Genomic DNA, 54,992 nt, shown 5'->3' with positions numbered 1-54,992 from the left:
AGTGGCCGGGGAGGATGCACCAGCAGGGATGCGGCTGGCCGCACCGCGTGCAGTTCTCCAGGTACATGGGCGTTCTCTCTCTTGCGGGGGTTGTGCCGTCCGCCGCCGGGGCCGGTGGTCACCCGGCGGCGGACGGGGCATGGGGGTCAGTTCGGCCGCGGGGCCGGATTGACGGCGAACGGGGCCTGGTGCAGCGGCATGACGCGGGCGTCGGGCGGCAGCGTGGCGCCGTGAGGCGGGAGCGGCGTGACACGGCGGGCATTGGCCAGCTGCGCCTTCAGCGCACGGTTCGCCTCGCGCAGCCCGTCCGCCTCGCGCAGCTGCTCCCGAAGCTCGGCGGCCAGGTCCTCGGCCTTCTCCTTGTCAGCCAGCGCGTTGTCACGCTCGTCGCGGGCGCAGTCCAGTTCCTCGTACACGCCGTCCAGTTCGCTCGCGAGGCCGCGCAGCTTGCACGCCAGCTCTTCCGCGACCGCCGTGCTGCGAGCCGCTTCAGCTCGCAGCTGCGACCGGGGCACGACGTAGCGGTGCACACCACGGCCGGCGGGTGCGACGGCGTAGAGGACACCCGCGGTGCCCGCGGCTCCGAGGGCGAGGAACACGTAGGCGATCACTTGGTGCCGCCCTTCAGCCACAGCGTGCCGAGCTTGCGCTTCGGCTCGCTGCCGAACGGCTGGCCCGGGTCGAAGCCGGGGCCGCCGGTGGCGTCGTGATCGTCCGCGTACATACGCTCGTTGGCGGACTGAAGGTCGGCCAGCCGGCCGGTGAGCAGGGCCACCTGCTCACGCAGCTTGCGGTTCTCCGCTTCCAGGCGGCGTTCCCGCACGCCCTGCACGGTCTTGGTGAGGTTCAGCATCAGCCCCTCCGGGCGGTGTCGGTGGCCGCGTCGAGGCGGCGGGAAAAGGCTTCGAAGTCCTCGGTCAGGCCGGAGGTGATCGAGTCGCGGTAGTCGTCGCGGGGGAACGCGTCGTGGGTGCGGCCGTCCAGCTCGCGCCCCGCCGCGCCTTTGCCGACGCGGGCCATCAGCCAGGTCCGGGAGTCGCCCGGCTGGTGTCCTTCGGCGATGTAGCCGCTGGACTCCAGCTGGATGACCCGCTTGCCCTCGACGGCCTCCAGGTGAATGGCCTCCATGTGGCCGTCGTCGGTGTCCTCAAGGTCGCCGTACAGCGGTCCGAGCGGCTGCCACTCCCCGTGCTGTTTCAGGAAGAACGGCACATCAGCCGCGCCGCACTGATCTCGGACGGACCGAGCCCAGTCCGGGTGCATGGGGCGCGCACGGCGCCCCGACTCCCCGCCGACGATGACCCAGTCGACGCGGGCCGAAGACATCGCCTGCCACCGGCCAGGCACGCCGTATCGCTGATTGAGGGCGTCGTACACCATCTCCGGCTGCTGCTTGCTACCCGCCGCGATCCTGGTCAGGTCGACCGGCCCGAGCAGCGGCTCGCAGGACAGGAACCTGACGGCCGCCGGGGTGTCCAGCAGCGCCGGGATACGGATGTCGGCCCACTGCTGGCTCTCCACGCTGACGCCCAGCCACACGTTCGGCAACGGCCAGCGGAGCGGCGTCGGAACGTGCACCAGTTCCAGGTCGTGCCCCATCTTGCGAAGGCACTGCTCGATGCGTGGTACGAGCGACCGCATGCGGCCGTGCCGCTTGGTGAGGACCTGAAAGGTGTGCTGCGGGCTCCACCACATACGGGCGAAGACGGCGACGATGAAGTCGTCGGGCACCGCGTCGTGGAACAGGTCGGACATGCTGTTCACGAAGATCTTGGCGGGCTTCTTCCAGTGGAGCGGCTGATCGAGACGGTCGCCGAGCAAGTTGACCTTGCCGGTCCAGTCGATCCCGTCCTCGTTGCGCTCGGTGGTCCCCGCGAAGGCGGCAGCGATCTTCGAGTGTGGGTTGCTCTCCCGGATTCGCGCGGTGTTGATCGCGTAGCAGTTGTCGCAGCCGGGCGATACCCGGTCGCAGCCGATGATGGGCGACCACGTCTTGTCGGCCCATTCGATCTTCGTGTTGGTGCTCACGCCGCTCCTTCGCTCGGGGTGACGTAGCGGACCCACAAGTCGGCGCCGTCCTGGGTGAGTTCGGTGCGTGCCTCGAACGCCCCGGCGGGCCGGTAGGCAGGCAGGCGCTCGCCGGTGCGGACCTGGAGAGCTGCGGACACGGCGGTCGCCCTGCTCGCGTACGTTCCGGCGAGCACCCACTGTCCGGGCATCTGCCGGGCCTGGTCGGCGGCGTGCTGATGGTCGGCCCGCGGCAGGGCCTGGGCGCGGCTCACGGCTTGTCACCGCTCAGGCAGGCGGGCAGCGCTACGACGTGCTCCCGCAGGACACCGGTGGCGACGTCGTAGTCCTGCGCGCGGGACCAGTCGGCGTGCGGGAAGGCGTCGCGCAGGATGATCGCCGCCTGGTGGTGCAGGCCGCCGTCGTGCAGAGGCACTTCCCGCCCGTTGAGACCGATCACCAAGGCCACCCAGCGCTTGCCCTGCGGCCAGCGGACGCGGGTGATGCGGACCTCTTTCACGAGGCGGCCGCACAGGATGTACAGCCGTTCGTCCAGCGCGGACCGTGTGGCGGCGCTGGCCTGGAACTCCTTAGCCGCGGCGCTCATGCCGCACCGCCGGGGTGGAAGCAGCCGCGGACGTCGGCCATCAGCCGCCCGTGGGTGGCGACGGTGCGCGGGTCCCAGCGGTGCTCGGGGCCGTGGATGTCGCGGAACCACGCGTCGCACACGGCGAGCAGCAGCTGCTCGCGGTCGGTGTCGCGCGCGGCCTGGCCGCCGTCGGCGGGGGTGACCGTGTCGGGGTGGTCGGCGGCGAGCCGGGCGAAGGCGTGCTCGACGGCCGGGTCTTCCAGGTCGTGGCGGTCCGGGTCATCCAGGGGCAGCGCATCGTGCAGCCGCTGGAAGTACGCCGTCTGCACGCGGCGGCTGTGGCGCAGCCGGAAGGCAGCCCAGCTCTCGCGCAGGCTGGCGAGCGGGCCGGGCGGGGTGGTGCGACGGGCGATGTGCATCGTCGCGGTCATCGCCATCATCTCCCTCGGTCAGTCGGTGTCGGTGTGATGCAGGGCAGCGCGTACGGCGGCGGCCCCGCGGTGGGCGGTCTCGGGTCCGGGCGGGCGCCGGCGGTGGCGCCACGGCTCGGGAAGTCCGGCGAGCAGGTCGGGCGGTTCGGCGTCGGGGTCGGCGATCAGCTGGGCGACGGCGACCAGGAGGCGGCCGAAGGACACGTCCTCCCGGCAGCGCATCTGTGCGAGCACGTCCCGCAGCAGGTCGATCGACCAGTCCGGGCGGGCGGCCTGGGCAAGGGCGAGCAGCTGCGGCGTCGCAGGCTGCGGCACGTCGGTCATCCCGGCCTCCCCAGCAGTTCGGCAGGCGGATACGGCGGGTGGATGTCGGCGAGTTCGGCGCAGGCCTTGCACGGGGCGCCGGTGAACCGCATGACGCCGCCGTGGCAGTCGGCGAGCCCGCAGCCGGAGGGGCGGGGCTTCGGTGGGAGCAGTGCGGCGCCGAGCAGCCACCGGCCCGGGTCGCGGATGGTCTCGGTGGACGCGAAGCGGAACTGCAGCCTGGCGCGGAGCACTTCGCTGTCCGTGCCCGCGTCGAGCTGGTGGCCGATCTCCCGCGCCACCGCGCGCACCACGTACGGCGACAGGCCGGGCAGCAGGGGCTGCACCGGTTCGAGGACTCGCCAGATCCGCGGAGCGAGACTCAGCTGCGGCCCCGCGTACGGACGGGCGAACGCGGTGGGAAGCGGAGGGTTTTCCACAGGCCCACGCGCTACTACCTGATCTCGCCTACGGCGGATGGAAGAGACGGCAGTGGGCGGATCTTCAGGTGAGTCAGTCTGGTGGTGATCCTCTTGTAGCGATCCCTCGCCAAGATCCCCACCCGATCCCTCTCCAGAGTCCGCAGTCAGCGCGGCCTGCACCGGCTCGTCGTGGACGGTGTAGAGGTGGCGGCCCCGGTATCCCGCGCGCCGCTCGACGGTGATCCAGCCGAGCCGCTCCAGCTCCCGCAGGATGCGCCGCACCGACCGGACATCGAGCGATTCGCCGGCCTTCTTGCCGGAGCGGTGGCGCAGCACGCGCGCCAGCTCGGCGAGGGTGACGTGCGCCCCTGTCGCGGTGGCGTACGACAGGGCGGCGAGCGCCCTGAGCTGGCGCGGGCTGAGCGACTCGGCGGCGCGCGACGGCACCCAAGCCCCGTGCTCACGCTGAGGATTGGTGGCGCGGATCCGGCGCACCGCCGTCCACCCGTCGCCACCCTGGCGCGTGCGCCGCTGGCTCGTCAGCTCCACCACGTCGTCGCACGGGTCCGGCCGCATCAGTTCGGTCAGCGCGCGTTCGACGGTGGAGCGCGCCAGGCTCACCAGCCCCGCGAGGTAGCTGACCCCTGCCTCGCAGCCGGTCGTGCGCCGATCCAACGCGGCGATCTTCACGTACACGCTGACGGTGGCGTCGCTGTAGGAGCCGACGATCACACGAAGCGGGACACGGACGCGCTGAGGCATGGGGGTCACCTCCCTTCAGGGCCGGGTGGGATAGGCGGTCAGTTGTCGAAGAGCAGGAGCGTGGCGACGCCGAGCCAAGTGAGGACAGCGGCGATGAAGGCAGAGATCCCGGCGAGGTGGCCGTCCGTGGTGAGGCCGTAGGTGAGGCCACCGGAGATGCCGCCGAGGCACAGGCCAGCGAAGAACACAGCCATGGCTCAGCCCTCGTCGCCGTGGTCGCGGGCGGTCTCCAGGACGGCGGTCAGACCCTCGTAGACGACCTGCATCTCGTGCCGGACCTCGCTGAGCGTCAGATCCGGCCCCTGCACGAGGCGCTGGCAGTACTCCCTCCAGTGGCTGAGACCGGCGCGGAGGCGCGCAGTCTCGATGCTGGCGAGCAGGCCGGCGGTCTGCCGCAGCGTGGACTCGGACAGCTCCAGCTGGCCGGTCTCGTCGTCGAAGGTGCCGCGCGCGGTGCGCTGGAGGTGGAGGTAGCGCTGCGCCTCGCGGATGGCGCCCTCCTGGTCCCGGTTGGGCACCTCCAGGCCGACGATGCGGACCCTCACCGAGGGCTTGCCGTCCGTGTTGGGCGCGGGCTCGGTCCGCTCCATATGCGCGAACTCGATGATCGCCATCCGGCGCGCGCCGGGCTGGTCATAGATCGGCCGAACGTGCGGCTCCAGCGCCTCCTGCGCGGACGTGGACACCTTCGAGTCGAACTTCAAGACAGGCACGGTCATGCACCTTTCGGGACGGGCCAGGCGGCCTTGCTGAGCCGGTCGCGCTGGGCGGCAGGCAGGGAGAACTCGGGGCGGCCGAGCCAGTCGAGACCGGCGTTCATGACGCCCTTCTTCGCGCTCGGGCTCGGTACTCGCTGTTTGCACGGAAGCAGTCAGGGCAACGGCACTTGTGCTTGACGTAGCCCGTGAGAGTCCCGTGCTTAATGACCCCGCGCTTTCGGCCCCCCGATCCGGGAGGCGGCACCTTGCCGCGCCCCTTGGCGTCGCGGTCTGCGTTGTTGTCCGCGACGGTGCCAAGGAAGAGATGGGCGGGATTCACGCACGGCGGGTTGTCGCAGCGGTGTAGGACGCACAGCCCTTCGGGGATCGGGTCGACGTACAGTTCGTACGCGACACGGTGGGCGTGACGCATGGCGCCGTTTAGCCAGAACTGTCGATGCCCGCTGCGTTGCGAATAGCCGCGGATGGGCCAGCATTCGCTGGGCTCGCCCCCGGTCACCTTGGCTTCGAAGCGTTCGCGCAGAGAGAGCCGATTACCCACGGCGCACCCCCTCGGGGAGTGCCACCTTGGCCAGGCGATCGCGTTGAGCCACAGGAAGCTGGAACTCCGGTTGTCCAAGAAGGCCGAGCCCAGCGGCACGTAGCCAGAACGCGTCGCACTGATTATCGTCGGCGAATTCGCGGCCGGTGCGCTTGAAGGCGGCCATGGCCATGGCGGTCTTGTCCGCCGAGGTGCTGCCAGTGGCGTACGCCTTGAGCGTGGTCGGGTTGATCACCACGTACGGGGTGCCGAAGTCGATCAGGCTCAGGCGAACGGCGCCGTGCACCATGTGAATGGCCTTGATGGCGGGCCCCTTGAGACCAGGTGGGGCTTCCTCCATGACCACCAGATCGCAGTCGTTAGCGAACTCACGCTCGCCCATGGCGATGCCGACCTCGCGGACGATCTGCTGAAGGCGCCGGTCGCCGTCCTTCGGGTTCGTCTTGATCGTGCGTGTAGTGCCGTCCGGGAGACAGATGCCAGGCGCGGTGATCGAGAGATCCAATCCCAGCACTCGTGGAAGCGTCATCGCGCCACCTTCTTCCGGGCGCGGTACCGTCGCGCGGCCTCACGGTGCTGCTCCGGATCGGCTTCGTATCGACGGCGCGCAGCATCACGGCCGCATGCCTTGCACCGCCGACGGCCGTCCTTCCGGTAGGCCGTGTTTTCGTCGTCGTACGGGTGCCCCGCCGGGCAGTGCGTGACGGCCCGTTGACGTGCTGCGTTGACCCGTCCAGCCGTGCTGCGCTGGGAGTTGACGCGGTGCGGGACCGGGTCCAGGTGCCAAGGGTTCACACACGATGGGTTGCGGCAGGTGTGATCCAGCTCAAGCCCGGTAGGGATCTCGCCGACCATCAACTCGTAGGCAACGCGGTGGGCTTCTACCATCCGGCCCTGGCGGCCGCCCACGCTGAAGCGGCCGTAGCCCCGCTCGTTCCGCGCGGCGCTCCACTCCCAGCAAGTCGCGAAGTCGCCGCCGGTCACCTTGGGCCAGAAGCGTGCTGAGACACTGTCCAGGCCGATCACTCGGGGCGCGGTCACTCCGACTCACCGGCCCCGGTGGCGTCTTGCGTGGACCATTCGTCGGTCTGCGGCTGCTTCGGCCGGTTCCGCTGCACAGGCTGACCGGAGGCGTGGACGTCCTGGCGCAGCCGCTCATGCTCAGGCCCGGCCAGCGAAGCCGCGTACGCCTCCGCGTCCGGCGTGGCGTACGCGCGGGGCGCCGTCTCCAGTTCGCCGAAGCCCATGTCGCGCAGCAGGCGCTCGACGGTGAAGTCCGGGTAGGGGACGTGGGCGCCCGGCGGGATCTGGAGGCGTACGGAACGGACGCCGGTCAGGTACGCCTCGCGGGGGCGCGGCATCTCGACGATGGCGTCGACCTCGAAGGGCAGGTTCTTCTCGGAGCGGATCTTCCATGTCTTGTCCGTGGTCGGCCTGCCATCGGGCCCGACGACAGCGACCTGCTCCAGGCGGGCGATGAGGATGACGGGCCCGTTGTGCTGGCGCAGGACTTCCAGCAGGCGGCCCCACCGCTTCTTCGCGGCGTTCCGCTGGTCCATCGTGATCGTGGCGTCGCCGGAGCTGCCGCGGCCCTTGCTGGCGGCCCGCTGGTTGGCGATGATCTGCTGCTCGTCGCCGAGCATGTCCCACACCGCGGTCATCGCGTCGACGACCAGCGCGTGGGGTTTGCCTTCGGCGGGCTGCTGGGTGGCCAGCCGGGTCATGTAGCCGATCTGCTGGAACGAGCCGTCGTGCTCGACGATTTCGTAGCGGGCGCCGGGCAGCGCGCCGTACAGATCGGCGGAGCCTTCGCCGACCTCGATCCAGAAGGTGCGGTCGACGAGGTCGCTGGCGGAGAACTCGGCGGCCGACCAGGTCTTGCCCGCCTTTTCGCATCCGGCCAGCAGGATCATCGGCCAGGACGGTTTGCCGCTGGGCTGGCGGGTCTTCAGCTCGGGGGTGCTCATCGGGACTCCAAGGCGGGGCGGGTGGTGGCCGGGCGGGAGGCGGGGGGAAAGGCCTCCCGCCCGGCGGGGTGCCCGTCACGCGCAGGCCGGGTCTTCGAAGCCGGAACAGCGTTCGGCTCCTCTTCGGCCTTGGCTCCTGGCGCCGTGCAGATTCCGGCGGCAGGTGGCGTTGACGCGTGGCGGGTGGGGTGGGACCCGCCCGGCGCAGGCGGGGTAGTCGGAGCAGAGGAACAGGCGTGCTCCTCTCCTGCCTTCGCTTCCGCGGCGGCCGAGTGCGCGGCGGCGGCGGATGACGTAAACGCCGGGCGGGTGGTCGTCATCGCAGCGTCACCGTCCGCATGGTGATGCTGGGGGTGGGCGCGGTGCGGATGTGCTCGGCGATCTCCCGCATGGACTCGGCCCACGATGGGGAGAGTTCGCGGGGCGTGCCTCCGGCGAGCGCCTTGACGACGGAGCCGTGGATCATGTCGAGGGTCTCAACGGGCTTCGGCAGGGACTCGATCTCCAGCAGGCCAAGCGGGGTGTTGCCCGGGTTCCAGCCGGTGAAGACGACCGGTCCGGCGTACGGATGCACGTTGGCGCCGAGCGCGGCGAGCACGCACGAGCCGGTGATGTTCCGGGGGTAGCGCTTCGGGTAGAGCAGGCCGACGCCGTTCACCCAGCCAGCCACAGCGAGGCCGGGCAGGTTGACGCGCGACTTACCCTCGGGGCCGACCAGGGTGTCCCAGTCGAGGCGCCCGTCGTGGTGGGTGAGTTCGCCGTCCACGGTGAGGATCGCGTGCCGCATCAGTACCTCCGGCCGCAGGTGGTGAGGCGGCTGGAGGGCACCCAGCAGCGCAGCGGGACGCAGCCGCCCGGGTTCCACGCGACGGACACCCAGGTGTGGCCCTCGAAGTCGAGGCACACGCGGCGCGGCGTGCCGTCGAACAGGAACGGCACGTTGGCCGGGGAGTCGTCGCGGACCACGCCGTACGTGCCGTAGCCCTTGTGCGTGACCGGCTGGAAGTCCGGCCACTTAGTGGAGAGCGAGTCGAGGAATACGGTCATCTGCTCGCTGGTGTCCACGACGGCCGTGGGCCGGAAGTCCAGCCGCCTGGTGGGCGTATCGACGGTCATGACGCTGCCTTCTCGGTGCTGGTGGGGGTGGCTGTGTAGCTGGCGCGGACGATCCACTGGCCGCCGTCCGTGCGTACCTGCCGTGCGTCGAAAGCTCCGGCTGGCCGGAACGGGCGGAACTGGCCCTTGCGGATGCGCCGTGCTGCACCGCGCGCCCCGTTCTGCGACCCGTACGGGCCGAGCTCCACCGTCATGCCGGGCTGCTTGCGCATCTCGGCTGCGCGCGCCTGGTAGATGAGGTGCCAGCCCATGGGGCCCTGCGCGATCCGAGTCGGCAGATCGGTGAGCTCCGGGACGCGCGCATCGTCGATCCAGCCGTGGCGCATGGCGATGGCCACCGCATGGGGCGCGTTCCGGGCACCGAGCCGGGCGAAGATCTGCGGGCAGCGCCCGCGAACGCTCTCCACGGAAATGCCCAGGTTGCGTGCCGCACTGTCCCGCGTCTCGCCGCTGGCGACCTCGGTGAGGATCTCCAGTTCGCGGTCGCTGAGCGGGCAGGGAACGTCGGCCGGCCGGTGATAGGTGACGGCCTTCTCGATCGCGTCGAGGGTGGCGAGGTCGTCGTCGCCGGACGCGGCACCCCACAGGTCTTCGATGAATGCGGCCAGCTGGTCGGCGTCGTACGTGCGCGCCCACGGGAAGGCGAGTCTGTCAGCCACGGCGCCCACCGCCCTTGGCCTGGTCCATGGCCTCGATGAGCTGGTTCGCGTAGTGCACGGACACGCCGAGGTTCCGCATCCCTTCCGCGAATCGGCGGGCTACGCCGACCTCCGCGCGGAGGCGCTCGATCTCGTCCTGCTGCCGGGCGGCGGCGCCCATGTACCGCGGAAGGGCCTCGCGGGCGTGGGAGATGAACTCGACGACGCCGATCCGCTCGGAGTCGACCCAGGTCTCCAGGAAGCAGATAGGGCCGACCTGGTCGGGAAGCCTGCCGTCGTCGGTCGGCTCGACCTTCCACGGGCCTTTCGGTGCGGCCTGGATGAGGCGCTGCGTCTCCTTCATGTACGCGGCGTCGATGGGCTCATGCACGGCTGACCGCCTCCTTGGCTGCCTGCTCGCGGTGGTAGGCCTCGCACTCGACGGCGGTGAAGAACCGGCTGCCGTACACGATCACGTGCACTTCGCCGACATCGGTCCCGGCGTCCGCGTGCTCGGAGATCGTGTCGGGCGCGTACACGTGGATCTCACGCTGCGGCTCGGCACCCAGACGCTTCGCCCACTGCTCGACGGCATCGATGCTGCCCGCGTGGATCTCCAGGTGCGGCTTGTCCGTGGCGAGTCCTACGGGACGCATCTCCTGCAGCGGCAGGTCGCGGTGCTCGCGCCGCAGCTGACGGGCTGTCTGGGCGATGCGCCACGCGGCGAGTTCCATCGCGTCGACCGGCGCCATGGGGTCGGGTGCCAGGGGATCGTGGATACTGGGGTCCATTGGGTCTGCTCCTCTCGTGATGGATGGCGAGCGGGCCAGGGCTCGTCGGATGCGCGTCCGGCGGGCCCTTTTCGCGCTTAGTAGGGCAGCGGTTTGCCGGACGGGGTCCGGCGGTCGATCGGCTGCGGCTCGCGGGGTCGGGCCTTGGGCTTCTGTATCTGGCGGGGCATGACCCCTCCTCTCAGGCGCCGAGCGGGCGGTCCGTCCGGCAGCGGCGGCAGCGCATCCGCCACCCGGGGTTGCGGTGTGTGCAGGCCGGGCAGACCCAGCTGCACACGACATCGATGGGCAGCCGCATCAGGCCGCCTCTCGGGGGGCCTGGCCCTTGGGGCGGGCGCCGGAGGAGAGCAGGGTCCGCAGGCGTGCCTTCTGCCCTGGCGTGAAGGGCGGCCAGTCGGCGACCATGCGGCGGATGTGCTCGTCGAGCTGCTCGCGGGTCATCACGCCACGTCTTCCGTAGGCGCTTCGGGCGTGGTCTGGCGGGCCGCTTCCCCGGCGACGCGCTTGCGCTCCAGAACGACGACGGGGCAGTTCAGCGTCTCGGCCACCTTGATCTGGTTCGCGTGGGTGCAGTTGCGGGTGCCCCTCTCCCACTCGCTCACGAGCGAGAAGGCGACCCCTACACGTCTGGCGAGTTCCGCCTGGGACAGACCCGCTTTCCGGCGTGCGTAGGCAAGGGCTTCCGGCTCGTGGTCCAGCGGGCTCTTGGGGGGCTTGCGTGGACGGGGGTTCATGACTCGAAGGTAGTGCGCAGGCTTGCGAGGGTCAATACCTACGCACTACCTACGCATCCTGGGTGCGCATATACCTGCGCACAGAACTGGCTGAAAATTGGTCCGCACACATTCTTCACCTGCGGATACACCCGCTCCCGCTAGACCGGGGGTGCGAAGTTCTGCGAAGGTTGCGACATGACGACCCGACCCGAGCCCCCACCCGAGGGAGTCCTCCTGACGGAGGCCCTGAAGCGCGCAGGACTCTCCGTACGCAAGGCCGCGAAGCAGGCCGGCATGAGCGAAGGCTGGTGGCGCCAGATCGTTCGCGGCTACCAGACCCTCAGCGGCGGCGGCTACGGCGAGGTCAAAGGCCCGGACGAGACCGTCGCCCGCATGGCGCTGGTCGCCGGGGTCACTCCGGAACAGCTCGAAGAGGCCGGCCGCGACCGAGCCGCCAACGAGCTGCGCGGGCTACTGCGGACTCGCGAGCACGCCCCGTCCCCACGGCCGACAGGAGAGATCGATCCGTGGTCGCTGAGCGAAGAGGAGTTCCGGCGGCTGCCTGCCGAGCAGCAGATGGCGGTGCTGGCCCGGATGATGAGGGTGGCGCAGGAGAGCCGGGATCCGCACGGCGACAGCAGAGACGCGAAGCGCCCCGCGATGTAAGAAAGGTCACGTTCCGGTTACGGCACAGATATATGCATGGCAGGGGTCGTCAAACGGGAGCACCGTTGTAGACCCCCCACATTCCGCCGACAAATACGGAATCCGTGTGCAATCACCCTACGGGGGCAGAGAATGATCGCGCTCGTCGCCATTCTCGCGGCTGCACTCGGCGCCGCCGTCACACTGATCGTGATCCTGCTCTTCCTGCGGTCCCACAGCATCCGCCCGACGGCCGATGCGGACCGGCAGATCACCGAGGCACGCGTCGAGCTCTTCCGCGAACTCCAGCGGCTAACCGACCCGCCCGACACCATCAGCAGAGCAGGAGGTGATTCCCCCAGGCAAGCTGCCGTCAACGGATCGGACCACGATCCACCCAGCCCCCTGCCCGGCCTGACCCACACCAAGAAGCATCTGTCCATGCTCAGGGGCGGCGCTGTCGGCGCTCTCCTCCTCGCCCTCGCAGGCTTCCTACGCGAAGCGCTGCGGGCTCAGCACAGCCAGGTCGTCGGTGCCCTGGTCGGCGCGGGCGCTGCAGCGACGAGCGTGACCCTGCTGGCCTTCACGCCCTTGCAGGACAGCATGGGCAGCGGGCCGCCGCCCTCCGTGCCGACGGCGACCGGCCCCATCACCCCTTCCCCGCGCGCGCTCACATCCGCGCCCCCCATGCCGTCATCGTCCGCCACCGGCAGCCCGCCTCCTTCCGGCAGCCCGTCGCCGTCTCGCTCCACGTCCGAGCCGGCTTCGAGCGCAAGCAGCCCGGCCACCGAGTCGGCCGCCCCCCGTACGGAGCCCCCGTCATCCACGCTGCCGGCCGTCGACGAGCCGCCCCCTGCACAGGAGTCCTCGCCCACCGAGACGGCCCCGCCGCCGGGTGGCGGGGCCACAGCGAGCGGGCCGAGCGGCGGACCACCCGCCGAGCCGACCCCGTCCGGACCCGCGGCTCTGCTGCCGGCCGATACTCCTGCCGCCTCAGGGCTGTGCGGGACTGCAGCGCCCCCACCCTGCACCCGGTCCGAGGCCCGTCGGCCTGCCGTCTGAGCTGAGACCTGAGGCGCCTGGGCGGCGCGACTATGGCTTCGCGTCGCCCAGGCTCCGCTCACGACTCCTGGCCCGCCGGTTCAACGCGCACCGAGCCCGGATCGAAGTACCCGCCGCCCGGCTTGCGCCCGCGCGGGCTGGGCAGGACGGTAACCACGGCTACCTCCCTGAGGACCGCGCGCTGCACCGACAGGTCGAGGCCCTCCCACACCGCCGCGGGGTCATCACTCTTGACGAGCAACGCAAGCGGGCTGTGCTCTCTGTCCGCGCCCGCCTCGGCGATCTGCTCCTCGATTTCACGCAGCCGCTTCAGGTTGCGTGCGTTGCTGTCGAGGTACTGCCTTCGGGTCTTCAGGCCGCTGTCGTAGTCCTCTTGGTTCTCCCGGAGTCTGGCCTCCACCTCAGCGGCCTGGGCGTGCAGCTGCTGCTGGTCTGCCGCAGGCCGGGGTTCGGCGAGAAGCTCGGTGGCGTCGTCCCGCATGAGGCGTTGGATGAGAACGCCGTACGGTCCCTGGTCGAGGTCGGTGTTGGCGATGTAGGCGTCCAAGTGGCGGCCGGACCGCACCAACCCGCACTCGGGACACCCGTAGCCGCGAAGGCCCCTTCCGTTGTGCTGCGCACGCAGCCCCACGACACGCGGCAGGCACCGCCCGCACCGGTAGATGCCCGACCCGAGCCACCTCGGGGCAGGGCCGGGCGTCGTGCATCGGCTCGGATCGGTCAGGATGCGCACAAGCGCGAGATGCATGGCACGGGCGCGCGCGGGGTCGTCGTCAAGGAGAGGCGGGAAGGCGTCTTCCCTGACGACCTCTCCTTTGTGGACGGCCGCACCCCAGTTGGACTCGCGCAGCAGGATGCCCCGCACGACCTTGGCCCGCCAGTCGACCCCGGTCACCGTGGGCACGCCCCCACGGCGCAGCGTGGCGACGGACTCCTGCAAGGAGACGTTGTTCAGGATCTTGGCCGCTATCGTGCGCAGCGTATCCACTTCGGACCCTTCGGCGACGGCAGCGTCCCCGCCACACCGACCGCAGACGCACTTTGCGTAGCTGATACCCGAGTCCGTTTCGGCAGCCTGCACGGTAAAGGTGCCGCCTGGACCGCATCCGGGGCAGGTCACGGACCGCGGAGTGATGCCGTCGGACTCCCTGCCGAAGCGGCGGATGCCGCCGCCTGGCTCTCCCGCCTCCGCCATCCGCAGCCGGGCGGTCGAGACGCGGCGGGCGGTGTCCCGGCTGGACTTGTTGGCGACGGCGACCATGACGCGCGCCATCGTGATGTCGGCGTCATTGGCCAGGCGCAGGGATCCGGTCACCGAGGTGACGGGTATGTGCCGCTCCTCCACCACGTCGATGAGGTCTTCAAGGTCGCGTGGGTCGCGCACGGCACGGTCGAGGTCATAGGCGATCATCCCGTCGGCCCGGCCCGTGGCCAGCAGCTCCAGCACAGGTGTCTGCTGGGACTCGATGCCGGGGATGCGGCGGAACTTCGGGCGCACGGTGCGCAGTTCTGTGCGGCCGTCCGGCAGTCTGATCCGTTTCCGCTTGTAGGCGGAGGTGTCGTTCTCGATGATGACGTGCGTCGCGGCCGGGCCAAGTGCCCATCCAAGGTGGCCGGCGAGGGCACGAAGCCGCTTCTCCTGGTCATCGACGCCGACAGTTTCGCCGTCGCGGGCGTCGCTGATTCGGCACAGGAGAAGGGCGCGCTGAGGCAGATACTCCGAGGAGCGGACCATGGTCTAAGTATGCATCAATTGGAGTGTGAGTAGGCCGATGGTGCCCGCGATTTCACGGCGCAGGACGCGCCGCATGCTCTGGTGGTCGGTGTGCGCCATTCTTCCCCCTGTGTGCAGTCGATCAATGCTCACTCACAGTAACTGGCGGCACTGACAACGGCTTGCGGGCGAGGCGTTCGCGAACCAGGCTCGCCCAGTCCGCCCGGCGCGGCGTCGGACCGCGTCGCCGTTGTGCCGGCAAGTCCGAGGCGACGTACGGGAGGGGTGCCCTCAGGCGCGCTTGTGTGCGAGGTTCTCGTAGAAGTGCAGCAGGTCGAGGTTGTCGATGGAGCCGGGATTGACCGCCTTCTCCAAGGGCGTGCCCTGGAGGAGGCGTTTGACCGGGACCTCGATGCGCTTGCCGGTCAGGGTGTGTGGGATTCCTGGTACTTCGATGATCTCGTCGGGGACGTGCCGTGGTGAGAGCTGCTCACGGATGGTGCGCTTGATGCGGTCGAGGAGGGCCGTGTCGAGCGCGGCTCCTGGGACCAGGTGCACGAAGAGGGGCATCCAGTAGCCGCCGTCGGGCTGTTCGATGCCGATGACGAGGGACTCCTTGATCTCGGGGAGGCGCTCGACGGCTTCGTAGATGTCGGCCGACCCCATGCGCACGCCCTGGCGGTTGAGCGTGGAGTCAGAGCGGCCGTGGATGACGACGGAGCCGCGGGAGGTGACGGTGATCCAGTCGCCATGGCGCCACACGCCGGGGTAAGTGTCGAAGTAGCTGTCGTGGTAGCGGCTGCCGTCGGGGTCGTTCCAGAAGCGGATCGGCATGGAGGGCATGGGGTTGGTGACCACGAGTTCGCCGACCTCGTCGATCAGGGGTTTGCCGCTGGGGTCCCAGGACCGCAGATCGGTGCCGAGGCCGGGTGCCTGGAGCTCGCCGATGTACACGGGAAGGGTCGGTACCGCTCCTGCGAAGCAGGAGCACACGTCCGTGCCGCCGCTGACGGACGCGATCCACAGGTCGTCGCGGACCTCGTCGTGCAGCCAGCGGAACCCGTCGGGCGGAAGGGGGGATCCGGTGGTCGCGACGCACTGCACCGTGGAGAGGTCGAAGTCTCGTGCCGGGTGTACGTCGGCCTTGCGGCAGGCCATGACGTAGGCGGCCGAGGTGCCGTACAGCGTGGCTCGGGTGCGTTCGGCGATGCGCCACTGTGCGCCCGTGTCCGGGTAGCCGGGGCTTCCGTCGTAGAGCACGATCGTCGTGCCGGTGAGGAGGCCGGACACGAGGAAGTTCCACATCATCCAGCCGGTCGACGTGTACCAGAAGAAACGGTCCTCGGGCCCGAGGTCGCAGTGCAGGCCGAGCTGCTTGAGGTGTTCGACGAGGATGCCGCCCTGGGACTGGACGATGGCCTTCGGCAGGCCGGTGGTGCCGGACGAGTAGAGCACCCAGAGGGGGTGATCGAAGGGCACCTGCTCGAAGACGGGCTGGGTGTCCGCGGCCGTCAGGGCCGACCACTCCAGGGCGCCTTCGGGGGCCGGGGTGCCGAGAACGGGGATGTGCACGACCGCGCGCAGGGTGGGCAGTTCGCGGCGGAGTTCGGCGACGATCTCGCGGCGGTCGTGCTGTTTGCCACCGTAGCGGTAGCCGTCAACGGTGAACAGGACGACCGGTTCGACCTGCTGGAAGCGGTCGAGGACGCTGCGGGCGCCGAAGTCGGGGGCACAGGACGTCCACACGCCGCCCACGGCGGCCGTGGCGAGGAGGGCGACGACCGCCTGCGGGATGTTCGGGAGGTAGCCGCTGACGCGGTCTCCGGGCCGTACGCCGAGGGACCGCAGCTCGGCGGCGAGGGAGCCGACCTGGCGACGCAGCTCGGACCAGGTGACAGGGCGCGGCTGGTGGGCCTCGTCGACATGCAGAAGGGCCGGTTCGTCCGCGCGGGATCCGGCCGCGCGCAGGGCGTGCTCGGCGTAGTTCAGGGTGGCCCCGGGGAACCACTGGGCACCGGGCATCGAGCGGTCGCCCAGCACGCGCGCGTACGGGGTGGAGAACCGTACGTCGAACCACTCCGTGACGGCCTTCCAGAAGGTGTCCAGTTCGTCGACGGACCACCGGTGCAGCGCCGCGTAGCCACCCTCGGACGGGGCTCCGTGGTGCTCGGCCGCCCAGGCCTGGAACTTGGTCACCTGGGCCTGGGCGATGCGTTCCGGATCTGGTTGCCACAGCGGCTGGGGGTTCATCGTCGACATGGGGCGGCTCCCGGACTGTGCGCGTCGTGTGCGTTTCCCGCGCACAGGCTGGGGTGTGCGCGGGACGCGGCTGACACGGACGATGCCATGTGATCGACTTCTGCACCAGGGCACATCCCACATAGTTCGCGTCGAGAGGATGTGGTCCCGCCACGGGTGAACGGCAGGTGAACGACACCCGAGCGTGGCGCGGTCGATGGCAGGGTGAGCAGCATGAACGGTCGTGACCTGGTGCGTTCGATGAAAGCAGCCGGCTCTGCGGGAGCCTCTCAGAGGTTGCGTACCGTACAGGCGGCATGGCGCCGCAGGCGGGCCGATGCGGCCGGGCTCCCGGCCCGGGGTGCCGAGCGCGCCCGGGTACCCGGTCCCGTGCAGCGGGTGGAGCCCGGCCCCGGGGGCGGCCTGGTCCGCTTCAGCAGGTCCGAGTTGCGGATCACCGTCGCCGTGAACGGTGCCGTCTTCTGGGGCTGGGACGGGGCCGCTCCCGAGCCCTCGTACGCCCTCGGGGACCGCTGTCCGGAGCCGGACCCCCGGGCGGTGCTGGAGCCGGACAAGGACGGCGGCTGGCGGGTCGTGGCCGAGCGCGTGACGGTCGCAATCTCCCGGCACGGCGCCGTCGAGGTGCGTACGCCCGGCGGGGTGACCCTGCGCCGCGCTCTGCCGCCCCGCTGGTGGGAGCCGGTGGGCGGCGGCGCGGCGCGCTGGATGCAGCGGTCGGAAGTGGCCGCCGACGCGCGCTTCTTCGGGCTGGGCGGGAGGGCGTCGGGGCCTCGGCTGCGGGACGGCACGTACCGGATGTGGAACACCGACCCCGGACACGCGTTCGGTCCCGGTGACGATCCGCTGTACACCACCATGCCGGTCCAACTGGTCGTGGCCGACGCCGCCACCCATCTGGTGTTCCACGACACCCCCTGGGACGGCACGCTCACGCTGCGGGAGGGCGAGGAGGGTGCCGGCTCCGGCCATGACCGATGGGGGGCGTGCGAACTGCGCATGGACGGCGGCCCGTTGCGCTGCTGGGTCATGGTGGGCACCCCCGCGCGCGTGCTGCTCGCCTGGGCATCGCTCACCGGGGCGCCCGCGCTGCCGCCCGCGTGGGCGCTGGGCCACCATCATGCGCGGTGGGGCTTCGGCAGCGAGCAGGAGGTCCGACGGATCGTCGCGGGGTACCGGGAACGCGGTCTGCCGCTCGACGCGGTTCATCTGGACATCGACCACTACGACGCCCATCAGGTGTTCACGGTCGACCGTGAGCGCTTCCCCAAGCTGCCTCAGCTTGCCGAGGACCTGCGGCGGGACGGAGTCCGGCTGGTGTCGATCGTCGACCCGGCGGTGAAGGCCGCGCCGGGCAACGCCGTGTACGACAGCGGTACGGACGAGGATGCTTTCGTGCGGGATGCCTCGGGGAGGCTGGTGCGGGGAGTCGCCTGGCCCGGGGAGGCTGTCTACCCGGACTTCACGCACGCGCGCGTGCGTGCCTGGTGGGGTGGGCTCTATGAGGAGCGGCTGGCGCAGGGGTTCACCGGGTTCTGGCACGACATGAACGAACCCGTGTCGTTCACCGCCTTCGGGGAGTCGACGCTGCCGCGCTCGGCCAGGCACGACCTGGACGGACGAGGCGGCGACCATCGCGAGGCGCACAACGTCTACGCGCTGTGCATGGCCCAGGCCGCGTACGAGGGCCTGCGCGCGCTGGCGCCCACGGAGCGGCCCTTCCTGTTCTCGCGTTCGGGCTGGGCCGGCATGCAGCGCTACGGAGGAACGTGGTCCGGTGACGTGGCGACGGGCTGGCCGGGGGTGCGGGCTTCACTGGCGTTGGTCATGGGGCTGGGACTGTGCGGGGTGCCTTATTCAGGCCCGGACGTGGGCGGCTTCGACGGGAGTCCGTCACCGGAGCTGTATCTGCGGTGGTTCCAGTTGGCCGCGTACCTGCCCTTGTTCCGGACGCACGCGAGCCTGCGGGCGGGCCGCAGGGAGCCGTGGGAATTCGGGCCGGAGGTGCTGGAGCACGCGCGCGTGGCGCTTGCCGAACGCCGTCGGCTGTGTCCGTTCTTCGTCACGCTGGCCCATCTGGCCCGCCGCACGGGAGCGCCCTATGTGCGGCCGCTGTGGTGGAACACGCCGGAGGACCGCGCGCTCCGGGACTGTGAGGATGCGTTTCTGCTGGGCGACGGTCTTCTGGTGGCCCCGGTGCTCGGTCCGGGCACGGACCGGCGCGCTGTGCAGCTGCCACGGGGGCGCTGGTACGACACGGCGACGGAGCAGGCGTACGACGGGCCGGCGCAGGTGCTGGTCGACGCGCCGCTGTCGCGGATTCCCGTTCTCGCGCGCGCGGGCGCCGTGGTCCCCGTGCGCGGGGATGACGGAGGGCTGGAACTGGAGGTGTGGGCGCCCGGCCGGGGCCGGACCGGAGGCGGGCTGGTCGTGCCGGACAGGGGTGACGGGTGGGACGAGCCGGGGATCGAGCGGTACGTCACCCGCTGGAAGGACGGTCAGGTGATCGTCGAGCGTGACGGTGAGGGCGGCGGGGGCGTGCCGCCCCACCCGGTACGCGTACGGGGGGTCGTGGAGAGCTGAGCTCAGATGTAGCGGCCCTCGAACCACGCCCGTACGGCCACGGTGTGCAAGGGGAAGGCCAGCTCCTCCGGCCTGCGCAGGAGGTGCCAGCCCTCCGTCTCAGCCGTGACGGCGGACGGCGCGAGCACGCCGACCGGGCGTTCCGGCAGCAGCCCGAAGAGCAGCAGGTGCCCGTCGGGGGCGCTCATCACGTCGACGAGCCGCACGTCACGGCCGGCCGCGTCGATGCCCGTCTCCTCCTTGAGCTCGCGCACGACGGCATGCCGCCAGTCCTCCCGGTCGTCGATGTAGCCACCCGGCAACGCGATGCCCCCGCGCGCGGGAGCCACGGTCCGGGTGATGACGACCAGGGCGGTACCCCTCGTGTCGTACACGGGTTGCAGGGCCACGGCGACCGGCAGCGGATTGCGGTAGGCCACGGTCCCGCAGGCAGGACATGTGCGCGGCCAGCCGGAGACGCCCCCTCCGTAGAGCGTGCCGCAGCTCGAACAGTGCGAGCCGGGCACGGGGTTGGGGACGGAGGTTTGAATTTCGGACACGCGGCGGACTGTATCCGATCACGCTGAGGTCGTCTTCCGGGGGCGGCTCAGGGGTTGTCGGCGAGGGATTCCCAGGACACGGGGAAGTCGAAGTAGGTGTCCGGGAACGGTTCGGGCTTGTATGTGAAGTGCCACCACTCTTCGGCGAGGTTCACGAAGCCCAGATCCTCCAGGGTGCCCTTCAGGAGCAACCGGTTGGTGCGCTGTTCACCCTGGATACGCGGGTCAAGGGTGTGGGCGAGGGTGTCGAAGCAGTCGAACCCGGTGCCCATGTCGACGGAGTTGTCCGGGAAGCGCTCGTCCTGGGGTGCGTAGCAGGGCACCAGGGGTTCTCCTGGCCGGTAGGGCCGGGTCGGCTTCGCCGGGAGCGGCACGATGGTGAGGTCGACGGTCGAGCCGCGGCTGTGGCCGGATTTCTCCGCGATGTAACCGTCCGCGAACAGCCGTGTCTTGTCGACGTTCGGGTAGAACTCGCCCTTCATCGCCTGGTCGTCGAGGTCCTCGGCCCAGCGGACGAAGTGGTCCACGGCGCGCTGCGGCCGATAGCAGTCGTACACCTTGAGGCTGTAACCCAGGCTCAGCAGCGACTGCTGCGCCTGGTGGAGGGCCTCGGCGGCGGGCCGGGTGAGGATGCACACGGGCTGCTCGTAGCCGTCGATCGGTTCGCCCACGAAGTTGTGCGGGGTGAGATAGCGCATCTCCTGGATGATCGTGGGGTCGACCGTCCTCAGGGCCACGAAGTCACTGGGCGCCTCCGGCTCGGTTGCCGACCGGGCGGTGGCGGAGGCGGCGGTGAGGGCGAGCAGGGTGGCGATCGCGGTGACCAGACCGCGTAGCGCGGCGGAGAGTCGTGTCATGTCTCCTGCATTTATCAGGTGTTTGTTCCGCCGGGGAAGCGATCGGATGCAGTCGGCCGCGTTCGTGTGAGGCCGCACGAAGAGGCGGCCGGAGTCACCCCCGTGAACCCCGGCCGCCTCTCCCGATACGACGACGCCGCACGGACCCGTTTGGTTCTCTGATACGCCCTGCTCAATTCCGGTTGCCCGTGGCACACTTCTGACGTTCCGTCAGATTGCCTGCCGGGGAGGACTCTTGTCACGTACACACACACCTGTGGTCGAGCAATGGTTCACCGGCGACGGTGACGGCTTCACGCTTCTCGGCACCCGCTGTGCGGCCTGCGCCTCGGTCTTCTTCCCACGTGAGGACTCGCACTGCCGCAACCCCGGCTGCCCGGGCGGCGACCTGGAAGAGGTTCCGCTGTCGCGGCGCGGGCGCGTCTGGTCGTACACGGACAGTCGGTACCGGCCTCCGTCACCCTATGTGACCGACCCGGAACTTCCGTGGCAGCCGTACGCGTTGATCGCAGTGGAGCTGTTGAACGAGCGGATGGTGGTGCTCGGACAGGCGGTTCCCGGAGTCACCGTCGCCGATCTGGCCGTGGGCATGGAGGTGGAGGTGGTCCGGGGCGTGCTCCATGAAGACGCGGAGAGGGTCTGGACGACCTGGCAGTGGCGGCCGACGGGGGAGACGGTATGACAGCAGAGGTGGCGGTGCTCGGTGCGGGCATGCACCCCTGGGGTAAGTGGGGGCGCAGCTTCGTCGCGTACGGCTCGGCGGCTGCCCGGGCGGCGCTCGCCGACGCGGGGCTGGAGTGGCGACAGGTCGATTCGGTCGTCGGCGCGGACACGGTGCGTGGCGGCTATCCGGGGTATGTGGCGGGGGCGACGTTCGCGAAGGCGCTGGGCTGGCAGGGAGCCCGGGTCGCGAGCGTGTACGCGGCGTGCGCGTCCGGGGCCCAGGCCGTCAACACCGCGCGGACGCAGATCCTTGCCGGGCTCGCGGAGGTGGTGCTCGTGGTGGGTGCCGATGCCGCCCCCAAGGGGTTCTTTCGGCCCGCCGGCGGAGACCGGCCGGACGACCCCGACTGGCTGCGCTTCCGAGTCCTCGGCGCGACGAATCCGACGTACTTCGGGCTGTACGCGCGCCGCCGGATGGCTGTGCACGGGGACACACCGGAGGACTTCGCACAGGTCAAGGTGAAGAACGCGGCGCAGGGGGCGCTCAATCCGTATGCGCGCTACCGCAACCGGGTCACCGCGGAGGAGGTCGCCGCCTCGGCCATCGTCGCCGACCCGCTGCGGCTGCTGGACATCTGCGCCACCTCGGACGGCGGGGCGGCCCTGGTGCTGTGCAGCATGGAGTTCGCGCGCCGCCACGGAGTGGGGGACCCGGTGCGGATCCGGGCGGTGTCCACGGTGACGCCGCGCTATCCGAACACGGTGCTTGACCTGCCGGACATCGCGACGGACTCGGCGGCCACTGTGGAACCCGCCGGGGAGACGTTCCGGGCATCGATCGCGCGGGCGGCCTACGAAGAGGCCGCCATCGGTCCCGAGGACCTTTCCCTCGCCGAGGTCTATGACCTGTCCACCGCCCTGGAGTTGCAGTGGTACGAGGATCTCGGGTTGTGCGGCGAGGGCGAGGCCGTGAAGCTGCTGCGGGAGGGCGCGACGGCGCTCGGCGGGCGCATACCCGTGAACGCCAGTGGCGGTCTGGCCTCCTTCGGAGAGGCGGTCCCAGCTCAGGCGATAGCCCAAGTCTGCGAACTGACCTGGCAGTTGCGAGGGGACGCCGGCGCCCGGCAGGTCGCCGGGGCGCAGGTGGGAATCACGGCGAACCAGGGGCTTTTCGGCCATGGTTCAGCGGTGATAGCGGCGCGGTGAGAGACCCGCGCCCTGCGACGAACGCGACAGTACGGCCGTACGAACGCGGCCCCGCCGCCGTACGCCCACGGAGTTTCCGTCGGTCGAGCGCGGCACCTCTGTCATGCGCCCGGAAGCAGCACTCGTTGCACACGCTGCGCGATCGGTGCGGACACTGTGCGAGCAGTTGGGCGCACCGCTGTCGGTGGAAGGCGTCGAGACCGAACTGCAGTGTGCGGCGGCGCTGTCGGCGGGTGCGCAGCTGGCGCAGGGCGAACTAGGAGTGCGCGGTGGTGGAGCCGGGGAGGGGCTGAGGGCACGTCGGATCCGGTCGTGCTTCCCACCGAGCCTTTCAACCATTGCCGTCGACGACCTTGACGCTCTCTGAGTGCCGGTGAAAACTTCCCGGTGTCAGCCGACATCGCCGTACATTCTCGGCGTATCCACGCACTGCGCCGCGCGGGGCCCGCCTGAGCCAAGGGCCGCTCCCCCACGGGCGATTCGGCTGCGACGGCACGCTCGTCACGGACGCCGGACGGGGCGCGGGACCTTCCCTGCCTTCGGCCGTCCGCCAAGGGAACCGCACCCTGCACGGAGGACCGGGGCCGATCGTCCCGGGCCAGGGCCTAGGAGCCGCCATGAGCGATGGAGACATATTCGTCGGCGAAGTCATCGGTACCGCGATCCTGATTCTTTTCGGCGCCGGAGTGGTCGCCGCTGTCGTACTGAACTACTCCAAGGCCAAGGACGCCGGCTGGGTCGTCATCGCCTTCGGCTGGGGCTTCGGCGTGCTGGCCGGGGCGTACACCGCCGCGCCGCTGTCCGGCGGGCACCTCAACCCCGCCGTGACCCTCGGGATCGCCATCGACACCGGCAACTGGGACAAGGTCCACCTCTATGTCGCCGGGCAGATGGTGGGCGCCTTCCTCGGCGCGATTCTGTGCTGGCTCGTCTATTTCGCGCAGTTCCAGGCCAACAGCGAGGAGGACAAGGCGCAGCCGACGCTCGGGATCTTCTCCACGGCGCCCGCGATCCGCCATCCCGTGGCGAACCTCATCACCGAGATCATCGCGACGGTCGGTCTGGTGCTGCCCATCCTGGCCTTCGGTTTGACCAAGGGGCTCGGCGAGTCCGGTACCGCGATTCTGATCGTCTCGTTCCTGGTGGTCGGCATCGGTCTGTCGCTCGGCGGTCCCACCGGGTACGCCATCAACCCGGCCCGTGACCTGGGCCCGCGCATCGCCCACGCGCTGCTCCCGATCCCCAACAAGGGCACCTCGGACTGGGGTTACGCGTGGATTCCGGTAGTGGGTCCGCTGATCGGCGGGGCGCTGGCCGGGGTGATCTTCAACGCAGCGTTCTGAAGGATCCGACGAAGGGGACGTCATGACGGACAAGTTCGTCGCCGCAATCGACCAGGGCACCACGTCGAGCCGCTGCATCATCTTCAACCAGGACGGCGCGATCGTCGCCGTCGACCAGCGTGAGCATCGCCAGATCTTCCCCAAGCCCGGCTGGGTGGAGCACGACGCCACCGAGATCTGGTCCAAGGTGCAGGCGGTGGTCGCCGGGGCGATCGCCAAGGCCGGGCTGCGTGCCGACCAGCTCAGCGCGCTCGGCATCACCAACCAGCGGGAGACCACGGTCCTGTGGGACCGGGCGACGGGCAAGCCCGTGCACAACGCCATCGTCTGGCAGGACACGCGCACCGCCGCTCTGTGCAACCAACTCGGCGGCTCGGACGGGCAGGACCGTTTCCGCGAACAGACCGGGCTGCCGCTGGCCAGCTACTTCTCCGGGCCTAAGGCGGCCTGGCTGCTGGACAACGTGCCGGGGCTGCGCGCGCGGGCCGAACACGGCGAGATCGCCTTCGGGACCATCGACTCCTGGCTCATCTGGAACCTCACCGGCGGCACCGACGGAGGGCACCACGTCACCGACGTCACCAACGCCGGACGCACCATGCTGATGAACCTCCAAACGCTCCAGTGGGACCGGTCGATCCTCTCCGCGATGAACGTGCCCGAGGCCGTGCTGCCCGAGATCAAGTCGTCCGCCGAGGTGTACGGAACCGCCGTCGGGCAGCTCTCCGGCGTCCCCGTCGCCTCCGCGCTGGGCGACCAGCAGGCAGCGGTGTTCGGCCAGGCCTGCTACGACGTCGGCACCGCGAAGAACACCTATGGCACCGGCAGCTTCCTGCTGCTCAACACCGGCAACAGGCCGGTGCCGTCGAAGAGCGGCCTGCTGACGACGATGGGCTACAAGATCGGCAGTGAGGCGCCCGTCTACTGCCTGGAGGGGTCCATCGCGATAACGGGCGCGCTCGTGCAGTGGTTCCGCGACCAGCTCGGCATCATCCGTACCGCCGACGAGATCGAGTCCCTGGCGGCGAGCGTCGACGACAACGGGGGCGCGTACATCGTGCCCGCGTTCTCCGGCCTGTTCGCTCCGTACTGGCGCTCCGACGCGCGCGGAGTCGTCACCGGGCTCACCCGGTACGTCACGAAGGCACACCTCGCGCGCGCGGTGCTGGAGGCGACGAGCTGGCAGACGCGGGAGGTCGTGGACGCCATGTTCCAGGACTCAGGGGTACACATCACGACCCTGAAGGTGGACGGCGGCATGACCAAGAACAACCTGCTGATGCAGCACCAGGCGGATGTGCTCGGGGTGCCCGTGATCCGGCCCAAGGTCTCCGAGACGACCTGCCTGGGCGCCGCGTACGCGGCCGGGCTCGCCACCGGGGTGTGGAACGACCTCGACGAACTCAAGGCGCACTGGCAGCGGGACGTCGAGTGGACACCGGCGATGGAGTCCTCCGTACGGGACCGTGAGTACCACAACTGGCGCAAGGCCGTGGAGAAGAGCTTCGGCTGGCTGGAGGAGGAGAGTTAGACACATGAACTACGGCCCGTACCCCGGTCGGTGGGGGTACGGGCCACGCGCGCGTGTCAGGTGGTGACGGTCTGGCGGCGCTCCGCCGCGTACGCCATGGCGTGCTCGACCACGCCGATGAGGACCTCTTTGACCGACTCCCGGTCCCGGGCGTCGGTCAGGAGCAGCGGTACATGGCTGTCGAGGTCGAGTGCCTGGCGTACGTCGTCCACCGGATAACGGGCGGCTCCCTCGAAGCAGTTGACGCCGACGACGAAGGGTATGGAGCGCCGCTCGAAGTAGTCGACGGCGGCGAAGGAGTCCTCCAGGCGCCGGGTGTCGGCGAGGACGACGGCACCGAGCGCGCCCTCGGAGAGCTCGTCCCACATGAACCAGAACCGCTCCTGACCGGGCGTGCCGAAGAGATACAGGACCAGGTCCTCGCGCAACGTGATGCGCCCGAAGTCCATCGCGACGGTGGTGGTGTGCTTGCCTTCCACGCCACTCGTGTCGTCGACCGGGCGCCCGGCCTCGGTGAGCAGTTCCTCGGTGCGCAGCGGCCTGATCTCGCTGACCGCGCCGACAAGGGTGGTCTTGCCCACGCCGAATCCGCCGGCCACCAGGATCTTGAGCGTGACGGGCTCGACCGGAAGCTTGCCGCGCTCAGAACGCCCGAAGATCATCGGTCTCTTCTCCTGCTTGATGGGGGTCGGGGGACGGCGGTCCGTAACCACCGCCACCTGGAGTTTCGACGACGAGTACGTCGCCGGGGACGACGTCCGTCGCATCGCTTGCGCCCAGTGCGCTGACCGTACCGTCCGCGCGCTCGACACGGTTGGCGCCCAGTGCGCCCGGTTCGCCGCCCGCCATGCCGTACGGCGGGACCCTGCGGTGCTGGGAGAGAGTGGAGACGGTCATCAGCTCGTGGAACCGGATACGGCGCACGGCTCCGTCACCGCCGCGCCAGCGTCCGGCGCCGCCGCTGCCGCGCCGGACGGCGAACTCCTCGATGTGGACCGGCAGTCGCCACTCCAGGACTTCCGGGTCGGTGAGCCGTGAGTTGGTCATATGGGTCTGCACGACGGGCGTGCCCGGAAAGCCCTCGCCCGCGCCGGATCCGGAGGCGACGGTCTCGTAGTACTGGTGCCGTTCGTTGCCGAAGGTCACGTTGTTCATCGTGCCGGAGCCTTCGGCCTGGACGCCGAGTGCGGCATAGAGCGCGCCGGTGATCGCCTGCGAGGTCTCCACGTTGCCGGCGACCACGGCGGCGGGCGGCTCTGGGGCGAGCATCGAGCCGGACGGGACCACGATGTCGAGGGGGCGCAGACAGCCGTCGTTGAGGGGGATGTCGTCGGCGACCAAGGTGCGGAAGACGTAGAGCACTGCCGCGTTGACGACCGCGAGGGGGGCGTTGAAGTTGGAGGCCAGCTGGGATGAGGTCCCCGTGAAGTCGACCGTCGCGGAGCGGTTTTCGCGGTCGACGCGCACGCTGACCCGGATGACGGCGCCTGAGTCGGTCTCGTAGGCGTACGCGCCGTCGTCCAGCGCGTCGATGACGCGGCGCACGGCTTCCTCCGCGTTGTCCTGCACGTGCCGCATGTACGCCTGGACGACGTCGAGGCCGAAGTTCTCGATCATGCGGGCGACTTCGTCGACGCCCTTCTGGTTGGCGGCGATCTGGGCGCGCAGGTCGGCGAGATTGGTCTTCGGGTTGCGGGAGGGATAGCGCGCCTCGGTGAGGAGGCGCAGCGTCTCCGCCTCGCGGAAGCGGCCCGCTTCGGCAAGCAGCCAGTTGTCGAAGAGGATCCCCTCCTCTTCGATGGTGCGGCTGTTGGCCGGCATGGAACCGGGCGCGATGCCGCCGATCTCGGCGTGGTGGCCGCGGGAGGCGACGTAGAAGAGGATCCGGTTACGTTCCGTGTCCTCGGTGTCGAAGACCGGGGTGATCACGGTGACGTCGGGGAGGTGGGTGCCGCCGTGGTACGGGTCGTTGACGGCGTAGGTGTCGCCGGGGCACATCCCGGAGCCGCGCCGCCGGATGACCTCCTTGACGCTGGTGCCCATCGAGCCCAGGTGGACGGGGATGTGCGGGGCGTTGGCCACCAGGTTTCCGTCCGGGTCGAAGAGGGCGCAGGAGAAGTCCAGGCGCTCCTTGATGTTGACGGACTGGGCGGTGGACTCCAGCCGGGCACCCATCTGTTCGGCGATGGACATAAAGAGGTTGTTGAAGACCTCCAGCAGAACGGGATCAGCCTTTGTGCCGAGATCGGAACTCTGCGTAATCGCCGCGCGTTCCATGACCAGATGCCCGTCGTCGGTCGTCGCGGCCCGCCAGCCGTCATCGACGACGGTCGTCGCACTGGCTTCGGTGATGATCGCGGGGCCGGTGACGGTTTCGCCGGGGGGCAGATCCTCGCGGCGGTGGAGGGGTACGTCGCGCCAGGCGCCGCCCGTGTGGAGGCGGACGGTGTCCGGCACGGCGGATCGGCCGTCAGGGGCGGCTGCGAACGGGGCGAGAGCGGAGAGATCGGGGGGTTCGGTGATGCCGGTGGCTTCCACGGAGAGGGCTTCGACGACGACCGGGCGGTCGAGCGTGAAGGAGTACGTGGCGCGATGACGTTCTTCGAAGGCGTGCCGCATGGTGTCGGGCTCGGTGAGCTCGACGGTGAGGGTGGTGTCGGTGCCGTCGTAGCGGAGCTGGGCACGTCGGGTGATCCGGATGCGGTCCTCGGGAATGTCCTCGGCGAGGAGTTCGGCGCGGGCGGCGCTCTCCAGGTCGTCGGCGGTCTTGAGGACGGCTGGCATCGAGGCGGGCTCCAAGGGTGCCTCGACGGACTGCTCGCGCATGGCGGTGGTGTCGGCGAGCCCGATGCCGAGCGCGGAGAGCACACCGGCCATGGGCGGCACGAGGACGGTGCGGATGCCGAGCGAGTCGGCGACCATGCACGCGTGCTGGCCTCCCGCACCACCGAAGGTGGTGAGGGCGTAGCGGGTGACGTCGTGGCCCTTCTGGACGGAGATCCGCTTGACCGCGTTGGCGATGTTGGCGACGGCGATCTGCAGGTAGCCTTCGGCGACCTGCTCCGGTGTGCGGTCGTCGCCGGTCTGCTCCCGGATCTCACGGGCGAGGGCGGCGAACCGGTCGCGGACGAGCGCGTCGTCCAGGGGCTGATCGCCGTCGGGGCCGAACACCTTGGGGAAATGGGCGGGTTGGATGCGGCCGAGCATGACATTGGCGTCGGTCACGGCAAGCGGGCCGCCACCCCGGTAGCAGGCAGGCCCCGGGTCCGCTCCCGCCGAGTCCGGCCCTACGCGGTAGCGGGAACCGTCGAAGTGGAGGACCGAGCCGCCGCCGGCCGCGACGGTGTGGATGTCCAGCATGGGAGCGCGCAGCCGGACTCCGGCGATCTGCGTGCTGAAGACGCGTTCGTACTCGCCCGCGAAGTGCGAGACGTCCGTGGATGTGCCGCCCATGTCGAAGCCGATGACCTGGTCGAAGCCGGCCAGTTGCGACATGCGGGCCATGCCGACGATGCCGCCGGCGGGCCCGGACAGGATGGCGTCCTTCCCGCGGAACTGCCCGGCTTCCGCGAGCCCGCCGTTGGACTGCATGAACATCAGCCGCACGCCTTCGAGTTCGTCGGCGACATGCTGGACGTAGCGCCGCAGCACGGGCGACAGGTAGGCGTCGACGACGGCGGTGTCCCCGCGCGGGACGAGCTTCATCAGCGGGCTGACCTCGCTGGACAGCGAGATCTGCGGGAAGCCGATACGGGTGGCCAGCTCGCCGGCGGCCTGTTCGTGGGCGGGGTGGAGGTGACTGTGCATGCAGACCACCGCCACGGCCCGGATCCCGTCGTCGTACGCCTCCTGGAGAGGCACGGCCAGGGCGTCCAGGTCGGGCGCGCGCAGGACGGTGCCGTCGGCGGCGATGCGCTCGTCGACCTCGACGACCCGCTCATAGAGCAGTTCGGGGAGTTCGATACGGCGGGCGAAGATGCGAGGACGGTTCTGGTAAGCGATCCGGAGGGCGTCGCGGAAGCCACGGGTGATGACCAGGAGGGTGCGCTCGCCCTTGCGTTCCAGGAGGGCGTTCGTGGCGACGGTCGTCCCCATCCGGACAGCCTCGACAGGGGCGTGGGAGCCGTCCAGCAGTTCGCGTACGCCGGCGACTGCCGCATCGGCATAGCGCGCGGGGTTGTCGGAAAGGAGCTTGTGGGTGAGGAGCCGGCCGTCGGGGCGTCGCGCGACGATGTCCGTGAAGGTGCCGCCTCGGTCGACCCAGAACTGCCAGCCCGTCGTCACGTGTGTCTCCCCGATCGCGCTGCTCGGAACCCCGTCGGCAGCCCGGTTGCGAACGAGTTGCCGAGGGTCGTCGACGATCAGTCAGATCATATCGGGAGGGCCGCGTCCGTGCTCTGTCCGCAGCGGGCGGCGCCTCTCGGCGAAGCCTCGCGGTTCCGCCTTGGCGTCCTGGTGAGTTCGAATGCCCGCAGCCGAATGAGAGGCGTTGGGGACAACGGTGAATGTCGTTCGCATTACGCGATGACGGCACGGATAGTGCGAATATGGGGAGCGATAGTCACGTAAGTGAAGGGGCCGATCCCACCAGCCGTCAAGGAGCCCGGGAAGATGCGAATGCCGGACCCCCGGCGAACCCCTGGCGACAGCGAGTCCGCCCCGGCCGTCGAGGCGGGCGGATCGTCGGGCAGGGTCCAATCCCTGGAACGGGCGATCGCGCTGCTCCAGGCGACCGCAGACAGTGCGCCGGGCGGCGACACGGCCTCGAACCTGGCGGCGCAGTGCGGGCTCAACCGGGCCACGGCATGGCGGCTGCTGTCCACGCTGGAGCGGTACGGCCTGGTGGAGCGCGACCCCGTCGGCAATCGGTACACCATCGGTTTCGCAGTCGCTCGGATGGCATCGGCGGCGGGCTTCGACGGGCTGATCCGGCGCGCACACGGCACGCTTCGCCGGGTCAGCGAGCAGACCGGAGAGACCGCCAACCTCGCCGTCGTACAGCAGCTCGGGCTGACGTACATCGACGAAGTGACCCCGCCGGTGGTCCTGAGCGCCAAGTGGCTGGGACGGCAGGTGCCGCTGCACGCCACGTCCACGGGCAAGGCGCTGCTGGCCTGGTTGCCGAAGGAGGAAGCGGAGTCGCTGCTCGCAGAGCCGCTGACCGCGTTCACCGGCACGACCGTCACCGACCGGGGGCGGTTGTGGGAGGAGTTCGCGCGGACGCGGGAGCGCGGATACAGCGTCTGCGCGGGTGAGACGGAGCGGAATCTGCACGGGGTGTCCGCGCCGGTGCTCGGCAGCCGCGGCGAGCCGTTCGCCGTGGTCGGCATCTGGGGGCCGCAGGACCGGGTGACCGAGGCGCGGTTCGCGGACCTGGGGGCGCTGGCGCGGGCGGCGGCGGAGGAGATCGCGGCGGCTGCTCGGACGTAGGACGTAGGTACGTAGGGCGGCTGAGGAACTGGGGAGCTGAGGGCAGCTGAGGGACTTAGGTGTGGAGGACCGCTGAGGTTCGGCGCTCTTGACGTGCCGCCGCACCGCAGCGCATGTTCGTAGTCCGCGATGAAGGCTCACAATGCGAGCACTCCGGCGGTTCATTGCTTCATCTCAGCCCAGTGGGAGACCCGCAGCTCAGACCCGGTGGGAGACCAGCGGCTCAGAGAGGAACCAGCGCGATCATGAACCAGGACGTCATCATCACCTGCGCCGCCGAGACCGGTGCCGCCGCCGTGCACGTCCATGCCCGCGCCCCGGAGACCGGCGTGCCCTCCCACGACTCGCGAGGTTGTCGAGCGCATCAAGGCGACCGGGACGGACCCGTCGGTTGCCTCGAACGGCTGCCGCATGTCGAGGAGTTGCTGCTGAACATGGTGTCCAACGGCGAGGCGACGGCGCGCGAGACAGACCTGTCCGTCACCGAAAGGCCGGGCCGGCGCTGGGCGGTGATGGGCCCGATGCCCGCCTTCGCACTCACGGGCGGCGAGGGCGGCATGGCCCATATGCTCGACCACTTCGGACCGTCCCTGAAGTCCCCGTGGACCCGCTTGGAGGCACCTGGGCTGGACACGGCTCTCCACGGCGCGGTGGTGGCCGGCTGCGACGACGTCGCAGAGCACCGTACGATCGCCGATCTCGTCGGCGAACAGGACCGGGGCGTCATGGACGTCCTGCGCGCCACCCGCCGTCTGCCCGGGACCGGTGCCGAGTGAGCCTGCCACTGTTCCGGGAGACCGCGCGCCCCGAGTGGATCGACTACAACGGGCATCTGAGCGAGGCGTACTACGTCCTCGTCTTCGGCTTCGCGACGGACGAGCTGATGGAGCGTACAGGTCTGGACGCCGCGTACCGCGAGCGCACCTGCTGCTCGCTCTACACGGCCGAGTCACACGTCCGCTACCTGCGGGAGGTATTGGAGGGCTCCCAACTCGCCGTCCACACGCGCGTGCTGGGCGCAGCCGGGAAGAAGGCGCGGTTCACACATGAGATGTACGTCGTCGAAGGGCCGCGAGCGGAGCCCGACCCGGTCGCAACGATTGAGCTGCTGATGCTGCACGTAGATCAGGGGGCGGGCCGCGACGTGCCGTTCCCGCCCGAGATCCGCGAGCGCCTCGCGGCGCTCGCGGAGGAGCCGCCCGGATGGGCGGGCCGGTCGATCGGACCGGTGGTCACAGGGCCCGGAGCCCGTTGATCACATCACGCAGCACGCTCTCGTCCGGCAGCTCCGCGGGCGGTACCGGGCGATTCACGTGGACGAGTTCCTCGTCCACGAGGTCACCGATGAGGACGCGTACGACGCCGATGGGCAGGTCGAGTTCGGAGGCCAGCTCGGCGACCGACTGCGGCGCGTCACGGCACAGGCCGACGATGTCCACATGCTCCGGAGACAGCGCCTGGTCGGCTTCCGAGTCGTCCGCGTGGGGTTCCGTGACGACCACCGCGATCAGGTCCAGGCGGTGCTGGCCCGCATGGCTGGTGCGGCCGCGTGTCATGGCGTACGGACGGACGACCGGTCCGGCCTCGTCGTCGAACCAGTGGCTTCTTCCCTGACCGTCTCCGCTCATGTCATCCCACTACCCGCCCGCAGGCAGATCTGTACGTGGAGCGGCACCCAGATGTACGCCGACCCGCTTCACGAGGAGCGTCATCTCGTAGGCGACCTGACCGACGTCGGAGTCCGCGTCCGAGAGGACGGCGAGGCAGCTGCCGTCGCCGGCGGCCGTCACGAACAGGAAGGCCTCGTCCAGCTCGACGACCGTCTGCCGGACGCTGCCCGCCTCGAAGTGCCGGCCCACCCCCTTGGCGAGGCTGTGGAAGCCGGAGGCGACGGCGGCCAGATGCTCGCTGTCCTCCCGGGTCAGGTCCTTGGACGCCCCCGTCGCAAGGCCGTCGCCGGAGAGCACGACGGCCTTGCGGATGCTCGCGACGCGGTCCACCAGGTCGTCCAAGAGCCAGTTCAGCTCGCCTGTCCTGCCTGTGTCGCCGTGGCCGGTCACCTTCGGTGCGGTCATCGACCGTCCCCCTTAGTCGTTCGTTGTGGTGCTGTGCCGCTGGGGCCATTGTCGCCCGCGGCGTTCTCTTGACGGCCGCGCTGCCAGCCGCGCTGGAGCGAGGCCATACGGCTGCGTACCTCGTCGGCGTCCCGTTCAGCGGGCTCCGCCCGCTGCTCGGTGCGCTGCTCGGCAGAGATTTTGAGCTGCGGGGCCAAGTTGGCCTGGCGGACGCGGCGGGGCAGGGGCGCCGTGCCCGAGCCGGCGGTCTGCGCCGCGTGGCCGTCCCGACCGGGCTCGTGTCCGGCGCCCACGCGGATTTCCGGTCTGCGCTCGTGTCTGGTCTCCGGACCGGTTTCCAGCCGGCCTTCGCCTCGACTCTGCGGACCGGACTCCAGCCGGCCTTCGTGACGGCTCTGCGGACCGGTTTCCAGCCAGCCTTCGCGACGACTCTCCGGACCGGATTCCAGCCTGCCCTCGTGCCGGGTCTCCGGTCCGGATTCCGGTTGCGACTGGTGTCTGGCCTCTTGTGCCGCCGACGCGATGGCGGCACGCCGTGTGCGCTTCGGGAGGGCGGGGGGCGAGTCTGCGGAGTCCTCGTCCTCGCGCCGGGGCCGCTGTTCCTCGGTGACCGGACGTCCGTGCGAGCTGACCAGCTTGGGGGCGCCGCGGCGGGGCAGCGGGACCGGCGTGCCCGGACGGTCGTCCGCACCGGGGTCGGCGGGATGGTGCTGTTCACCGGGGAGACCCGCCGAGGCGGGGCCGCGGGGCCGGAAGAGTCCCCCGCGTTCGCTGTCCTCGTCGCCGAAACCGCCCCGGAAGTCGTTCAGGGCGTCCAGGTCGACGGGGGCCTCAAGTTCGACCGGCCCGTCCAGGAGGACGGGCGGCAGACCGGGGAGCTGTACGGGCACCTGGGAGAGCGCGGCGCGGCGGCTCTCCTCCAGCTCGGCCTCCTTGGACGGACGGTCCCGGTCGAGGCGGAAGCCGAGGCCGTTGGTGTCCGGGACGTCGTCCGTCAGCAGCGCGTCGGGGATGAAGACGACCGCGGTGGTGCCGCCGTACGGGGAGGGCTGGAGGGAGACGCGTACGTTCTGCCGCTGGGCGAGCCGGCTGACCACGAACAGGCCCAGCCGGTCGGTGTCGGACAGCTCGAACTCGGGTGTCTCGGCGAGCCGGAGGTTGGCGTCCAGGAGCGCGTCGGCGGCCATGCCGAGGCCGCGGTCGTGGATCTCAAGGGTGAAGCCGTTGGCGACGCGTTCGCCGAGAACCTGGACGGCGGTGTGCGGCGGGGAGAACACCGTGGCGTTCTCCAGGAGTTCGGCGACGAGATGGGTGAGGTCCGCGACGGCCGGGCCAGTGACGGCGACCCGGGGCAGTCGGCGCACCTCGATACGCTCGTAGTCCTCCACCTCGGCGACTGCGGCGCGTACGACGTCCATGAGCTGGACGGGCTTGCGCCACTGCCGGGAGGGCGCGGCGCCGGACAGGATCACCAGGCCCTCGGCATGCCGGCGCATGCGGGTGGTGAGGTGGTCGAGCCGGAAGAGGTCGGCGAGTTCCTCGGTGTCCTCGGTCCTGCGCTCCATGGTGTCGAGCAGGGTGAGCTGCTTGTGCAGCAGTACCTGGCTGCGCCGGGCGAGGTTCACGAAGACCTCGGAGACCCCGGCACGCAGTTCGGCCTGTTTGACGGCGGCCTCGACGGCGGCTCGCTGCAGGGTGTTGAGGGCTTGACCGACCTCGCCGATCTCGTTCTTGTCGTACTCCAGGCGCGGGACCTCCGTCTCCACGTCGACCTGTTCGCCGACCGAGAGGCGGCGCATCACGCTGGGCAGGCGTACGCCGGACGCCTCATGCGCCTCCAGGCGCAGTTGCCGCAGGTCGCGGATGAGGGTGCGGCCGACGCGCACGGACAGGAAGAGCGAGAGGAGCAGCGCGATCAGGCCGAGGACGCCGGCGATGGCGGCCTGGGCGATGACGCCGATCGCGACCGGGCGCACCCGGTCCTGATAGCGGTCGTGCGCCTGGTCGTTGAGGGTGGCGAGTTCATCGAGCACATCGCCGGCGGCGGTGTCCCAGCTCTGTGCGGTGACGTCGCTGGGCGTGCCGGTGCCGGAGGAGGAGCCGACGGATTCTTCGGCCACGCGCAGCGGGGCGCTGGCGGCGTTCTTCCAGAAACGCTCGTAGCGGTCGCGCTCCGAGGAGGGCAGCAGCGGCAGGTTGACGTCGTACAACAGCGTGCGCTGGGCCACGAGGCCGGCGATGTCCCGGGACTCGCCGCGGGTGATCCTGCCGACGATCAGCGCGGACCCGAGGAGGGCGTCCTCGCGGGAGAGCAGTTCGCGGGCCCGGGCGAGGTTGACGAGGGCCCGGTACTGCTTGTCCAGGTCCACGTCGTCCACGACGTGGAGGTTGGTGAGCAGGACGTAGCAGGGGTCGACGAGCCGGTTGTAGAGGTTGAAGGCCTGGGCGCGGTTGACGGTGCCGTCCTCGACGCTGCGGCGCAGGGACCCGATGCCGTCGAGGGCGTCCAGGAGTGTGGTCAACCGCTCGCCCGTACGCTGCCCCAGCGCGTCGCGTACGTCGGCGTCCTGGGAGTTCTTGCGGATCTCGGCGACGGCCTCGTCGGTGGCGGTCCGGCTGCGGCGCAGCGCGGCGAGCCCGTCGGAGGCGCGCGGGTCGGCGAGATAGACGAGGGTCTGGCGGCGTTCCTGCTGGAGCACCCGGACGGTGTCCTCGGTCGGGTAGCCGATGTTCTCGACGACCTCCGACACGTTGAACAGCTGGCCCACCTCACGTCCGGTGAGTACCGTGGCGAAGCCCCAGATCGCCGTCAGGGACACCAGCGGCACGAGAAGCAGCGCCACGATCTTCCGGCGGATCGAGTTCCCGCGAAAGCGCATGGCCTCCCCCAGCACGACCCCCGCCGGCCGGGGGTACACATGTACGTCAACAAACGCCGCGAGCCTACTACTGACGCATGTGTAACTCGAAGAAGCGTCCGGAAGCTGAAGGTCCGCAACAGTGACGGGTCGTGGGGAGTTGTCCGGTCATTGCGGGAGATTGCCTCCCCCGTCCTGCGGTCGCCGTCGTGAACAATCCGGCCGTTTCCAGGGCCGGTTGGCCGGAATTTTACGTTCGTTGGGAATCTTCGAGGCGTGCCGTTCGTCCTTCTGTCAGGAATTGGGGGCGGAATCGGCCACAGGAGCCGCATCCCGCACCTGGGCGGCGTAAAACAGCGCAAGCCGGGCAGCCACTGGGGAGCCAGGTCTTCGGACACGGACGAGCGGTTCTGTCGGCGGTGGGGAGTGACACGGTGATGGGCACGGCTGAGCGGCGCGAGGCGCCCGGTGACGGTGTGGCGGCGCACGCGTCGGCGCAGCGGATCCCTGAGGCACGGGATCGCGACATTCCGGCAACCGGCAGCGAGACGGCGGACGAGCGGGACGCTCAGCCGTATTACCGGCCGTTGTGGGTGGAGGAGCCCGCGCAGCGCCGTCGGCTGCCGGATCCGGTGCGGACGGCGGCGGTGCGCGCGGTGCTCATCATCGCCGTGACACTGATCCAGGCGATGGTGGCCTTCCTGTGCACGCTGACCGGCTCGTGGCTGGCGTTCCCCATGATCCTCAGCAGCGTGGCCAGCACGGTGGTCGCCACCTGGGCCGCGCTGGATGTGTGGGTGACCCGCCAGGTGTGGAATCAGCGCGACGGCGTCGTGTCGATCCCGAGCAGCACCGCGCGGGCCCTGCGGCGCGAGCGGCGCCGGGCCCGGCGGCAGGCACGGACCACCGACCGCACCCAGGAGCAGATACGGAACCGCAGCGGCACCGGTCAGCTGTCCCACCCCTGAGCCTTCGCGGGCGGTGCCCGGTGCGAGCCGGAGTGGGGCAGCCGGGGGTCGGGTCCCCGTGTACGTGTTCCCGGCACGCCCGCTTGAAGGGCGTGTTCCCGGCACGCCCGTATGAAGGGGCGTGGTCGGTCCGCGGAAACCATCGCGCCCGTACGGCCGTCCCGCTCATGCGCCACCCGGAAGCCGCCCTCGGCCGGTGCACCGTCCGCGAGTTGACTTTCGGTCATCCGGACCCGGCCTCCGTCCTCACGACACCAGCGCCTTCGTCACGGAAACCGTCGCCCTCGACCAGAGGGAACAGGCGCCCGCCAAGACGCACCAGGGCGAGCTGCGTCGCTCGGTGGTGGTCCTGTGAGCAGCGCCCCGTCCTCACCGGCGCCACGGCCGCGAGGTGGCGGCCGAGCGGGAAGCTGATCGTCGAGAACTCGCCGAGTCGGGGGCGGACATGTCGACGTCAGTGGAGCTGTTCCGCCGGGTGAACGCGCGGGATTCTGCAGCGTGTGAACGGACACAGCCGGCGATGGCATCGCGGGCGTACCGGAAGGGTGGTGTGCTGGTTTCGAACGAGCACCGCTTCGGGATCTTCCACGAGTGGGTCCTTCATCAGCTGGGAGGCGGCCATGCCGGATCTGTTCATCGACGGCGAGTGGCGAAGCGCGGTCGACGAGGGCACGCGCGAGATCCGCTGTCCGGCGGACGGATCGCTCGTCGGGGTGGTGGACGAGGCCGGTGGCAAGGACACCGTCGAGGCGATCGCCGCCGCCCGCCGCGCCTTCGACGACGGACCCTGGCCGCACACCGCCCCCGACCAGCGCGGTGATCTGCTGCTGCGCGTCGCCGACCTGCTGCTGCGGGACAAGGACGCGCTCGCCCGCGCCGAATCGCTGGACACCGGGAAGCGGCTGGTCGAGAGCGCGTACGACATCGACGACATCGCCAACTGCTTCCGCTACTTCGGCCGTACGGCAGCGAGCGAGACGGGCCGGGTCGTCGACACGGGCACGGAGGGCGTGGACAGCCGGGTCGTGTACGAGCCGGTCGGCGTGTGCGCACTGATCACGCCCTGGAACTACCCGCTCCTCCAGACCGCCTGGAAGGTCGCGCCTGCCCTGGCGGCGGGCAACACCTTCATCCTCAAGCCCAGCGAGCTGACTCCACACACCGCCATTCACCTGATGCGGCTGCTGGAGGAGGCAGGCGTGCCCGCGGGCGTCGCCAACCTGATCCTGGGCGCCGGTCCCGAGGCGGGTGCCCCGCTGAGCGACCACCCGGACGTGGACCTCGTCTCCTTCACGGGCGGACTGCAGACCGGGCGCCGGCTCATGGCCGCCGCGGCCGGCACGGTGAAGAAGGTCGCCCTCGAACTGGGCGGCAAGAATCCCAACGTCGTCTTCGCGGACGCCGACTTCGACACGGCCGTCGACATGGCGTTGACCGCGGTGTTCCTGCACTCCGGGCAGGTCTGCTCGGCGGGCGCCCGGCTGCTGGTCGAGGACTCGCTGCACGACCGGTTCGTCGACGAGGTCGTACGGCGGGCGTCGGAAATCCGGCTCGGGGGACCGTTCGACGAGCGGGCGCAGACCGGGCCGCTGATCTCGCAGGCACACCGCACGAAGGTCGAGGCCTACGTCGCCAAGGGCCTGGAGGAGGGCGCGGTCCTGCGCTGCGGCGGCGCGCGCCCCGACGGCGCGGGCTTCGCCGACGGCTTCTACTACCTGCCCACCGTGCTCGACGAGCGCACGGCCGGCATGTCCGTCGTACAGGACGAGTCCTTCGGACCGGTCCTCACCGTCGAGCGTTTCAGCAGCGAGGACGAGGCGGTGCGGCTCGCCAACAACACGATCTACGGCCTGGCGGGGGCCGTCTGGACGAGTGACGAGGCCAGGGCGGCACGGGTCGCGGGGCGACTGCGGATCGGCACCGTCTGGATCAACGACTACCACCCCTACGTGCCCCAGGCGGAGTGGGGCGGATTCAAGCAGTCCGGCTTCGGCCGCGAGCTGGGGCCGGCGGGTCTGGCCGAGTACCGCGAGCCCAAGCACATCTGGCGCAACACCAATCCCGCTCCACAGGGGTGGTTCGCCTGACTCCCGGGTAACAGCAGGCTCGTCAACCGTCCCTGATCCAGGCACCCGCAAGAGCCGCTCTCCCCGTTCCCCTGCCCACCAGGAGTCCGCTCATGACCACAAGTCAGCAGCCGGCCGACCACCAGGACGACGCCGAACTGGCCGAGTTCGGCTACAAACCCGAACTCAAGCGCACGCTCGGCAACTTCCACACCTTCGCCGCCGGCATCAGCTACATCTCCATCCTGACCGGCACGTTCCAGCTGTTCTACTTCGGCTACGGCAGCGGCGGCCCCGCCTACTGGTGGTCGTGGCCGATGGTCTTCGTCGGCCAGTTCATGGTCGCCCTCTGCTTCGCCGAGCTGGCCGCCCGCTATCCCGTCGCGGGCTCCGTCTACAACTGGTCGAAGAAGATAGGCAACCCGCACCTGGGCTGGCTGGCGGGCTGGATGATGCTGATCGCCTCGATCGTGTCCATCGCGGCCGTGGCACTCGCCTATCAGCTGACGCTGCCGCAGATCTCCGATGTGTTCCAGATCGTCGGCGACGGCACGGGCAAGTACGACGTGGCGACCAACGCGGTCGTCCTGGCCACGGTGCTGATCCTGTTCACCACGCTGGTGAACGCCTTCGGCGTGAAGCTGATGGCCAACATCAACACGGCGGGCGTGTTCATCGAGCTGATCGCCACCGTCGTACTCATCGTCCTGTTCGCCGTGCACATCACCCGCGGGCCGCAGGTGGTCATGGAGACCAACGGCACGGGCGCGGGCTACGGTGCCGGCTACCTCGGCGCGTTCCTGGTGGCGTCGCTGGCGTCGGCGTATGTGATGTACGGCTTCGACACGGCCGCCTCGCTGGGCGAGGAGTCCCTGGACCCGACTCGCAACGCCCCGCGGGCGATCATCCGGGCGATCGTCGCGTCCTTCGTCCTCGGCGGCCTGATCCTGCTGCTGGCGCTGATGAGCGTCTCCAGCCTGCAGGGCGACCAGCTGTCCACGGACGGTCTGCAGTACGTCGTACTGGACGTGCTCGGGTCGACGGCCGGCAAGGCGATGCTGTGGTGCGTGCTGATCGCGGTCACCGTCTGCGCCCTGGCGGTGCACACGGCGGCGGTGCGGCTGGCGTTCGCCATGGCCCGCGACAACAACCTGCCCGCGTCCTCACGGCTGGCCAAGTGTCACCCGCGCTTCCAGACCCCGGTCCTGCCGACCGTGATCATCGGCATTCTGGCGCTGGCGATCCTGGTCGTGAACATCCGCCAGCCGCAGATCTTCACGGTCGTCACCAGCATCGGCATCATCATGATCTACCTCGCCTACCTGGGCGTCACCGCGCCGATGCTGGTGGCGCGGCTGCGCGGCAGGTGGCAGCCCGCGGGTGACGGCAAGTTCTCGCTGGGCCGCTGGGGGCTGCTCGTCAACATCGTCGCCGTGCTGTGGGGCCTGGGCATGACGATCAACCTGATCTGGCCGCGGGCCTCCGTCTACAACGCCACCGCCCCCTTCCACTGGTATCTCCAGTGGGGCGCCGTGCTCTTCGTCGGCGTGATCATGGGCGGCGGCTTCGCCTACTACTGGTTCATCCAGCGGCACAGGACCGGAGTGCTCGCCGAACACCGGCTGGACTCCGAACCGGCGACCGGTCCCCTCGCCGCCCCGGCGGCCGACTGAGATCCCGTACCCAGGACGATCTGGTGACGGTGGTCCGAGCAGCACGACGATGGTGATCGGCGAGACGTGTGCCGGCCTGTCGAGGACGCCCTTCAGGCCGAGGCGGCGGGCCGCTTGAACATCCGTGTCGCCGTGATCTCACTGTGCACCGTCTCTCCGGCCCGGGGCTCCTGCGGGAGCCCCGGCCGAAGGTGCTCCTCCACGCTGATGTACTTGAGCCCGGCTCGCAGATCCGCGTCGTTGCGCAGCCGGATGACCAGCGGGAACTCGGCGAGTGCCGTCGTGTCGAACAGGCCGGTGGTGTAAAGGAGCTGGACACCGAGCGCATCCGACACGGCGCGCTGAAGCTCCAGCAGATACGTGGCGTTGGCGCGTCCGATCGGGTTGTCCAGGAACAGGGTGCCCGCGTGCCGGTGCTTGTCACGACCCCGGTCGTTGCTTCTGAGCGCGGCCATCGTGCAGTACAGGGCGATGGCCGCAGTGAGCAGTTGTCCACCCGAGAACACGTCCCCCATCTGCCCCACCGGCACCCGCTCCGCACGAAGCACCGCGTCCGGCTTGAGGATCTCGACGGCCACACCCTTGGGCTGCAGCGCCGCCGCAACTCCCCGCAGCAGCAAGGACATCCCGTCCCGCCGCAGATCGGAGTTCTTCTTCACCGCGGCCCGCGTCGCCTCGTCGACGACCTCGCCGAGCCGCTCGGTGAGCGTGACCTGATCGGGCTCCTCGAAGCGGATCCGCAGGAACTCCTGCCCGGACCACTCCCCCAGCCCCTCGGGCAGCCGGGACAGCCGCTGGGCGGACCGCAGGGTCGCCAGCGCCGACTCGACCAGCCCGCGCAGCCGGTCCACGATCGAGTCCCGGTTCCGCTCCAACTGCGCCAGCTCATCGGTGAGCACCCGCAGTCGGGGCGCGAACGCGTCCGCCCACTTCTGCGCATGCTCGGGCAGCGCGGCCGCGGGCAGTTCCCGGATCTGCTGCCGCGCCGGCGTCCGTACCTGCTCGTACCGCGTGGAGTTGGCATGCCGTACGAGCACATCGCTCGCCTCGCGTACGGCGGACTCGGCGGCGGACAGGTCGGCGGCGCAGCCGCGCAGGGAGCGCCGTGCCTCGGCGCCGGACTGCCGCGCCTCGTCCAGGCTGCCGGGATACGGCTCCGGCTCCTCCTGCTCCTCGTCCGAGGTGTGCTCGCGCAGCAGGTCACGCAGCATCGCGGCGATCTCGTCGAAACCGCCGGCCGCGTCCTCCGCGGCCCGGTGATCGTCGAGGAGTTCGGCATGCGCCTCCCGGGACTGGCTCAACGCCTCGGCGCGAGAGGCGAGTTCGGCCGTGGCGGTCCGCAGCAGGGTCTGCGCGTGCTCGGCGTCCCGGGGCACCAGCTCCTCGGGCAGCTCGGTGTGCGCCTCGCCGTCCTCGGGCGCGTGCCGCTCTGCCTCGCCACGCAGCCGCCCGAGCTGTTCGCTCGCGCTCGACATCCTGGTCTCCAGGAGCTGCACCAGCTCCTCGGCACGGGCGGCGGCGGCCTGCCGGGAGGGCCCGTCGGAGCCGTCCGGGGACTGGAGCAGCTGCTCCGCGCGCGTGCGGACCTTGTTGCTGAGCCGGTCGAGTTCGGCCCGCGCCGCGCTCTCGTCGCTCTCCGCGCGGGCCTGCTCGGCGCGTAGATCGGCGCCGACCCCGACCTTCTCGTATACCTGCGAGGCGGCGCGATAGGCCTCGCGGAGGGCCGGAAGGGACGACGTCGCTTGCGTGTCGGCTTGCGGTACGTCGTCGGGGGCGCCCGCGATCTCGGCGCGCTCGGCACGCAGCGCACGGGCGGTGCGGCGGGCGTCGTCGGCGGCGCGCTGGGCGGCCCGCCGGTCCTCGTCGGCGGCGCGGGCGCGCTCCAGGCAGGCCTGGGCGCGGGCCTCCGACTCGGTGGCGTCGTCGGCGAGTTCGCGCAGTTTCACCTGCCAGCCGGACCGTTCACGCAGCCGGAAGGCGAGCCCGGCGAGGGCGTCGGCGGAGCGGCGGGCCCGCTGGGCGCCCTCCTGCCGCTCGTCCCGTACCCGCGTGGCCTCGGCGGCGGCTTCGTCGGCCTCCGCCCGGACGGCGCGCGCCTCGGCCAACCCGGCCTCGGCCTCCTCGGCGAAGGCGTGCGTCTCCCGGGCCGCCTGGGCCAGCTCGACCAGCCGTCCGGCCGGGCAGCCCGTACGCCAGGACGCGAGCCGCGCGGCAAGCTCCCGGTCCTTGCCGAGCCGTGCCGCGAGCGTCCGGATCTCCTCGTCCCGCTCGGCCGCCCGCGCCCGCAGCGCCTGCCGTTCCTCGTCGGCGGCGTGCTCGTCGTGCATGGCGGGGTTCGGCGGTACGAGGAAGACGTCGCCGCTGCTCGCGTCGGGGACCGGGGTCGGCGCGAGCAGGGCGGCCGCGGTACCGACCGCGACGGCGGACCGCGGCAGCAGGGCTGCCTCGCTCAGCGCCTCCCGTGCACGAGCGTGCGTGTCGGGGTCGGTGATGATCACTCCGTCGACCAGCTCCGGCCGGGCGGCCAGCACGCGCGCGTGATCGGCGGGATCGACGGCCTGCGCGAGATACCGCCACCCGGGCAGCGCAGGGATGCCGTGCTCACCGAGGAACTCCACGGTGGCCAGCACGTCGGGCCCGGGCGGCAACAGCCCTCCGTCACCGAGCGCGCCCAGGATCCGGGCGTCGTCCGCGGCAGCGGTCCGCAGTTCGAACAACTGCCGCTCGGCGGAGGAGACGGTGTCGTCGAGGAGGTGGCGGAGGTCGTCGGCGCAGCGGTCGAGTTCTTCGGGGGTGAGGAGGCCTAGGGTGAGGGGACGCGGTGACAGCAGGCTGCGGGAGCGCAGGTCGGCAGCGTCGCCGTCAGTCGCGCGCGCAGCCCCGTCATGCGGGCTACCGCCGGCGCCGGCAGACGCGTCACTGCCGGCACGGATATCACCGCCGACATCGGCCCCGGCACCACGACCCCGACCAGACACCCCACCACCGACCCGGGAATCCCCACCGACCCCGGACCCAGCACCACGACCCCGACCAGACACCCCACCACCGACCCGGGAATCCCCACCGACCCCGGACCCAGCACCAGGCCCCCGGCCAGACGCACCGCGCGCAACCCACGAAGCGCCGCCGACGCCTGCGTCGGCACCGTCGCCTTCACCGGACGCGCCGCTCCCGGTCCGCGCGGGCCCGCCAGTGCCGGCCGTGTCGGAGCGCTCACGCCCCGCCGGGCCTTCCTCGCCCGTCCGGGGCCCCGGCACCGCGCCCCTCGGCCCGGAGACGCCGGTCAGGCTCAGCAGCTCGGCCAGCCGTTCCTCCCCCGCGAGCCCCTCAGCGAGGCGGCGTTCCGCCTCATACGCCCGTGCCGCAGCAGTGGCCGCGTCCGCCGCGCGGGCCGCGGTGAGTTCCGCACGGGACTCGGCCGAAGCCGCTTCCCGGGCGTGCTCGGTGGCCCTGTGGGATGCCTCGCGCGCGGTGTCCCAGGCGGCGACCGCCGTCTTCTCGGCGTCGCTGGCGGCTAGCGCGGCCCGCGCGGGGTCGGCGTCGGGCGCGCTGTCGTCGAGCCAGCCCGCCCGTACGGCCTGAGCGGTCTCCTGCTCGACCTCGGCCAGCCGCTGCCGCAGATGCCCGGCCTCGCTGCGGGCGCGCTGGGCCTCCGTGGCGGCGGCGGTGGAGTCCCGGTAGGCGGACTCGCTGACCTCCTGGAGCGCGGCGGACCGCTCCTCCCCCTCGTTGGCCAGGACTTCGGCGCTGTCCGCGGCCGTGTGCAGTGCCCGTACGAGATCGACGGCGGCCTTGGCGCGCGCGGCCAGCGCTGGGGCCGCGTCGCGCTCGGCCTCCTGGATGGCGGCGGCGACGCGGGCGACCCGGTCGGCGGCGGCGCGGTGACGCAGCACGGCCTCGGCGGCCTGCCAGGCGGAGTGCAGGGTCCGCGCGTCGGCAAGCTCCCGCTTCAGCGCTGCCGCCGACTTCTCGGCGCCGGCGAGCGCCAACGAGGCGTGCCGGTAGGCGAGTTCGGCGGCGATCAGCGCGTTGCGCTCCCGTGCGCCCTCCGCGTGGGTCACGGCGCACGCTGCGTCGGTGACCCGCCGGGCGAGGTCGCCGGCGCGCAGCCGCTCCTGCGCACCACGCGCCGACAGCCGCCGGGCCAGGGTCCGGGTCCGCCGCTCGGCACCGGCATGGATGTCACGCGCGCGTACCCGCGCCTCGGCGGCCTCGACGATCCGCCCCAGCAGGTCGACCGACCCGGCGGTGAAGTCCCGTTCGGCGATCAGCTCGGCGCGTCGCCCCAGTTTGTTGCCGAAGCCGCCGACCAGGTCGGCGAGACCGTCGGTGTCCCGGGTGTCGGTCACCGCGCGCAGCAGCAGGTCGGTGAAGTCGGAGTCCTTCTTCACCGCGAACAGACCGGCGGCCTCACCCTCGTCGGCGTTCATCTCCCGCTGGTAGCGGAAGAGTTCGGGGTCGAGGCCGAGGTCGCCGAGATGCTCGATCCACCGGTCGTGGATCTCCTCCCAGTGCACCTCCAGATGCGGATACGCCTTGCCCGCCTCGGTGAGGGCGTCCCGGAAGCCCTTCATGGTGCGCCGCCGTCCCTGCGCACCGGACGTGCCCTCGACGGGTGGCCGTACCGCGGTGGACTCGGCGACGGGCAGATTGTCCAGGCTCAGCCCGGGCCCCGGCCGGAACGAGTACCAGGCCTCGGCGAACTTCCGCGGATCGTTGGAGACCTGCCGCCCGCGCCACTCGCTCACCTTGCCGACGACGACGCACTCGCCCGTCAGCACGTGCTGCCACTCCAGCGCCACATGCCCGCAGTCGTCGGCGAGCAGGAACTTGCGCAGCACACCTGAGCTGGCGCCACCCAGCGTGTTCCGGTGACCCGGCAGCATCACCGAGAAGATCAGCTTCAGCAGAACGGACTTGCCGCCGCCGTTCTCCAGGAAGAGCACACCGGCGGGCGCGGGCCGATGCGGCGGGCCGACGGGCTCCTCCTCGAAGAACTCCGCCTGCGTGGGCGCGGGGTCGGGCACGGGCTCCCCGACTCCCCGCAGGTCGAGCACGGTGTCGGCGTAGCGCGCACCGGCCGGACCGATGGAGTAGAGGCGGACCCGGGACAGCTCGTACATGGCGGACTCTCGTAGTCGTGAAGGCAGTTGAGGCGGTCAGGAGTGGAACGGCAGCCCGGCGTCGGCCACCAGCTCCAGGTCGTCGGACTCCTCGGCGGGCAACAGCGTCGGCGTCCCGTCGGTGACCGGCACCACGCCCAGTTCCAGCAGCTCGGCCATGGCCGCACTGCCCGCCATGTCGCGCACCTGGAGCTGATACCGGGCCGTCGTCCGGTACGTCCCGCCGTTGTCGTCGCCCGTGCGCTGCAGGAAGCCGGAGTCGGTCAGGAAGGCGACGGCCTTGCCGATGATGCCGGTCGTCGAACCGGCCAGTCTCCGCGCGTCCTTGGTGGCGCCCGTAGCACTCCGTCTCACCCAGATCCGCCAGGCGGCCTCCAGCCCGGGCGCGTCGGTGGCCGGATCGGTGTTCTCCCCCCGCTCCTCGGACCGCTCCTCCAGCCGCCGACAGGCCTGCCGCACAAAGGCATCGACGCCGTTGACCGTGATCCGCCCGATGTACCCGTCATCGGCCAGATCCTCGGGACGCGGAAACGCCATCGCGGCAACGGCAAGATGGGCCAGCCCGTGCAAGAACCGGTCCCCGCCGTCGGCGGACGTCCGCCGCGCGTAGTCGCCCATCCGCACGGCGAACACCGAGTCCTCGGCAGCGGTGACAGCCATTCCGGCACGCGGCGACACTTCCAGCACGACCAGCCCGAGCCCGGCGGCGACGGCATCGGAGAGCCGGGCGAACGGCGGATCCTCCCGATAGCGCCGCAGCAACTCGGCGTACTCCTGGTCACGCACGGGCTGGAGTTTGGGCTGCAGTCCGAAGGCGACAAGCCGGGCCGCGTCGGCGGCGTCGGCGGGGGTGACGGCGGCGGCCACCGCCGGGGCGGCGACAGTCTCCGGCTCGCTCCGGTCGACGTGCTCGGTCACGGTCGCGACTCCTCGGGATTCTGATGAACGGGCGGCAGGACAAGGCTCTTAGGGGCGCGGGGAACTGCGAGACCAGCCACACACGCCCCACACCCGGCAACAGACATCAAGCCGCCTCCGTCCGATCCGCCGCCATCCCCACCGCATCGAGCAACGCCGTCCCCACAATCAAATCCGCCCCACCGAACTCCGGATCATCCAGCTCAGTCCCGTCATCCACGGCAAACAGCAACCTCTGCTCCCCCTGCCGATACGCCGTACCGACAGGCGGACTGGCCGCGTGAACAGCGAGCAGGGCCACCAAATAGGGCAGATCAGGATCAATCCGACGGGCGTCGACCAACAGCCCCGACAACCTACGCGGCGCATCCGCAGGCACATCGAGCAGCGCGATGGCCGCAGCCAACTGCTCCTCGCTGAACCGGCTGTCGTCCGGCGTGGCGATGAGATCCGGCTCAGGCATCTCCGCGCCGAGATGCTCCCGCTCCACCGGCGGAGTCAGCAGTATGTCCACGAGATCCCCCATCCGGACGGACACCGGAGTGCGCAGCCCCGTCCCGCGCGCGAAGAACGCATCCGTGACCCGGACCGCCCGCTCCAGCTCCAACGGCAGCACAGGCGCGACGAGATGTCCGTACAGATCGATCCCCGACGACGTCATCGGTGTGGCGAACGCCTGCCGGTCCTGCTCGGCCCGGAACAGCGGCCCGGCCTCCAGCAGTCGCGACTGCAACTGCGTATGCCGCCGAATGCAGTCCTTCACGATGTCGACCAGCTCCGCCGCACGCCGCTTGTGCTCGGGATCCTCGGACTCGTCCCGCGCCTTGCGGATGTTGGTGAGGATCGCGTTCTCGTGCCGGTACCGGTCGGCGACGTGCTCCAGCGCCTCGGCGATCATGTCGGGTACCGCGCTGAGCCAGTCGACGGCGCGCACATTGCGCCGAGTGGCATCCAGCGCCCGCCGCAGCGTCTCGGAGTACTGCACGGTCCGATACCGGGCCTGCTCGGCGGCGAGCTGGGCATCCGCGAGCCGCCCGCGGTTGATCAGCACCTCCAGCTTGACCTCGGCGGCGATCTGGGCGCTGGTGACGTCGGTGTCGAGGGCGCCGACCAGCACGTTGACCGCTTCGTCCGTCGTACGGAGATAGACACTGCCGGCGGGTCCCGGGACCTCCTCGATCAGCTTGAAGTCGTAGTCCCGCCGGACATACGTGCCGTCCGGCGCGAAGGTGCCGTAGACCGCGCGAAAGCCGCGATCGACGCTGCCGACGTTGATCAGGTTCTCCAGCACCCACCGGGCGACCCGCTCATGCTCGACGACGGGCCGCCTCGGGGCCTGGGCGGCAATGCGCGGGATGAGCCGGGCGACGATCTGGTCGTGGTCGGCGCCGGCGTCGAAGTCCATGTTCAGCGTGACGAGGTCGATGGCGGACAGGGCGACCTCGGCCATGCCGTACACCGAGTACTCACCGGCGAGGTTGGCCTTGCGGGCGTCCAGATCGTGCAGCGGCGCGGTGCAGGCGAGCGCGCGCAGCCGCCGCGCCAGTCCCTCGTCGGCAGCCGGGCCCGGAGCTGGGCGCGGCCCCGCGGTGAACTGGGGCGGAACACGGTCCGTCGATGCAGGCGAAGTCACGGTGCACAGACTAAGTCCTCGGTCTGACAACGCCCCAAACGACTCAGATGGGCCCCGGCGTCACGGTTGTCACACCCCTGACCGGCTATCCGTCCTCGCCCACCCGCCGCCGGTACACCTCGACCACCCGCTCCAACGAGTTGTCGAGATAGACGGCGAGCAGCTTCTCGGCCTCGACCCGCTCGCCTGCCTGCAGCGCCTGGAGAATCTGCAGATTGCGCGCCAGATACGGCTCGTGCAGCCGCCGCGGGTCGTCCACGACATGGAACGCCAGCCTCAGCTCGGCGAACACGCTCCGCATCAACTCGTCGGTGCGCTCGCTGCCGGCGAGCGAGACCAGTTCCCGGTGGAAGTGGATGTTAGCCGTACCCAACCCTTTCCAGTCACCTTCGCGCGCCGCCCGCTGCCCCTCGGCCACGGCTTCCGCGAGCCCGTCCAGCACGTACGGCGGTTCGCCGAGACCGCGGACGACGGCGCACTCGACCAGGCCGCGGGTGCGGTAGATGTCCTCGACGTCCTCGACGGTCAGCACCCGGACGAAGACGCCCCGGTTCAGCTCGTGGACGAGCAGCCGTTCATGGGTGAGCAGGCGGAACGCCTCGCGCAGTGTGTTGCGGGAGACGCCGAGCGCGCCGCCGATGCTGTCCTCCGACAGCCGCGTCCCGGGCGGGAAATAGCCCTCGGCGATCCGGCTCCTGAGGATGTCCGAGACCCGTTCGGCGGTGCTGGTGCGCCCCAGGAGGGCACGGTCGTCGGCCAGTCCCGACAGCTCTTCTGCCATGCCCGGAATTCAATCGCAGACACAAGAACGAAACAACATGGGTATTGAGGGATCGTTGAACGATCCTCTACCTTGCTACGAACGGCGCCGACTTCCGCTCCAGACGGCGCCGACGGCTTCCGCACGGCTCGGCTCAGTCCTCACGCACCCTCCGTCCTCCCTCTGCGAGGTGCCCATGAGCACGACCCCTCCACCCCAGGCCCTGAGCGCCGACGTCCGCCCGGCCATGGATGAACGCACCGCCGACGACGGCGCGCTGGGCTGGCTGCGCGCCCTGGGTCCGCGCGGCCGCCGCGCCTTCGCCGGCGCGTTCGGCGGCTATGCCCTCGACTCCTACGACTACTTCACGCTGCCGCTGAGCATGGTCGCGCTGGCCGCGTACTTCGGCCTGAACAGCGGCCAGACCGGCCTGTTCACCACCGTGACGCTGTTGGCGTCCGGCGTCGGCGGCGCCCTCGCGGGGGTGATGGCCGACCGGTTCGGCCGGGTCAGGGCACTGATGATCACGGTGATCACCTACGCGGTCTTCACCGTCGCCTGCGGCTTCGCCCCCACCTTCGAGACCCTGCTGGTCTTCCGCGCCCTCCAGGGCCTCGGTTTCGGCGGCGAGTGGGCGGTCGGGGCGATCCTGGTCGCCGAGTACGCGAGCGCGAAGCACCGGGGCCGCACGCTCGGCGCGATCCAGAGCTCCTGGGCCGTCGGCTGGGCGCTCGCCGCGATCGTGTACACGGTGGTGTTCTCGGTCATGGACGACGATCTGGCCTGGCGCGTGATGTTCTGGACCGGAGCGCTGCCCGCGCTGCTCGTCGTCTGGATGCGACGCCGGGTGCAGGACGCGCCCGAGGCGATAGCGGTACGGCGGAAGAGCGCGGGCAAGGGCTCCTTCACGGCGATCTTCAAACCCGGTCTGCTGCGCACCACGATCTTCGCGGGGCTGCTGTCCACCGGTGTCCAGGGCGGCTACTACACGCTGGCCACCTGGGTGCCGACGTACCTGAAGAGCGATCGCGGCCTGTCGGTCGTGGGCACCGGCAGCTATCTGACGTTCCTGATCTCCGGCGCCTTCCTCGGCTATCTGACCGGCGGTTACCTCACCGACCGGCTCGGCCGCCGGCGCAACATCTGGCTCTTCGCGCTGCTGTCCGCGGTCTGCATCGTGGCGTACGGGAACATCCCGAACGGCGCCAACACCCTGCTCCTGGTGCTCGGTTTCCCGCTCGGGTTCTGCATGTCGGCCATCTTCAGCGGCTTCGGTTCCTTCCTGAGCGAGCTGTACCCGACCGCGGTGCGCGGCGCGGGACAGGGCTTCACCTACAACGCCGGCCGCGCCGTGGGCGCCGTCTTCCCCACGACCGTCGGCTTCCTGGCCGACAGTTGGGGCGTGGGCGGAGCGCTGGTCTTCGGGGCGATCGGATACGCGGTGGCCGCACTGGCGCTGTTCGGGTTGCCGGAGACGCGCGGGAAGGAACTGGAGTGAACCGCACGGAAGACCGCCCCGTGACCCTCGTGGACGAGCACGCGCGCGCGTGGAGCCCGAGAAGCGCGCGCACCCGCTTCCGCGCGGGCCTGACGGGCCCCACCGCCGGAATCGCCGCGGGACACACACAGGCCAATCTGATCGCGGTGCCCGCGGACTGGGCGTACGACCTGCTGGTGTTCTGCCAGCGCAACCCCAAGCCGTGTCCGGTACTCGACATCACGGACGCCGGTTCCTGCACGACGGTCCTCGCGGACGGCGCGGATCTGCGCACCGATCTGCCGCGCTACCGGGTGTGGGAGGACGGCGAGTTGGTGGACGAGCCGACGGATGTGCGCGGGTACTGGCGGGACGACCTGGTGTCGGTCCTGATCGGATGCAGCTTCACCTTCGAGTGGGCGCTGGCCGGGGCGGGTGTCCCGATCCGCCACCTCGAACAGGGCCGCAACGTCCCGATGTACCTGACCGGCCGTCAATGCCGTCCCGCGGGGCGGCTGCACGGACCGCTGGTGGTGTCCATGCGCCCGGTGCCGCCGGAACACCTGGCGGCGGCGATCCGGGAGAGCAGTCTGCTCCCGGCGGTCCACGGCAGCCCCGTACACTGCGGCGATCCGTCGGGGCTCGGCATCGACGACCTCGGCCGCCCCGACTTCGGCGATCCGGTCGACACCGCCGCGGACGACATCCCGGTGTTCTGGGCCTGCGGAGTGACCCCGCAGGCCGCGGTGATGGCGTCACGACCGCCGTTCGCCATCACCCACGCACCGGGCCAGATGTTCCTCACGGACGCCCGCGACGAGCAGTTCCGGGTGGCGTGAGCAGTGACGAGCAGGTCCATGAACACCAGAACACCAGAGGGGACCGATGACCGCGATCGATCTGAACGCCGACCTCGGCGAGGGCTTCGGCCGCTGGCGGCTCACCGACGACGAGCAGTTGCTGTCCGTCGTCACCAGCGCCAACGTGGCCTGCGGCTTCCACGCCGGGGACGCGGTCACCATGCGGCACGTGTGTGAGCTGGCGGCCGAGCGCGGCGTACGGATCGGGGCGCAGGTCGCCTACCGGGATCTGGCGGGGTTCGGGCGGCGCGCGATGGACGTGCCGCCCGCCGAGCTGGCGGCCGAAGTGGCCTACCAGATCGGCGCCCTGGAGGTGTTCGCGCGCGCGGCGGGCACGCGCGTGTCGTACGTCAAGCCGCACGGCGCGCTCTACAACCGCGTCGTGCACGACGAGGAGCAGGCCGGCGCGGTCGTCGACGGCGTGCTCCTCGCGGACGCCTCCCTGCCCGTGCTCGGAATGCCCGGCTCACGGCTGCTGGAGCTGGCCGGGAAGGCCGGGCTCCCCGCCGTCGCGGAGGCGTTCGCGGACCGCGCGTACACCGAGGAGGGCACGCTCGTTCCGCGCGGGCAGGACGGCGCCGTGCTCACCGACCCGGACACCGTGGTGGAGCGCTCGTTGGGGCTGGCCCGCTTCGGCGTCGTCACGTCCCGCTCCGGGGCGCCGGTCGAGGTACGGGCCGAGTCCTTGTGCCTGCACGGGGACACGCCCGGCGCGGTTGAGCTGGCCCGCCGGGTCCGGGAGCGACTCCGGGAGTCGGGTGTCCGGGTGGAGGCCTTCGTATGAGGGTGCTGCCCGTCGGTGCCGGCGCCCTGCTCGTCGAGGTCGCTTCCGGGGCCGAGGCGCAGGCCCTGCACGCGGAGTTGCTACGGCGCCGCGCGGAGGGCTCCCTCTCCGTCGGCGAGATCGTCCCGGCGGCCCGTACGGTCCTCCTGGACGGCCTCGCCGACCCGGCCCGTCTGGCCGCCGAACTGACCGCCGCACAAGTGCCGCCCGCTCCCCCACGCGCGCGTGGGGTGATCGAGCTCCCGGTGCGCTACGACGGCCCGGACCTGGCCGACGTGGCGGCGCACTGGGGTGTGGCCGAGCGGGAGGTGGCCCGTATCCACGCGGGGACCGAATTCCGCGTCGCCTTCTGCGGTTTCGCGCCCGGCTTCGGCTACCTGTCCGGGCTGCCGGAGCGCTACGACGTCCCGCGGCGGGCCACGCCGCGCACCGCCGTCCCCGCCGGTGCGGTGGGACTCGCGGGCCCCTACACCGGCGTCTACCCGCGCTCCTCGCCCGGTGGCTGGCAGCTGATCGGCACCACGGACGCCGTGCTGTGGGACCACGCGCGCGTGCCGGCCGCGCTGCTGTCACCGGGCACACCCGTCCGTTTCGTCCCGGTGGGGCACCCATGACGGACCGCGCGCTCGTCGTCGTACGGGCCGGTGCCCTGACCACCGTGCAGGACCGCGGGCGTTCCGGGCACGCCCATCTCGGCGTGCCCCGCTCCGGCGCCCTGGACGGGCCCGCGGCGGCCCTGGTCAACCGCCTCGTCGGCAATCCCCCCGAGGCCGCCGTCCTGGAAACCACGCTCAACGGCTGCGCCGTACGCCCTCGTTCGACGGTCACCGTGGCGGTCGGGGGCGCACCCTGCCGCGTCACGGTGGACGGCCGCCCCGTCGCCTGGGGCGCACCGGTGCGTATTCCGGAGGGGGCCGTGCTGGAGATCGGCTCCGCCGTCTCCGGCGTACGCAGCTATCTCGCCGTCGCCGGCGGCGTCGCCGTCGACCCCGTGCTCGGCAGCCGCTCCACCGACCTGCTCTCCGGCCTCGGCCCACCACCGCTCGCGGACGGCACGGTACTGCCCCTGGGGCAGCCCCTCACGCCCCACGCGCGCGTGGACGTCGCCCCCCAGCCCGCTCCCCCGGCCGAACTGGTCCTGCACGTCACCCTCGGCCCGCGCGACGGCTGGTTCACCCAGGAGGCCCTTCGCACGTTCACCTCACGGCCGTACCGCGTGTCCGCCTCCAGCAACCGCATCGGCCTGCGCACCGAAGGGCCCGCCCTGGAGCGAGCCCTCCCCGGTGAACTCCCCAGTGAGGGCATGGTGCTGGGCGCGGTCCAGGTACCACCCGACGGCCGCCCAGTGGTCTTCCTGGCCGACCACCCGACGACCGGGGGCTACCCGGTGATAGCCGTGGTCCGCCAGACAGACCTACCGCCGACCGCGCAGGCGGCCCCTGGAACCCCGGTCCGCTTCATCCCCGTACGCCGCCACTGACCCCCTGAATGTCATCGTCGGGGCCTTACCGGCGTACGGTGCGTACCCGCGCCCCTTCAGGGGCGCGGGGAACTGCGCGACCGGCCACAACGCACCCGCAGATACCCACGGCCGAACCAGCGGAGCTAAGCCGCGTCCGGCTCCGGTCGCTGCTCCAACTCCATCGACAGCGCCGCCAGCGCGGCGGACACCGCATGCGCCGCCCGCAGATCGAGCTTCGCGCTCGTTCCGCGCGCGCGGTGCCGCATTTCGTCGACGGCCAGCGTCAACAGGTTCGGCAACAGGTCGGTGCACCGACGGATCAGCCAGGCCGTGCCCGCGGTGGCCAGCCACACCAGGCTCGCCGACCTGGTGGGCGCCGGGAACTCCGGCACGGGCGAGGGCGCGAACCCCTTCGCGACGCCCGCCTCGGCCAGCAGCCCGTGGAACCGCAGCGCCAGTTCCCGGTGCCCACGCTCACTGGGGTGCAGCCGGTCCGCGCTCCAGATCGCCCGGTCCTGGGCCCACTCCTCCTCGGCGGCGTGCAGATGCACGGCGCCGTACCGCTCGGACAGCGCGTGGACCACCGTGTTGACCGCGCGCTGTCTGCGAGCCAGCGGGCGGGCCAGTGAACCCGGCAGCCTCAGCATCGAACCGGGGTCGGGCAGACAGGCGGTGAGGACGGTCGTGCCCTGGGCGGCGAAGGCCGCGTACACCGTGTCGAGCCGTTCGGCCACGGCGTGGATGTCGAAGGTGCAGCGCAGTGTGTCGTTGACGCCGATGACGACGGACGCCACGTCGGGCCGCAGGTCGAGCGCGGCGGGCAGTTGACGTTCCAGCACATCACGCGTCTGCGCCCCGCTCACGGCCAGGTTGGTGAACCGCGCCGGCCCCACACCGAGCCCGTCGGCGAGCAGCGCGGCCCAGCCGCGCCAGACCTTCCCCACGGGATCGCCCACCCCTTCGGTGAGCGAATCCCCGAGGGACACGAAACGCATCGGTCTCATGTCACACGCTCCGGCATGACCCGGTGCACCGGTCCTGTCACCACCGCGTCGTGCGCGGCGAGGAACGCTTCGACCGCCGCGCCCCATCCGAAACACTCGGCACGCGCGCGTGCCGCCTCCCGGCGGTCCGCCTCGGACCGCTCCAGGAGCATGTCCACGGCGTCCGCGAAGGCCGCTCCGCGGTCCGCGGCGGTGGCCCCGGCGGAGCCGATCACCTCCGGCAGCGCCGACGAGGCGCTCGCCACCACGGGCGTACCGCAGGCCATCGCCTCCAGCGCGGCGAGCCCGAACGTCTCGGCGGGCCCCGGCGCCAGGCAGACATCGGCGGACGCCTGAAGCGCACCGAGCCGGCCCTTGTCGGAGACGTGCCCCAGGAAGGCGACCGGAAGCGCACGCTCCCGCGCCCGCTGCTCAAGACGCTCCCGCAGCGGACCGTCACCGGCCACCACCAGCCGCACCCGGCGCCCGCGCCGGACCAGCTCTTCGACGGCGTCGAC

The 54,992-nt window shown here is 70.8% G+C and carries 53 protein-coding genes and 2 pseudogenes (1 of these 55 only partly in view); 18 read left to right on the top strand and 37 right to left on the bottom strand.

The features are described 5' to 3' along the window. Positions 1 to 146: 146 nt before the first annotated feature. The 21 genes from GFH49_RS05090 to GFH49_RS04985 form a co-directional block, all read right to left on the bottom strand. Positions 147 to 611 (bottom strand): hypothetical protein, encoded by a 465-nt coding sequence (locus tag GFH49_RS05090; protein WP_155054537.1) that lies wholly within the window; start codon positions 609 to 611, stop codon positions 147 to 149. After that, a complete protein-coding gene (locus GFH49_RS05085) occupies positions 608 to 853 on the bottom strand; it encodes a hypothetical protein (RefSeq protein ID WP_155054536.1) in 246 nt (81 codons plus the stop codon). Before GFH49_RS05085 ends, GFH49_RS05090 begins: the two co-directional genes overlap by 4 nt. Further along, positions 853 to 2,028 (bottom strand): phage Gp37/Gp68 family protein, encoded by a 1,176-nt coding sequence (locus GFH49_RS05080; protein ID WP_155054535.1) that lies wholly within the window; start codon positions 2,026 to 2,028, stop codon positions 853 to 855. Before GFH49_RS05080 ends, GFH49_RS05085 begins: the two co-directional genes overlap by 1 nt. Further along, positions 2,025 to 2,282, bottom strand: coding sequence for a hypothetical protein (locus GFH49_RS05075; RefSeq protein ID WP_155054534.1), 258 nt, complete (start codon positions 2,280 to 2,282; stop codon positions 2,025 to 2,027). Before GFH49_RS05075 ends, GFH49_RS05080 begins: the two co-directional genes overlap by 4 nt. After that, the gene (locus tag GFH49_RS05070; protein WP_155054533.1) at positions 2,279 to 2,614 is read right to left on the bottom strand and encodes a hypothetical protein; all 336 of its coding nucleotides are present in this window, start codon (positions 2,612 to 2,614) and stop codon (positions 2,279 to 2,281) included. Before GFH49_RS05070 ends, GFH49_RS05075 begins: the two co-directional genes overlap by 4 nt. Further along, positions 2,611 to 3,027 (bottom strand): hypothetical protein, encoded by a 417-nt coding sequence (locus tag GFH49_RS05065; RefSeq protein WP_155054532.1) that lies wholly within the window; start codon positions 3,025 to 3,027, stop codon positions 2,611 to 2,613. Before GFH49_RS05065 ends, GFH49_RS05070 begins: the two co-directional genes overlap by 4 nt. Positions 3,028 to 3,045: 18 nt before the next feature. After that, complete coding sequence (locus tag GFH49_RS05060; protein WP_155054531.1) at positions 3,046 to 3,351, bottom strand: hypothetical protein; 306 nt, start codon at positions 3,349 to 3,351, stop codon at positions 3,046 to 3,048. Then, on the bottom strand, positions 3,348 to 4,514 hold the full coding sequence (locus tag GFH49_RS05055; RefSeq protein ID WP_155054530.1) for a helix-turn-helix domain-containing protein: 1,167 nt from the start codon (positions 4,512 to 4,514) through the stop codon (positions 3,348 to 3,350). Before GFH49_RS05055 ends, GFH49_RS05060 begins: the two co-directional genes overlap by 4 nt. Before the next feature lie 38 nt (positions 4,515 to 4,552). After that, on the bottom strand, positions 4,553 to 4,708 hold the full coding sequence (locus GFH49_RS05050) for a hypothetical protein (protein ID WP_155054529.1): 156 nt from the start codon (positions 4,706 to 4,708) through the stop codon (positions 4,553 to 4,555). 3 nt (positions 4,709 to 4,711) lie between these two features. Next, a complete protein-coding gene (locus GFH49_RS05045; protein WP_155054528.1) occupies positions 4,712 to 5,227 on the bottom strand; it encodes a hypothetical protein in 516 nt (171 codons plus the stop codon). A gap of 103 nt (positions 5,228 to 5,330) precedes the next feature. Next, positions 5,331 to 5,645: an HNH endonuclease signature motif containing protein gene (locus GFH49_RS05035; RefSeq protein ID WP_155054605.1), complete on the bottom strand. Its 315-nt coding sequence runs from the start codon at positions 5,643 to 5,645 to the stop codon at positions 5,331 to 5,333. A 121-nt stretch (positions 5,646 to 5,766) separates the two neighbouring features. Next, positions 5,767 to 6,303, bottom strand: a complete 537-nt coding sequence (locus tag GFH49_RS05030; protein WP_155054527.1) for a Holliday junction endonuclease — start codon at positions 6,301 to 6,303, stop codon at positions 5,767 to 5,769. Beyond that, positions 6,300 to 6,800, bottom strand: coding sequence for an HNH endonuclease signature motif containing protein (locus tag GFH49_RS05025; protein WP_155054526.1), 501 nt, complete (start codon positions 6,798 to 6,800; stop codon positions 6,300 to 6,302). The genes GFH49_RS05030 and GFH49_RS05025 overlap by 4 nt, the downstream gene beginning before the upstream one ends. Before the next feature lie 11 nt (positions 6,801 to 6,811). Then, entirely contained in the window at positions 6,812 to 7,741 is a 930-nt protein-coding gene (locus GFH49_RS05020) for a DEAD/DEAH box helicase family protein (protein WP_155054525.1), read from the bottom strand. A gap of 316 nt (positions 7,742 to 8,057) precedes the next feature. After that, the gene (locus GFH49_RS05015) at positions 8,058 to 8,528 is read right to left on the bottom strand and encodes a hypothetical protein (RefSeq protein WP_155054524.1); all 471 of its coding nucleotides are present in this window, start codon (positions 8,526 to 8,528) and stop codon (positions 8,058 to 8,060) included. Further along, positions 8,528 to 8,857 carry a hypothetical protein gene (locus GFH49_RS05010; RefSeq protein WP_155054523.1) on the bottom strand — a complete coding sequence of 110 codons (330 nt, stop codon included), beginning with the start codon at positions 8,855 to 8,857 and terminating at the stop codon, positions 8,528 to 8,530. Before GFH49_RS05010 ends, GFH49_RS05015 begins: the two co-directional genes overlap by 1 nt. Further along, positions 8,854 to 9,516: a response regulator transcription factor gene (locus tag GFH49_RS05005; protein ID WP_196217853.1), complete on the bottom strand. Its 663-nt coding sequence runs from the start codon at positions 9,514 to 9,516 to the stop codon at positions 8,854 to 8,856. The genes GFH49_RS05010 and GFH49_RS05005 overlap by 4 nt, the downstream gene beginning before the upstream one ends. Beyond that, on the bottom strand, positions 9,509 to 9,886 hold the full coding sequence (locus GFH49_RS05000) for a hypothetical protein (RefSeq protein WP_155054521.1): 378 nt from the start codon (positions 9,884 to 9,886) through the stop codon (positions 9,509 to 9,511). Before GFH49_RS05000 ends, GFH49_RS05005 begins: the two co-directional genes overlap by 8 nt. Next, a complete protein-coding gene (locus GFH49_RS04995) occupies positions 9,879 to 10,286 on the bottom strand; it encodes a hypothetical protein (RefSeq protein ID WP_155054520.1) in 408 nt (135 codons plus the stop codon). Before GFH49_RS04995 ends, GFH49_RS05000 begins: the two co-directional genes overlap by 8 nt. Before the next feature lie 297 nt (positions 10,287 to 10,583). After that, a complete protein-coding gene (locus GFH49_RS04990) occupies positions 10,584 to 10,727 on the bottom strand; it encodes a hypothetical protein (protein WP_155054519.1) in 144 nt (47 codons plus the stop codon). After that, on the bottom strand, positions 10,727 to 11,020 hold the full coding sequence (locus tag GFH49_RS04985) for a helix-turn-helix domain-containing protein (protein WP_155054518.1): 294 nt from the start codon (positions 11,018 to 11,020) through the stop codon (positions 10,727 to 10,729). The genes GFH49_RS04990 and GFH49_RS04985 overlap by 1 nt, the downstream gene beginning before the upstream one ends. A gap of 177 nt (positions 11,021 to 11,197) precedes the next feature. Here GFH49_RS04985 and GFH49_RS04980 point away from each other — a divergent pair, with 177 nt between their 5' ends. Further along, positions 11,198 to 11,668 carry a helix-turn-helix domain-containing protein gene (locus GFH49_RS04980; RefSeq protein WP_155054517.1) on the top strand — a complete coding sequence of 157 codons (471 nt, stop codon included), beginning with the start codon at positions 11,198 to 11,200 and terminating at the stop codon, positions 11,666 to 11,668. A gap of 491 nt (positions 11,669 to 12,159) precedes the next feature. Here the strand turns inward: GFH49_RS04980 and GFH49_RS04975 are convergent, their stop codons facing one another. The 3 genes from GFH49_RS04975 to GFH49_RS04965 all read right to left on the bottom strand — a co-directional run bounded on the left by GFH49_RS04975 (position 12,160) and on the right by GFH49_RS04965 (position 16,682). Further along, positions 12,160 to 12,474 (bottom strand): hypothetical protein, encoded by a 315-nt coding sequence (locus tag GFH49_RS04975; RefSeq protein WP_155054516.1) that lies wholly within the window; start codon positions 12,472 to 12,474, stop codon positions 12,160 to 12,162. 293 nt (positions 12,475 to 12,767) lie between these two features. Next, positions 12,768 to 14,444, bottom strand: coding sequence for a recombinase family protein (locus GFH49_RS04970; RefSeq protein WP_155054515.1), 1,677 nt, complete (start codon positions 14,442 to 14,444; stop codon positions 12,768 to 12,770). A 270-nt stretch (positions 14,445 to 14,714) separates the two neighbouring features. Beyond that, the gene (locus GFH49_RS04965; protein WP_155054514.1) at positions 14,715 to 16,682 is read right to left on the bottom strand and encodes an acetoacetate--CoA ligase; all 1,968 of its coding nucleotides are present in this window, start codon (positions 16,680 to 16,682) and stop codon (positions 14,715 to 14,717) included. A gap of 213 nt (positions 16,683 to 16,895) precedes the next feature. Between GFH49_RS04965 and GFH49_RS04960 the strand changes: the two genes are divergently transcribed. Continuing rightward, positions 16,896 to 19,262 carry a glycoside hydrolase family 31 protein gene (locus GFH49_RS04960; protein WP_155054513.1) on the top strand — a complete coding sequence of 789 codons (2,367 nt, stop codon included), beginning with the start codon at positions 16,896 to 16,898 and terminating at the stop codon, positions 19,260 to 19,262. A 2-nt stretch (positions 19,263 to 19,264) separates the two neighbouring features. Here GFH49_RS04960 and GFH49_RS04955 read toward each other — a convergent pair whose 3' ends face one another. After that, a complete protein-coding gene (locus GFH49_RS04955; protein ID WP_155054512.1) occupies positions 19,265 to 19,801 on the bottom strand; it encodes an NUDIX domain-containing protein in 537 nt (178 codons plus the stop codon). Between the two features lie 47 nt (positions 19,802 to 19,848). Further along, positions 19,849 to 20,658 carry a M15 family metallopeptidase gene (locus GFH49_RS04950; protein WP_155054511.1) on the bottom strand — a complete coding sequence of 270 codons (810 nt, stop codon included), beginning with the start codon at positions 20,656 to 20,658 and terminating at the stop codon, positions 19,849 to 19,851. A 256-nt stretch (positions 20,659 to 20,914) separates the two neighbouring features. Here GFH49_RS04950 and GFH49_RS04945 point away from each other — a divergent pair, with 256 nt between their 5' ends. The 4 genes from GFH49_RS04945 to glpK all read left to right on the top strand — a co-directional run bounded on the left by GFH49_RS04945 (position 20,915) and on the right by glpK (position 25,401). Then, positions 20,915 to 21,340 (top strand): Zn-ribbon domain-containing OB-fold protein, encoded by a 426-nt coding sequence (locus tag GFH49_RS04945; RefSeq protein ID WP_155054510.1) that lies wholly within the window; start codon positions 20,915 to 20,917, stop codon positions 21,338 to 21,340. Next, positions 21,337 to 22,527: a lipid-transfer protein gene (locus tag GFH49_RS04940; protein WP_155054509.1), complete on the top strand. Its 1,191-nt coding sequence runs from the start codon at positions 21,337 to 21,339 to the stop codon at positions 22,525 to 22,527. The genes GFH49_RS04945 and GFH49_RS04940 overlap by 4 nt, the downstream gene beginning before the upstream one ends. A gap of 617 nt (positions 22,528 to 23,144) precedes the next feature. Beyond that, a complete protein-coding gene (locus tag GFH49_RS04930) occupies positions 23,145 to 23,870 on the top strand; it encodes an MIP/aquaporin family protein (RefSeq protein ID WP_155054508.1) in 726 nt (241 codons plus the stop codon). Positions 23,871 to 23,892: 22 nt separating this feature from the next. Then, entirely contained in the window at positions 23,893 to 25,401 is a 1,509-nt protein-coding gene (glpK, locus tag GFH49_RS04925; RefSeq protein WP_155054507.1) for a glycerol kinase GlpK, read from the top strand. Between the two features lie 56 nt (positions 25,402 to 25,457). On the opposite strand, the gene GFH49_RS04920 is transcribed toward glpK, so the two are convergent. Together GFH49_RS04920 and GFH49_RS04915 are read right to left on the bottom strand one after the other, a co-directional pair. Further along, entirely contained in the window at positions 25,458 to 26,063 is a 606-nt protein-coding gene (locus tag GFH49_RS04920) for a GTP-binding protein (protein ID WP_155054506.1), read from the bottom strand. Next, positions 26,044 to 29,685: a hydantoinase B/oxoprolinase family protein gene (locus tag GFH49_RS04915; RefSeq protein WP_155054505.1), complete on the bottom strand. Its 3,642-nt coding sequence runs from the start codon at positions 29,683 to 29,685 to the stop codon at positions 26,044 to 26,046. The genes GFH49_RS04920 and GFH49_RS04915 overlap by 20 nt, the downstream gene beginning before the upstream one ends. A 327-nt stretch (positions 29,686 to 30,012) precedes the next feature. Between GFH49_RS04915 and GFH49_RS04910 the strand changes: the two genes are divergently transcribed. From GFH49_RS04910 to GFH49_RS04900, 3 genes and pseudogenes are all read left to right on the top strand, one after another. Further along, positions 30,013 to 30,831, top strand: a complete 819-nt coding sequence (locus GFH49_RS04910; RefSeq protein WP_230396164.1) for an IclR family transcriptional regulator — start codon at positions 30,013 to 30,015, stop codon at positions 30,829 to 30,831. A 428-nt stretch (positions 30,832 to 31,259) separates the two neighbouring features. Then, a pseudogene (locus tag GFH49_RS04905) lies at positions 31,260 to 31,607 on the top strand (L-carnitine dehydrogenase); the annotation flags it as partial. Further along, positions 31,604 to 32,086, top strand: coding sequence for a thioesterase family protein (locus GFH49_RS04900; RefSeq protein ID WP_155054504.1), 483 nt, complete (start codon positions 31,604 to 31,606; stop codon positions 32,084 to 32,086). The pseudogene GFH49_RS04905 and the gene GFH49_RS04900, both read left to right, overlap by 4 nt. Here GFH49_RS04900 and GFH49_RS04895 read toward each other — a convergent pair. Genes GFH49_RS04895 through GFH49_RS04885 form a run of 3 tightly spaced genes read right to left on the bottom strand, consistent with a single transcriptional unit; the run spans position 32,064 to position 35,785 of the window. Next, complete coding sequence (locus GFH49_RS04895) at positions 32,064 to 32,459, bottom strand: DUF742 domain-containing protein (protein ID WP_155054503.1); 396 nt, start codon at positions 32,457 to 32,459, stop codon at positions 32,064 to 32,066. The genes GFH49_RS04900 and GFH49_RS04895 overlap by 23 nt on opposite strands. Positions 32,460 to 32,468: 9 nt before the next feature. Then, positions 32,469 to 32,906: a roadblock/LC7 domain-containing protein gene (locus GFH49_RS04890; RefSeq protein WP_155054502.1), complete on the bottom strand. Its 438-nt coding sequence runs from the start codon at positions 32,904 to 32,906 to the stop codon at positions 32,469 to 32,471. Beyond that, positions 32,903 to 35,785: a nitrate- and nitrite sensing domain-containing protein gene (locus GFH49_RS04885; protein WP_155054501.1), complete on the bottom strand. Its 2,883-nt coding sequence runs from the start codon at positions 35,783 to 35,785 to the stop codon at positions 32,903 to 32,905. The genes GFH49_RS04890 and GFH49_RS04885 overlap by 4 nt, the downstream gene beginning before the upstream one ends. A gap of 416 nt (positions 35,786 to 36,201) precedes the next feature. Here GFH49_RS04885 and GFH49_RS04880 point away from each other — a divergent pair, with 416 nt between their 5' ends. From GFH49_RS04880 to GFH49_RS04865, 4 genes and pseudogenes are all read left to right on the top strand, one after another. After that, positions 36,202 to 36,732 carry a hypothetical protein gene (locus GFH49_RS04880; RefSeq protein ID WP_155054500.1) on the top strand — a complete coding sequence of 177 codons (531 nt, stop codon included), beginning with the start codon at positions 36,202 to 36,204 and terminating at the stop codon, positions 36,730 to 36,732. Positions 36,733 to 37,153: 421 nt separating this feature from the next. After that, positions 37,154 to 37,351, top strand: a pseudogene (locus GFH49_RS04875) (SRPBCC family protein); the annotation flags it as partial. Between the two features lies 1 nt (position 37,352). Then, entirely contained in the window at positions 37,353 to 38,819 is a 1,467-nt protein-coding gene (locus GFH49_RS04870; protein WP_155054499.1) for an aldehyde dehydrogenase family protein, read from the top strand. Positions 38,820 to 38,911: 92 nt separating this feature from the next. Further along, on the top strand, positions 38,912 to 40,471 hold the full coding sequence (locus GFH49_RS04865) for an APC family permease (protein ID WP_155054498.1): 1,560 nt from the start codon (positions 38,912 to 38,914) through the stop codon (positions 40,469 to 40,471). 92 nt (positions 40,472 to 40,563) lie between these two features. On the opposite strand, the gene GFH49_RS04860 is transcribed toward GFH49_RS04865, so the two are convergent. The 4 genes from GFH49_RS04860 to GFH49_RS04845 all read right to left on the bottom strand — a co-directional run bounded on the left by GFH49_RS04860 (position 40,564) and on the right by GFH49_RS04845 (position 48,929). Beyond that, on the bottom strand, positions 40,564 to 45,597 hold the full coding sequence (locus GFH49_RS04860) for a hypothetical protein (RefSeq protein ID WP_155054497.1): 5,034 nt from the start codon (positions 45,595 to 45,597) through the stop codon (positions 40,564 to 40,566). A 36-nt stretch (positions 45,598 to 45,633) separates the two neighbouring features. Then, positions 45,634 to 46,515, bottom strand: a complete 882-nt coding sequence (locus GFH49_RS04855) for a hypothetical protein (RefSeq protein ID WP_155054496.1) — start codon at positions 46,513 to 46,515, stop codon at positions 45,634 to 45,636. A 106-nt stretch (positions 46,516 to 46,621) separates the two neighbouring features. Continuing rightward, a complete protein-coding gene (locus GFH49_RS04850; RefSeq protein ID WP_155054495.1) occupies positions 46,622 to 48,148 on the bottom strand; it encodes a hypothetical protein in 1,527 nt (508 codons plus the stop codon). An 85-nt stretch (positions 48,149 to 48,233) separates the two neighbouring features. Beyond that, the gene (locus GFH49_RS04845; RefSeq protein WP_155054494.1) at positions 48,234 to 48,929 is read right to left on the bottom strand and encodes a GntR family transcriptional regulator; all 696 of its coding nucleotides are present in this window, start codon (positions 48,927 to 48,929) and stop codon (positions 48,234 to 48,236) included. Positions 48,930 to 49,104: 175 nt separating this feature from the next. Between GFH49_RS04845 and GFH49_RS04840 the strand changes: the two genes are divergently transcribed. From GFH49_RS04840 to GFH49_RS04820, 5 genes are read left to right on the top strand one after another with little or no spacing between them, the layout of a single operon-like run. Beyond that, positions 49,105 to 50,406: an MFS transporter gene (locus GFH49_RS04840; protein ID WP_155054493.1), complete on the top strand. Its 1,302-nt coding sequence runs from the start codon at positions 49,105 to 49,107 to the stop codon at positions 50,404 to 50,406. Continuing rightward, positions 50,403 to 51,224 carry a putative hydro-lyase gene (locus GFH49_RS04835; protein WP_155054492.1) on the top strand — a complete coding sequence of 274 codons (822 nt, stop codon included), beginning with the start codon at positions 50,403 to 50,405 and terminating at the stop codon, positions 51,222 to 51,224. The genes GFH49_RS04840 and GFH49_RS04835 overlap by 4 nt, the downstream gene beginning before the upstream one ends. 46 nt (positions 51,225 to 51,270) lie before the next feature. After that, a complete protein-coding gene (locus tag GFH49_RS04830) occupies positions 51,271 to 52,029 on the top strand; it encodes a LamB/YcsF family protein (RefSeq protein WP_155054491.1) in 759 nt (252 codons plus the stop codon). Further along, positions 52,026 to 52,643 carry a 5-oxoprolinase subunit PxpB gene (pxpB, locus tag GFH49_RS04825; protein WP_155054490.1) on the top strand — a complete coding sequence of 206 codons (618 nt, stop codon included), beginning with the start codon at positions 52,026 to 52,028 and terminating at the stop codon, positions 52,641 to 52,643. The genes GFH49_RS04830 and pxpB overlap by 4 nt, the downstream gene beginning before the upstream one ends. Continuing rightward, on the top strand, positions 52,640 to 53,509 hold the full coding sequence (locus GFH49_RS04820; RefSeq protein WP_155054489.1) for a 5-oxoprolinase subunit C family protein: 870 nt from the start codon (positions 52,640 to 52,642) through the stop codon (positions 53,507 to 53,509). Before pxpB ends, GFH49_RS04820 begins: the two co-directional genes overlap by 4 nt. 125 nt (positions 53,510 to 53,634) lie before the next feature. Here the strand turns inward: GFH49_RS04820 and GFH49_RS04815 are convergent, their stop codons facing one another. Together GFH49_RS04815 and GFH49_RS04810 are read right to left on the bottom strand one after the other, a co-directional pair. Continuing rightward, a complete protein-coding gene (locus GFH49_RS04815; RefSeq protein WP_155054488.1) occupies positions 53,635 to 54,495 on the bottom strand; it encodes an SGNH/GDSL hydrolase family protein in 861 nt (286 codons plus the stop codon). Further along, a protein-coding gene (locus tag GFH49_RS04810) for a glycosyltransferase (protein WP_155054487.1) crosses the window boundary here: on the bottom strand, positions 54,492 to 54,992 show its end. The gene runs 666 nt beyond the window's last position; the window shows 501 of its 1,167 coding nt (coding positions 667–1,167); the start codon falls outside the window, past its right edge; the stop codon is at positions 54,492 to 54,494. Before GFH49_RS04810 ends, GFH49_RS04815 begins: the two co-directional genes overlap by 4 nt.

It is taken from the genome of Streptomyces blattellae, assembly GCF_009709555.1.
GTDB lineage: Bacteria > Actinomycetota > Actinomycetes > Streptomycetales > Streptomycetaceae > Streptomyces > Streptomyces blattellae.
The sequence above is the reverse complement of the archived record's forward strand: the minus strand, read 5'-3'. Positions and strand labels throughout refer to the sequence as shown.

Excerpts from the sequence above, each read along its gene's own strand:
- GFH49_RS05085 (WP_155054536.1), bottom strand. The coding sequence starts at position 853 with ATGCTGAACCTCACCAAGACCGTGCAGGGCGTGCGGGAACGCCGCCTG.
- GFH49_RS05070 (WP_155054533.1), bottom strand. The coding sequence starts at position 2,614 with ATGAGCGCCGCGGCTAAGGAGTTCCAGGCCAGCGCCGCCACACGGTCC.
- GFH49_RS05065 (WP_155054532.1), bottom strand. The coding sequence starts at position 3,027 with ATGACCGCGACGATGCACATCGCCCGTCGCACCACCCCGCCCGGCCCG.
- GFH49_RS05060 (WP_155054531.1), bottom strand. The coding sequence starts at position 3,351 with ATGACCGACGTGCCGCAGCCTGCGACGCCGCAGCTGCTCGCCCTTGCC.
- GFH49_RS05055 (WP_155054530.1), bottom strand. The coding sequence starts at position 4,514 with ATGCCTCAGCGCGTCCGTGTCCCGCTTCGTGTGATCGTCGGCTCCTAC.
- GFH49_RS05050 (WP_155054529.1), bottom strand. The coding sequence starts at position 4,708 with ATGGCTGTGTTCTTCGCTGGCCTGTGCCTCGGCGGCATCTCCGGTGGC.
- GFH49_RS05035 (WP_155054605.1), bottom strand. The coding sequence starts at position 5,645 with ATGCGTCACGCCCACCGTGTCGCGTACGAACTGTACGTCGACCCGATC.
- GFH49_RS05030 (WP_155054527.1), bottom strand. The coding sequence starts at position 6,303 with ATGACGCTTCCACGAGTGCTGGGATTGGATCTCTCGATCACCGCGCCT.
- GFH49_RS05020 (WP_155054525.1), bottom strand. The coding sequence starts at position 7,741 with ATGAGCACCCCCGAGCTGAAGACCCGCCAGCCCAGCGGCAAACCGTCC.
- GFH49_RS05015 (WP_155054524.1), bottom strand. The coding sequence starts at position 8,528 with ATGCGGCACGCGATCCTCACCGTGGACGGCGAACTCACCCACCACGAC.
- GFH49_RS05010 (WP_155054523.1), bottom strand. The coding sequence starts at position 8,857 with ATGACCGTCGATACGCCCACCAGGCGGCTGGACTTCCGGCCCACGGCC.
- GFH49_RS04995 (WP_155054520.1), bottom strand. The coding sequence starts at position 10,286 with ATGGACCCCAGTATCCACGATCCCCTGGCACCCGACCCCATGGCGCCG.
- GFH49_RS04990 (WP_155054519.1), bottom strand. The coding sequence starts at position 10,727 with ATGACCCGCGAGCAGCTCGACGAGCACATCCGCCGCATGGTCGCCGAC.
- GFH49_RS04985 (WP_155054518.1), bottom strand. The coding sequence starts at position 11,020 with ATGAACCCCCGTCCACGCAAGCCCCCCAAGAGCCCGCTGGACCACGAG.
- GFH49_RS04980 (WP_155054517.1), top strand. The coding sequence starts at position 11,198 with ATGACGACCCGACCCGAGCCCCCACCCGAGGGAGTCCTCCTGACGGAG.
- GFH49_RS04970 (WP_155054515.1), bottom strand. The coding sequence starts at position 14,444 with ATGGTCCGCTCCTCGGAGTATCTGCCTCAGCGCGCCCTTCTCCTGTGC.
- GFH49_RS04965 (WP_155054514.1), bottom strand. The coding sequence starts at position 16,682 with ATGTCGACGATGAACCCCCAGCCGCTGTGGCAACCAGATCCGGAACGC.
- GFH49_RS04960 (WP_155054513.1), top strand. The coding sequence starts at position 16,896 with ATGAACGGTCGTGACCTGGTGCGTTCGATGAAAGCAGCCGGCTCTGCG.
- GFH49_RS04950 (WP_155054511.1), bottom strand. The coding sequence starts at position 20,658 with ATGACACGACTCTCCGCCGCGCTACGCGGTCTGGTCACCGCGATCGCC.
- GFH49_RS04940 (WP_155054509.1), top strand. The coding sequence starts at position 21,337 with ATGACAGCAGAGGTGGCGGTGCTCGGTGCGGGCATGCACCCCTGGGGT.
- GFH49_RS04930 (WP_155054508.1), top strand. The coding sequence starts at position 23,145 with ATGAGCGATGGAGACATATTCGTCGGCGAAGTCATCGGTACCGCGATC.
- glpK (WP_155054507.1), top strand. The coding sequence starts at position 23,893 with ATGACGGACAAGTTCGTCGCCGCAATCGACCAGGGCACCACGTCGAGC.
- GFH49_RS04920 (WP_155054506.1), bottom strand. The coding sequence starts at position 26,063 with ATGATCTTCGGGCGTTCTGAGCGCGGCAAGCTTCCGGTCGAGCCCGTC.
- GFH49_RS04910 (WP_230396164.1), top strand. The coding sequence starts at position 30,013 with ATGCGAATGCCGGACCCCCGGCGAACCCCTGGCGACAGCGAGTCCGCC.
- GFH49_RS04895 (WP_155054503.1), bottom strand. The coding sequence starts at position 32,459 with ATGAGCGGAGACGGTCAGGGAAGAAGCCACTGGTTCGACGACGAGGCC.
- GFH49_RS04890 (WP_155054502.1), bottom strand. The coding sequence starts at position 32,906 with ATGACCGCACCGAAGGTGACCGGCCACGGCGACACAGGCAGGACAGGC.
- GFH49_RS04885 (WP_155054501.1), bottom strand. The coding sequence starts at position 35,785 with ATGCGCTTTCGCGGGAACTCGATCCGCCGGAAGATCGTGGCGCTGCTT.
- GFH49_RS04880 (WP_155054500.1), top strand. The coding sequence starts at position 36,202 with ATGGGCACGGCTGAGCGGCGCGAGGCGCCCGGTGACGGTGTGGCGGCG.
- GFH49_RS04870 (WP_155054499.1), top strand. The coding sequence starts at position 37,353 with ATGCCGGATCTGTTCATCGACGGCGAGTGGCGAAGCGCGGTCGACGAG.
- GFH49_RS04865 (WP_155054498.1), top strand. The coding sequence starts at position 38,912 with ATGACCACAAGTCAGCAGCCGGCCGACCACCAGGACGACGCCGAACTG.
- GFH49_RS04860 (WP_155054497.1), bottom strand. The coding sequence starts at position 45,597 with ATGTACGAGCTGTCCCGGGTCCGCCTCTACTCCATCGGTCCGGCCGGT.
- GFH49_RS04845 (WP_155054494.1), bottom strand. The coding sequence starts at position 48,929 with ATGGCAGAAGAGCTGTCGGGACTGGCCGACGACCGTGCCCTCCTGGGG.
- GFH49_RS04840 (WP_155054493.1), top strand. The coding sequence starts at position 49,105 with ATGAGCACGACCCCTCCACCCCAGGCCCTGAGCGCCGACGTCCGCCCG.
- GFH49_RS04830 (WP_155054491.1), top strand. The coding sequence starts at position 51,271 with ATGACCGCGATCGATCTGAACGCCGACCTCGGCGAGGGCTTCGGCCGC.
- pxpB (WP_155054490.1), top strand. The coding sequence starts at position 52,026 with ATGAGGGTGCTGCCCGTCGGTGCCGGCGCCCTGCTCGTCGAGGTCGCT.
- GFH49_RS04820 (WP_155054489.1), top strand. The coding sequence starts at position 52,640 with ATGACGGACCGCGCGCTCGTCGTCGTACGGGCCGGTGCCCTGACCACC.
- GFH49_RS04815 (WP_155054488.1), bottom strand. The coding sequence starts at position 54,495 with ATGAGACCGATGCGTTTCGTGTCCCTCGGGGATTCGCTCACCGAAGGG.